The organism is Azonexus caeni (assembly GCF_048146105.1).
GTDB classification, from domain to species: domain Bacteria; phylum Pseudomonadota; class Gammaproteobacteria; order Burkholderiales; family Rhodocyclaceae; genus Azonexus; species Azonexus aromaticus_B.
This window is the reverse complement of record NZ_JBKJAD010000006.1, coordinates 1-55,936: the sequence shown is the minus strand read 5'-3', so window position 1 is coordinate 55,936 and position 55,936 is coordinate 1. Positions and strand designations below refer to the sequence as shown.

Here is a 55,936-nt window from a genome sequence, read left to right as displayed (position 1 = left end):
GTGATGACGTTGCCGAGGAAATCCTGCGGCACGAAGATGGTGGCGGTGATGATTGGCTCACGCACTTCTTCGATCTTGGAAACTTCCGGCAGCTTGGCCGGATTTTCGACCTGGATCACCGAGCCGTCGCGCTGCACGACCTCGTACACCACGGTCGGCGCAGTGGTGATCAGGTCCTGGTCGAACTCGCGCTCCAGGCGTTCCTGGACGATTTCCATGTGCAGCAGGCCAAGGAAGCCGCAGCGGAAGCCGAAGCCGAGCGCTTGCGAGACTTCCGGTTCGTACTGCAGCGAGGCGTCGTTGAGCTTGAGCTTCTCCAGCGCTTCGCGCAGCGAGTCGTACTGGTTCGATTCAACCGGATAGAGGCCGGCGAACACCTGCGGCTTGATTTCCTTGAAACCGGGCAGTGGTGCATCCGCCTTGCGGTCGGCCAGGGTGATCGTGTCGCCAACCTTGGCGGCTTTCAGTTCCTTGATCCCGGAGATCACGAAGCCGACTTCGCCGGCCTTCAGCGACGGACGCTGCAGCGATTTCGGGGTGAACACGCCGACTTGTTCGCACAACTGGGTGGCGCCGGTGGCCATGAAATAGAGCTTGTCCTTCGGCTTCATCTCGCCGTCGACGACGCGCACCAGCATGACGACGCCGACGTAGTTGTCGAACCATGAGTCGATGATCAGCGCCTTCAGCGGCGCCTCCGGATCACCTTGGGGCGCCGGCACACGGGCGACCACCGCTTCCAGGATATCCTCGACGCCGAGGCCGGTCTTGGCCGAGGCGAGCACCGCGTCGGTGGCGTCGATACCGATCACATCCTCGATTTCCTGGCGGGCGGTATCGGGATCGGCCGACGGCAGGTCGATCTTGTTCAGCACCGGCAGCACTTCGACGTCGAGCTCGATCGCCGTGTAGCAGTTGGCCACCGTCTGCGCCTCGACACCCTGCGAGGCATCGACGACCAGCAGCGCACCTTCGCAGGCGGACAGCGAGCGCGAGACTTCGTAGGAGAAGTCGACGTGTCCCGGCGTGTCGATCAGGTTCAGGTTGTACACCCTGCCGTCGCGCGCCTTGTACTGCAGCGCTGCCGTCTGTGCCTTGATGGTGATGCCGCGTTCGCGCTCGATATCCATCGAATCGAGCACCTGCGCCTCCATTTCGCGGTCGGACAGGCCGCCGCAGAGATGAATGATGCGATCGGCCAGGGTCGATTTGCCGTGGTCGATGTGGGCGATGATCGAAAAATTGCGGATATGGTCCATTGCAGCCAGTAAAAAAGGGCGCGCTCGGCGCCCTGCTCGGTTCGAAAGACCGTGAATTCTAGCGGATTCCGCTCAAATATTCACGGGTTTTGGCGGCGTCCAGGAAGTGGTGGCATAGCTCGGTTTCCCCGTGCAGCAGGACCGGCACCAGTTCGTCGTAACGGGCTTCAAGATCGGGGTCGGCATCGACGTCAAGCACCTGGAGGCTGGCCTCGAACTCGGCGAGCAGTGGCGCCAACGCCTCCTCCATGTCATGGCAGAGGTGGCAGTAGCTGCGGCTGAGCAGGGTCAGTTCAATGGCCATTGCCGCCCCGGATGGTGACGAAATTCTGCAGGTTGCCGCGCCGGATCAACAGCGTAACGGCGCTGCCCTTGTCAAAGGTGGCGAGCAAGCGGTTGAACTGGTCAACTGTCCTGACCTCGGTCGTCGTGCCGCGACTGATCACGGCGACGATGATGTCGCCCGCCTGCAGGTCGGCACGTGCCCCCGGGGCGCGCACCTCCTCGATCAGCAGGCCAGCATCGATCCCGGCCTCACGCCGTTGTTCGGCAGTGAGTTCGCTGAGCACCAGGCCGAGACGATTGCTCGTCAGTGCCGGCGCCTTGGCGCCGCGCGGGGCCTTGCCCGTTGCCGGCTCGTCGTCGGCGACCTTGCCGACAACAACAGTCAGATCACGTAACTTGCCCTTGCGCCAGACCTGTACGACGGAACGCGTTCCCGGCGCGGTTGCCGCGACCAGTCGCGGCAGTTCGGCGGAAGCGTTGATCGGTTTGCCGTCGAAACGCAGAATCACGTCCCCTGCCTCAATGCCCGCCTTCGCCGCCGGCCCGTCGGCCTCGACGGCATTGACGATGGCGCCTTGCGGACGACTCAGCCCGAGCGATTCTGCCAGTTCGCGGCTGACCTCCTGAATGACGACGCCGAGACGGCCGCGATTGACCTTGCCGCCGGCTCGCAACTGTTGCTGGATATCCATCGCCACATCGATCGGGATGGCGAAGGACAAGCCCATGTAACCGCCGTTGCGGCTGTAGATCTGCGAGTTGATGCCGATCACCTCGCCCGCCAGGTTGAACAGCGGGCCGCCGGAATTACCCGGATTGATCGCCACATCGGTCTGGATGAAGGGAACATAGTTCTCCTGCGGCAAGGCCCGCCCCTTCGCGGAAACGATGCCGGCGGTCACCGAATTGTCGAAACCGAAAGGCGAACCGATCGCCACCACCCATTCGCCAACCCGCAGCTTGTCCGGATTGCCCAACCGCACCACCGGCAGACCGTTGGCCTCGATCTTGATCAGCGCGACATCGCTGCGCTTGTCGGCGCCAATGACGCGGGCCTTGAATTCGCGTTTGTCGGTGAGGCGGACGATGACCTCATCGGCGCCCTCGATGACATGGGCGTTGGTCAGGATATGGCCGTCGCCGCCGATGATGAAACCGGAACCGAGGGAGCGGTTTTCGAATTCGCGCGGCGCCGGACCAGCGCCGGGAAGCCTTGGAAAGAAGCGGCGGAAGAATTCAAAAGCCGGATCGCTCTCGTCAAGCGGGAACGGCGAAGCGCCGGAACGCCCACGCGGCGCCTGCAGGGTGCTGATATTGACCACCGCAGCCCCCTGCTTTTCGGCAAGGTCGGCAAAATCGGGCAGCGACCGGTTTTGCGCCTGGACGAAGCCGATCGTCAGGCTGCACGCAAGCAGGGCCAGAAAACGCTTCATCGACTGCAACTCCCCGATTTGGTCGGCAAGCGGGAAACGATCTGCGGCGCTGCCACTTGCGATGCCGCTGGCCTGCGCCAGGCAAGGTAGAGAAAAGCCAGCAACAGTCCGGCAGCGGCGCCCAGCATGGCGCCGTTGTCGCCAGCCAGTTGCCCGCCAGCGAGCGCACCGACGAACAAGGCAGCAAGCGGCACACCATAAGCAAAGTTGGCGCTACGGCGCACACTGCCCGGCGCGATGGCAATCGCCACGCGGTCGCCAATGCCGGCACCGACGGTGTTCGGCAGACGATAGTGGCGCGGCCCGGCGGCAAACATCTGGGTCAGGTTCTGGCCGCCGCAGCCGCCTTCCTCATGGCAACGACCACAACCTTGTTCAATTTCGACCTCGACCATGTCCGCTTCGAGCGAACGGACAACCGCATGGGCAATATTTTCTTCAGCAGACATGTTTCACCAGCGCCGGTCTGGCGCAATGTCCAGCAAGGGACGCAGCTTGCTGGCCACCGCTTCGCGGGCGCGAAAGATGCGCGAGCGTACCGTGCCGATCGGACAATCCATCTGACTGGCAATTTCCTCGTAGGAAAGCCCCTCGATTTCGCGCAGGACGATCGCCGTGCGCAACTCCTCGGGCAGGGCATCCATCGCCGCGTTCACCGTCTCGCCAATCTGCTTCGACATCAGCAGACTTTCCGGGGTGTTGATGTCGCGCAGCAGCGCGGCGTCCTCGAAGCCTTCGGCTTCGTCGGCGTCGAATTCGGTGCTGGTCGGCGCCCGCCGCCCCTGGGAAACCAGGTAGTTCTTGGCGGTGTTGATGCCGATCCGGTACAGCCAGGTGTAGAAGGCGCTGTCGCCGCGGAACGATGGCAAGGCGCGATAGGCCTTGATGAAGGCTTCCTGCGCCACGTCCTCGACTTCGGCCGGATCGCGGATGAAGCGCGACAGCAAGCGGCCCAGCTTGCGCTGGTACTTGCTCACCAATTGGTCGAAGGCAGTCTGATCGCCGCCTTGCGCCCGCTCGACCAGTAACTGATCGACCTCGCGCTCGCTCATGGCCGTTTTTCCCCGGGAAGTATTCTTGTCGGAGCGCAGTATAACGCAGCCCCGTAAACGCCATCCCCGCCCGCGTGTGATTTTCTGTAACTGCATGAAGCGTTTCCTGCGTGCTATATTGCGCCCCGGACCATTTTTCCCAGTAAGTCATCGTGCATAACTTTGATGTGCTCATCATCGGCAGTGGCCTGGCCGGCCAATCCGCCGCATTGCGGCTCGCCGGACATTGCCGGGTCGCGCTGATCAGCAAGCGCAAGCTCGAGGACTCCGCCTCCGGCTGGGCGCAAGGTGGCATTGCCGCCGTGCTCGACAACCAGGATTCGATCGAGGCGCACATCCGCGACACCTTCGTCGCCGGTGCCTGGCTCAACGACGAGAAGGCGACCCGCTTCGTCGTCGAAAATGGTCGCCGCGCCATCGACTGGCTGATCGAACAAGGGGTTCCTTTCACCAAGGACGAGTCTGGCTACCACCTGACCCGTGAGGGCGGACATAGCGCCCGCCGTGTCATCCACGTCGCCGACGCCACCGGTGCCGCAGTCCAGCAGACACTGACGGAAAAAGTCCGCAGCAACCCGAACATCACGGTATTCGAGGATCACATCGCGGTCGATCTGATCACCGGCGGCAAGATCGGCAACGGCGAAAACCGCTGTTTCGGCGCCTACGTCCTCGACAACCAGAGCGGCGAAGTCCTGACCATGGGAGCCCGCAACACGCTGATCGCCACCGGTGGTGCCGGCAAGGTCTATCTATTTACGACCAACCCCGACACCTCGACCGGCGACGGCATCGCCATGGCCTGGCGCGCCGGTTGCCGGGTCGCCAACATGGAATTCATCCAGTTCCATCCGACCTGCCTCTACCACCCGAACGCCAAATCCTTCCTGATCTCCGAGGCGGTACGCGGCGAAGGTGGCTTGCTCAAGCTGCCAGACGGTACGCGCTTCATGCCGGAGCACGATGAGCGCTGCGAACTGGCACCACGCGACATCGTCGCCCGCGCCATCGATTTCGAAATGAAGAAGCGCGGCCTCGACTGCGTCTACCTCGATATTTCGCACAAGGGCGAAGACTTCATCCGCGAGCACTTCCCGAACATTCACGCACGCTGCCTGGAACTCGGCATCGACATCACGCGCGAACCGATCCCGGTCGTCCCGGCGGCTCATTACACCTGCGGCGGCATCGTCTGCGACCTCAACGGTCGCACCGACGTCGAAGGGCTGTACGTTGCCGGTGAAGCTTCCTGCACCGGCCTGCACGGCGCCAATCGCCTGGCCTCGAACTCGTTGCTCGAATGCCTCGTCTTTTCGGAGGCCGCGGTCAACGACATGCTGGCGCAAGCGCCCAGCGAACTGCCGGTGCTGCCGCAATGGGACGAGAGTCGGGTGACCGACGCCGACGAGGAAGTCGTCATTTCGCACAATTGGGACGAGCTACGCCGTTTCATGTGGGACTACGTCGGCATCGTCCGTACCACCAAGCGCCTGCAGCGAGCCGAGCACCGGGTCGAACTGCTGAAGCAGGAGATTCACGAGTTCTACTCGCACTTCCGCGTCAGTCACGACCTGATCGAACTGCGCAACCTGGTCCTGACGGCCGAACTGATCATCCGCTGCGCCATGCACCGCAAGGAAAGCCGCGGCCTCCACTATTCCCGGGATTATCCGGAAACGGCGGCGCGCGCGCACAACACGGTACTCACTCCATCGCGCTGGGAGAACCACTGAAGACTGCGCGCCAGCGCAGGAAGACCCGCAGCCGGCGAAATTCGTCGGCCGACGTACTATCGCCGGTCACCAGCACGACATGCGTTTGCCCGCCACCCGCTTCGCGCAGCCGGAACACGCACAGCGCCGGATGCACCGTCGCGCCAGGCAAACAATAAGCCTGCCGGAATTCGTCGCTGCCGGCCTGAGCAAGCGAAACGCTGCCGTCGCGCTCGAGACGCAAACGGCAGGGCAGCGCGTTCAGCCTGCCCCAGCCCCTTGACAAGATTGGCAAGAGCAGCAGCAGGCAGCAGGAACGCCACACCAGCGACACAGGCAAGAGCAGGATGGCCAGCAGCACCGCCTGCGTGACGAGCAGAAAAATGCGGCGCTGCAATGAAGAACGGTGCAGTCCGATGATGATCGGCAACTGCACCGTTACACGCTTTCGCGACTAGCGCCTCAGACCCGCTTGAACACCAGCGAGCCGTTGGTACCGCCGAAACCGAAGTTGTTTTTCAGCGCGATGTCGATCTGCATCGGCCGCGCCGCATTGGCGCAGAAATCCAGATCGCATTCCGGATCCTGATTGAAGATGTTGATGGTCGGTGGCGACACTTGGTGATGGATGGCCAGCACGGTGAACAAGGACTCGATCCCACCGGCGCCGCCGAGCAGGTGGCCGGTCATCGACTTGGTCGAATTGACGACGATCGATTTTGCCGCATCGCCGAAAGCCGCCTTGATCGCATCACACTCGTTCTTGTCGCCGAGCGGCGTCGAGGTGCCATGGGCGTTGACGTACTGAACGTCGGCCGGCGACACGCCAGCGTTCTTCAGCGCATTGACCATAGAACGGCGCGGACCGTCCATGTTCGGCGCGGTGATGTGATAAGCGTCAGCACTCATGCCGTAGCCAGCCACTTCGGCGTAAATCTTCGCACCGCGGGCCTTGGCGTGCTCGTATTCCTCAAGCACCAGTACCCCGGCGCCCTCGCCCAGCACGAAACCGTCGCGATCCTTGTCCCACGGACGGCTGGCGGTAGCCGGGTCGTCGTTGCGGGTGGACAGCGCACGGGCGGCGCAGAAGCCGCCCAGGCCGAGCGGCGAAACCGTCGATTCAGCACCGCCGGCAACCATCACGTCGGCATCGCCGTACTCGATGATGCGCGCGGCTTCGCCGATCGAATGGGTGCCGGTGGTGCAGGCGGTAACGATCGACAGGTTCGGCCCCTTGAAGCCGAATTCGATCGACAGGTTGCCGGAGATCATGTTGATGATCGAACCGGGCACGAAGAACGGCGATACCTTGCGCACGCCAGCGGCGTTGTATTCATCCTTGGTGGCTTCGATCAGCGGCAGGCCGCCGATGCCGGAACCGATGGCGACACCGACACGCTCGAGATCAGCCACACCTTCCTGATCCAGCCCGGCATCGCGTACCGCCTGGATGCCGGCAGCCAGCCCGTAATGGATGAAGGTATCCATGCGCCGGGCGTCCTTGGCGGAAATGTACTGGGTGATGTCGAAATTCCTGACTTCGCCGGCAAACTGGACCGGGAAACCGGAGGTGTCGAAACGGGTAATCGGCGCAATGCCGGAACGGCCGGCAAGAATGTTCTGCCAGCCTTCTTCGACGCTGTTGCCGACCGGGGAAACCAGACCCAGGCCGGTAATGACGACTCTGCGACGTGCCAAGATGTGCACTCCGAAAGCAAAAGTAACAAGGCCGGCCTAGCGGGCCGGCCTTGTCGGGGTCAAACCGGAATTGGCTTACTGCTTGTTGGCGAGGATGTAATCGACAGCCTGCTGGACGGTCGTGATCTTCTCGGCCTGGTCGTCCGGAATTTCGCACTCGAATTCCTCTTCCAGAGCCATGACCAGCTCGACGGTGTCCAGCGAATCCGCGCCCAGATCGTCGACGAAGGAGGACTCGTTCTTGATGTCCGCTTCGTTCACACCCAGTTGTTCGGCGACGATCTTCTTGACGCGCTCTACGATGTTATCCATTCGAAAAACTCCTTCCCCCTCGGGGTACGAAAAAAAACGTTGAGATTCTACCAAAAGCCCCGGATTCGGGGAATCAATCCATGAACATGCCGCCGTTGACATGCAGCGTGGTGCCCGTCACATAAGCACCGGCGGGCGACACCAGGAAACCGACAGCACCGGCCACGTCTTCCGGCGTACCCGCGCGGCCGAGCGGGATCGCCGCCAGCATGGCCGCCTTCTGTTCTTCGGTCAAGGCATGCGTCATGTCGGTGGCGATGAAGCCAGGCGCGACGCAATTGACCGTGATGTTGCGGCTGCCCAGTTCGCGGGCGAGCGAGCGGCTCAACCCAGCCACCCCGGCCTTGGCGGCGCAGTAATTGGCCTGCCCCGGATTGCCGGAATGACCGACCACCGAGGAAATATTGACGATACGGCCGAAACGCGCCTTCATCATGCCGCGCATCAGGGCGCGCGAGAGCCGGAAAACCGCTTTCAGGTTGGTGTCGATGACGGCATCCCATTCATCGTCGCCCATGCGCATCGCCAGGTTGTCGCGGGTGATGCCGGCGTTATTGACGAGGACGGTGATGGCGCCGAATTCCTTGGCCAGGTCGGCGAGCAAGGCATCGCTGGCGGCGCTGTCGGTGACGTTGAGAACCACCCCACGTCCCGGGATGCCGGCTGCGCCGAGATAGGCGGAAATCTGGCCGGCGCCGGCCTCGCTGGTCGCGGTACCGATCACGGTCGCGCCCTGGCGGCCGAGTTCCAGTGCGATGGCACGGCCGATGCCGCGGGTGGCGCCGGTGACGAGAGCAATCTTGTCGTTCAGCATCTGTACTTACTCCAGAGAGAGGCTGGCTTCGAGCGCGGCCAGATCGGCCAGCGCGACGCCGTTGATACCATCGGCACAGCGCTTGGCGAGACCAGCCAGGACCTTGCCGGGACCGCACTCGGCGACCGTCGTGATGCCCATCGCCGCCATCTTCTGCACGGTCTCGACCCAGCGCACCGGGTTGTAGGCCTGACGAACCAAGGCATCGCGGATGCGCAGCGGGTCGTTTTCGATCTCGACGTCGACGTTGTTGATCACCGGAATCAGCGGCTTCTTCAGATCCAGTTCGGCCAGACGGGCGGCCAGCTTGTCGGCCGCCGGGCGGATCAGCGACGAATGGAAGGGCGCCGACACCGGCAGAGCCTTCGCCAGCTTGGCGCCACGCGCCTTGCAGGCAGCCATCGCCCGCTCCACCGCCGCCTTGTGGCCGGCAATCACGGTCTGACCGTTGGCATTGAAATTGACCGGTTCGACGATCTCGCCTTGCGCCGCTTCGTCGCAAGCGGCGGCAATAGCGGCATTGTCGAGGCCGAGCACGGCAGCCATCGCACCGGTGCCAAGCGGTACCGCTTCCTGCATCGCCGCAGCACGCAGGCGGACCAGCGGCACCGCGTCCTTGAACTCGATGACGCCGGCGGCAACCAGCGCCGAATATTCGCCCAGGCTGTGACCGGCGAGCACGGCCGGGCGGCGACCACCCTTCTCCAGCCACAAACGCCAGGCGGCGATGCCGGCGGTGAGCATGACCGGTTGTGTATTCACGGTCTGCGCCAGCAACTCAGCGGGACCGTCGGCGACCATCGCCCACAGGTCGTCGCCCAGCGCGGCGGAGCCCTCGTCGAAGGTGGCACGAACCACGCCGGCGTCGCCGTAGGCCGCCATCATGCCAACGCTCTGCGAGCCCTGGCCGGGAAACACGAAAGCAAAAGACATCATTTGTCTCCTGTTATCAGAATTCGATCAGGGCGGCGCCCCAGGTGAAACCGCCGCCGACACCTTCGACCAGGACTTTCTGGCCGCGCTGGATGCGGCCGGCGCGGACCGCCTCGTCGAGCGCCAGCGGCACCGATGCCGCCGAGGTGTTACCGTGCCGGTCGACGGTGACGACGACCCGCTCGCGGTCGATGCCGAGCTTCCTGCCGGTCGCTTCGATGATGCGGATATTGGCCTGGTGCGGGACCAGCCAGTCGATCGCGGTGGTGGCGATGGCCGCCTTGGCGCAAACCTCTTCCGCCACTTCGGCAAGCACCTTGACGGCAAACTTGAAGACCGCCTGGCCATCCATGCGCAGGAAGGGATCGCCAGTCACCTGGCCATTGCTGATCTGGCCGGGGACGTTGAGGATGGCGAACTGACTACCGTCGGCATGCAGCGCGCTGGCCATGATGCCCGGCGTCTCCGCAGCTTCGAGCACCACGGCGCCGGCACCGTCGCCGAACAGGACGCAGGTGCCGCGATCATTCCAGTCGAGAATGCGCGAGAAGACCTCGGCGCCGATCACCAGCGCCTTGCGATGACTGCCCGCAGCGATGAATTTCTCGGCAATTCCCAGCGCATAGGTGAAGCCGGCACAAACCGCCTGCACGTCGAAGGCGGCGGCGCCCTTGTTGCCGAGCAGGCCCTGGATGATGCAGGCGGTGCTGGGAAAGATGAAATCCGGCGTCGACGTGGCGACGATGATCAGGTCGATTTCTTCCGCGGCAACACCGGCCATTTCGAGGGCCCGCTGCGCGGCGATCAGGCCGAGCTGGCTTGATGTCGTCCCTGCTTCCGCCAGATGGCGGCTACGGATGCCGGTGCGGCTGGCGATCCATTCATCGCTGGTGTCGATGCCGCGCGCCGCCAGATCATTATTGCTGACGGGATTGCCCGGCAGAAAGCTGCCGGTACCGGTGACTCGTGCGTACATGCTCAGGCATTCTCCACTGCGACCATACGGTCCGCATTCGTTTGCGCCAACCTGTCGCTGATGCGCTCCAGCGCCCGGTTCTCGGCCGCATCGAAGGCGCGGGCGATGGCATAGCCGAACGACAGCGCGTCGGCAGAGCCGTGGCTCTTCACCGAAATCCCCTTCAGACCGAGCAGGATCGCGCCGTTGTAACGACGGTGGTCGAAACGTTTCTTGAAATTGTTGAGTACCGAGATGGCGATCAGCGCCGCGATCTTGGTCAGCCAGTTGCGCTTGAACTCGCTACGCAACGACGACGCCAGCATCTGCGCCAGCCCTTCGGAGGTCTTCAGGGCGACGTTGCCGACAAAGCCGTCGCAGACGATGACGTCTGCCTCGCCCTGGTAGATGCCGTCGCCTTCGACGTTGCCGATGAAGTTCAGGCCGGAGTTGCGCAGCAGTTCGGCTGCCGCCTTGACCACTTCGTTGCCCTTGATTTCCTCTTCGCCGATGTTGAGGATGCCCACCGTCGGCCGCTCCTTGTGCTCCATCGCCGCGACCAGCATGGCACCCATGATGCCGAACTGCAGCAGATGCTCGGGGCCGCAATCGACATTGGCGCCGAGGTCGAGCATGTGCGTGTGGCCGTTCAGCGTCGGCAGTGGCGCGCAGATGGCCGGCCGGTCGATACCCGGCAGCATTTTCAGGACGAAGCGCGAGATCGCCATCAAGGCGCCGGTGTTGCCCGCCGAGACGCAGGCATCCGCCTCGCCGGACTTGACGAGGTTGATCGCCACGCGCATCGACGAATCCTTCTTGTTGCGCAGGGCGAGCGCCGGCGATTCGTCCATGCCGACGACTTCGGAAGCGTGCACGATGCGCAGGCGGGAATCGCCGGCGGCAGCACCGAGCAAGGGGCGCAAGACTTCTTCCTGACCAACCAGGAGAAGATTTGCCGCCGGATGCTCTGCGAGAAAACGGATGGCCGCCGGCACCGTCACCGACGGACCGTGGTCACCCCCCATGCAATCAATGGCGATGCGGGTTGTCATGGCAAAAGAAAAGGCAGGCTCTCCCGAAGGAGCCACCTGCCCTTTACGAGACGATTACTCGCCCTTGCCCTTGAGGACTTTCTTGCCGCGGTAGAAACCGGTCGGGGAAATGTGGTGACGCAGGTGCGTCTCACCGGTCGTCGGCTCGACGGCGATCGGCGGGGTGGTCAGGAAATCGTGAGCGCGATGCATGCCACGCTTGGACGGGGACTTCTTGTTCTGTTGAACGGCCATTTCGTTACTCCAAAAAAATCAGTTCGGCTTGCCTTTGAGCCCGGCCAGCGCGGCGAACGGATTGATCCGCTCGCCAGCGTCGGCCGCACCAGGCAGGCCACATTTTTCATGTCGTGGTGCAACCGGCAGGGACAACAGGATTTCGTCCTCAACCAGTTCCAGCACATCCAGTTCCTTCTCCACCGGAAGAAAATCCCGGCTGTCGTCTTCCAGTTCGTCTTGCGACAGGTCGGCACTCGCCGGAACGAGTTCCAGCAGGGTATCGACCTCCAGCTCAAAAGGAATGGCTTCCAGGCAGCGCTGACACGCCAGCGGGATGCACCCACCGACTGTCAGATGCAGCAGCGGCTCGCCAAGATCACCCTTGAAACCTTCCAGGCGCCAGACGACCTCACCCGACACTTCAGCCAGCAAATCATGCAGGCGCCCCAATCCAGCAACCGCCTGCGTTCCTTCAAGAACGCGCGCATCCCGGGCAAAGGCAAAAGCGTCGTTGATCCTTTTCAATCTGAATCTGTTCCGACTTAAACGGCGGATGATATTATTTTTGGCTCGCCAAGTCAAAACAAAGTGTTGCTTCAAGAAGTCGTTGCAACACCTTGTCCAACAAAAACTTTCATGATGCCAACCCTCGTTCTCGCTTCAACCTCCCCTTACCGCCGCGAACTGCTCGCTCGTCTCGGCCTGCCCTTCGCCGTCGCCAACCCGCAAACCGACGAAAGCCCGCTCCCCGGCGAATCCCCGGAAGCCCTTGCCCTGCGTCTTTCGGAAGCGAAAGCCCGGGCCGTCGCCGACACCTATCCGGACGCCCTGATCATCGGTAGCGACCAGGTCGCCACCGTCGACGGGAAAATCTACGGCAAACCAGGTGATCATCAGCGCGCCGTCGCACAACTGCGCGAACTTTCCGGCAAGACGGTCAATTTCTTCACCGGCCTGTGTCTCTACAACAGCCGCAGCGGCCGCAGCCAGGTGCAAGGCGTGCCGACACTGGTCAGTTTTCGCCAGCTTGGCGACTTGGAAATCGAGAATTACCTGCGCCGCGAACCGGCTTACAACTGTGCCGGCTCGGCCAAGTCCGAGGGCCTGGGGATCGCCCTGCTCTCCAGCCTGCAGGGTGACGACCCGAACGCGCTGGTCGGACTGCCGTTGATCGCGCTGTGCGATATGCTGCGCGAAGAAGGCGTGGCGATCCTCTGATGGCCGGCACCCTCTACCTGATCCCGGTGCCGCTGGGCCCCGCCTCGCCGCAGGAGGTCCTGCATCCTGGCGTACTGACGACCCTGCGCCCCTTGCGCCACTTCGTCGTCGAACAGGCGAAGAGCGCCCGCGCCTTCCTGAAGGCTGCCGGCACCGACCTGCCACTGCAGGAATTGCAACTCGCCGAACTCAACGAGCACACCCGCCCCGCCGAGCTTGACCAGTTACTGGCGCCCCTGCGCGCCGGTCACGACATCGGCCTGCTATCGGAAGCCGGCTGCCCGGCGGTGGCCGATCCCGGTGCTGACCTGGTGGCGCTGGCACAGCGCGAAAACATCCGGGTTGTCCCGTTGATCGGTCCGTCGTCGTTGTTGCTGGCACTGATGGCTTCCGGCCTCAATGGCCAGCGCTTCGCCTTCCAGGGCTACCTGCCGGCCAAGGACGGCGAACGCTTGAAGGCGCTGCGCGATCTCGAAGCGGAGTCGCGCAAGCGTCAGCAGACGCAGTTGTTCATCGAAACGCCTTATCGCAACCGGGCGATGTTCGACGCCATCCTGCTGGCTTGTCAGGGCAACACTCGCCTCTGCGTTGCCACCGACCTCAGCCTGCCCGGCGAATCGGTCCGTACGCGAACGATCGCCGAGTGGAAAAAGCAAACACCGCCCGATATCGAGCGGCGTCCGACGGTCTTTCTGCTGCTAGGCTGATCAGTACAGCGACGGGGCTGGCAGACTGCTCGAAAAACCGCGCCAGAAGCTGTTGACCGCACCAGCCCCGAGTTTCTTGGCGAAGCGCTCGGCGATGTTTTCCTTGACCGTGTAGTCGAGCACTTCCTCAACTTTGACGACGTCGCGGGCTACGCTGTCGACCGTACCGAAGTCGTCAGCCAGTCCCAGGCGAATGCTCTGTTCGCCGGTCCACATCAGGCCAGAGAACATTTCCGGGGTCTCTTTCAGGCGCTTGCCGCGTCCTTCACGAACGACACTGATGAACTGCTCGTGAATGTTGGCCAGCAGACTCCTGGCGTGCGCCTTGTGCTCGTCAGCCTGCGGTGAGAAGGGATCGAGGAAACCCTTGTTCTCGCCGGCGGTCAGCAGGCGGCGCTCGACACCGAGCTTTTCCATCGTGCCGGTGAAGCCGAAACCGTCCATCAGCACCCCGATCGAACCAACGACGCTGGCCTTGTTGACGTAAATGCGATCAGCGGCGGCAGCGACGTAATAGCCGCCGGAGGCGCAGACATCCTCGACCACCGCGTAGAGCGGCTTGTCCGGATACTTGGCGCGCTGCCGACGAATCTCGTCATTGACCATACCGGCCTGCACCGGGCTCCCACCGGGGCTGTTGATGCGCAACACGACCGCCTGTGAGTTCGGTGCATCGAACGCCGCCTTCAGCGCCGAAATCAGGGTCTCCGCATTGGCTTCCGAGTTGGCGGCAATGACGCCCTGCAGATCGACCATCGCCACATGCTTGTCGGCCACCTTGGCGCTGTCCCATTCGACCAGCGCAATCAGGATGAAAGTCAGGTAACCGAAACCGAGCAATTTGAAGAAGACGCCCCAGCGTCGTCTTGCCTTCTGCTCGTCGAGCGTGGCAAAAGCGAGTTTTTCCAGGGTCTTGCGCTCCCAGCCGGGATCGCTGTCCGGGCGTTGGAGATTATCCATCGAAGTTTTCCAGCACTAAATAAACGTCACCCTCGGACTCGAACACCGGCAGGGCTTGCAGCCCCCTGCCCTCGCAGCGGCCGCCGAGGCAGCGACCGCTATCCGGTGCATACAGCGCGCCATGAATGGCGCAGATCAAGTATAACTTGGAATGATCGAAGAACTCGCCCGGCTGCAAGTCGAGTTCGGCCGGCACGTGAGCGCATTCGTTAAGGTAGGCATAGACCCTGCCATGGTAGCGGATCACGAAAGCCGGCCGCTGCCGACCGTAGCGCTCGACGCTGAAGCGCACGCCCGTGCCGCCATCCATCAGCGCGCTGCCGGCGCAGATCAGCCGTTGGCCAGCAGCCATGCGTCGAGTTCGGACACGCTGTGCAGGCAGGCACGCGGTGCGTATTCCAGCAGATGATCGTGGGGATGCGCGCCATAAGTCACAGCCAGCGCATCGACGCCAGCGTTGCGTGCCATCAGCAAATCGTGCGAGGTGTCGCCGATCATCACGGTTGCCGCTGGCGCCATGCCAAACTCCAGCATCAGCTCCTCGAGCATCTGCGGATGCGGCTTGGAGTGGCATTCATCAGCACAACGCGACGCCGAGAAATGAGGCCGCAGACCGGAGTGGTCGAGCGCGCGCTCAAGGCCGACCCGGCTCTTGCCGGTGGCAACCGCCAGAACATGTCCGGCGCCCTGCAGGCGAGCCAGCAGTTCCGGTACGCCAGCGAAGAGGCTCAACTCATGATCACCGGAGAGGTAATGATGACGGTAGCGATCAACCATCGCCTGGTAGTTCTCCGGCGCCAGATCCGGCACCGCGTGCCGCATCGCGTCGGCCAATCCGAGGCCGATCACATGCCGAGCCCGCGCATCATCCGGCACCGGCAGGCCGAGATCGCGGCAGGCGGCCTGAATGGAACGGACGATGGCCCCCGCCGAATCAAGCAAGGTGCCGTCCCAGTCGAAAACCACGAGTTCGTATTTCATCGATGCTCCAGAATCTGTTGCAGGTTGTCGGCGGCGAACTCCCTTTGTGTCGCCGCATCAAGCGCCGCAACGTAGCTGCGGATGCCGTCCGGCAGCGGCGCCACGCAGGTCAGCGGCGCGCCGCTCAGCGGATGCCGGAAGGCCATGCGCCAGGCGTGCAGGGCCATGCGTTTCAAGCCGGCCGGGCGCAGACGCTTGTTGAGATTGAAGTCGCCGTACTTCTCGTCGCCGAGGATGGGAAAACCGAGATGCGCGAGATGGACACGAATTTGATGCGTGCGCCCGGTCTTTAGCTGCGCCTCGAGCAGGCTCGCCTCAGGCCAGCGCGCCAGCAGGCGGAACACGGTATGCGAAGCCTTGCCCTCGGCATCCACCGAGACACGGCGCTCGCCGCTTTCGGTCAGGTATTTGAGCAAGGGTGCCTTGACGTGCTGGGTGGCGTTCATCCAGCGGCCGCGAACCAGCACCAGGTAACGCTTGTCGGCACCGGCGCCGTGTTCGCGGAACATGTCGTGCAACACGGTCAGCGCCAGGCGCTTCTTGCCGACCAGCAGGATGCCGGAAGTCTCCCGGTCGAGACGGTGCGCCAGTTCGAGGAACTTGGCCTGCGGCCGCTGCCGGCGCAAGGCCTCGATGACGCCGAAGCTGACGCCGCTGCCGCCATGGACGGCGATCCCCTCGGGCTTGTCGATGACCAGCAGCGCCTCGTCCTCGTAGATGACCGGCAGGTCGACACGCGTCTTGGCAAGCTCGGCGATCTCATCGACCGGTCGCTCGGCAAGGCGCAAGGGGGGCAAACGCAGGCTGTCACCAGGCTGCAGGCGATAGGTCGCATCTACCCTCCCCTTGTTCACGCGGACCTCGCCGCTGCGCAGGATGCGATACAAATGACTCTTCGGCACCCCCTTGCAGTGCCGGACCAGATAGTTGTCCAGGCGCTGGCCGGCAGCCTCTTCGCCGATCACGAGATGGGTGACCGAATTGTTACCTGCGCCATTCATTTTCTAATATACTGCCTGCGTTTTACGTCTCTGTTTGCAAGGGATGTCGAACCGTCAGACCGCCCGCCACGCGCCATTTTGCGCGACTGCCGAGCGGCAGGCCACGAAGTTCCTCCCGTGCCAATTGCCCGGGACAAACTCGCGTAAAACGCCTGGTTAAGTTCACTCACCAAAAGTAGTGATGTTAATGGATTAGCTCGCCTTAAGCACGCACGGATCGCCCGTGGCAGGAATTCCAGATCGCGCATTTGATAAAAAGACTCGCGATATCCAACGATCAGCACATTCATCATCGCCATTGCCTCCACTACATGACGCAACCCGATAACTGAACCTGTCGCTGCCTGCATGGGCGTTTCGCTGCGGTGTGCCGAAGGCGCGCTGGAGCCCGAAAACAATGAAACGCATGCTCTTCAATGCGACACAGGCGGAAGAACTCCGTGTCGCCATTGTCGATGGTCAGAAACTGATCGATCTCGACATTGAATCCGCCGCCAAGGAACAACGCAAAAGCAACATCTACAAAGGCGTCATCACCCGCATCGAACCCTCGCTCGAAGCCTGCTTCGTCGATTACGGTGCCGACCGCCACGGCTTCCTGCCGTTCAAGGAAGTTTCCCGCGCCTATTTCCAGCCGGGTGTCGAGGCCAACAAGGCCAAGATCAACGAGGCCCTCAAGGAAGGCCAGGAACTGATCGTCCAGGTCGACAAGGACGAACGCGGCAACAAGGGCGCCGCGCTGACCACCTACGTCTCGCTGGCCGGCCGCTACCTCGTGCTGATGCCGAACAACCCGCGCGGCGGCGGCGTTTCCCGCCGCGTCGACGGCGACGAACGCGCCGAACTGCGCGAGATCATGGACCAGCTCGAAGTGCCGCAAGGCATGAGCCTGATCGCCCGCACCGCCGCCATCGGCCGTCAGGCCGAAGAGCTGCAGTGGGACCTGAACTACCTGCTGCAACTGTGGAGCGCCATCGAAGGCGCTGCCCAGCAGCAATCCGGTGCCTTCCTGATCTATCTCGAAGGCTCGCTGGTCATCCGCGCCATCCGCGACTACTTCCAGCCGGACATCGGTGAAATCCTCATCGATACCGACGAAGTCCACGAACAGGCACGCGCCTTCATGGGCACCGTGATGCCGGGCAACGTCAATCGCGTCAAGCGCTACAGCGACGACGTACCGCTGTTCTCGCGCTTCCAGATCGAGCACCAGATCGAGACCGCCTTCGCCCGCCAGGTCAACCTGCCTTCTGGCGGCGCCATCGTCATCGACCACACCGAAGCCCTGGTTGCCGTCGACGTCAACTCCGGTCGCGCCACCAAGGGTGCCGACATCGAGGAAACAGCGCTCAAGACCAACCTCGAAGCCGCCGACGAGCTGGCCCGCCAGTTGCGTCTGCGCGACCTCGGCGGCCTGATCGTCATCGACTTCATCGACATGGAGAACAGCAAGGCCCAGCGCGAGGTCGAAAACCGCCTGCGCGACGCCCTGCGTTTCGACCGCGCCCGCGTCCAGATGGGCAAGATCAGCCGTTTCGGCCTGATGGAACTATCGCGCCAGCGCCTGCGTCCGGCGCTCGCCGAAACCAGCTACATCCCTTGCCCGCGCTGCACCGGCACCGGCCACATCCGGTCGACCGAATCGGCCGCGCTGCACATCCTGCGCATCCTTGAAGAGGAAGCAATGAAGGAAAACACCGGTGCCGTGCATGTCCAGGTCCCGGTCGATGTCGCCACTTTCCTGCTCAACGAGAAGCGCACCGACATCCAGGCGATCGAGCTGCGCCACAAGGTCACCATCCTGCTGATCCCGAACATCCATCTGGAAACGCCGGCCCATACCATTACCCGTCTGCGCCACGACGACCTGAACAACGACGACCTGCGTGAGCCGTCCTACAAGATGGTCGACCTGCCGCCTGACGAAGCGGAAAAGACCGGCGCCCAGGCCGACACCGCCAAGCCGCGCCAGGAAGCAGCAATCAAGGGAATTTCGCCGGAACAGCCGGCTCCCGTGATTGCCGAGAAGGCCGAAACGCCGGCAGCAGTTACCGTCACGGCCACTCCCGCAACAGGCGGCCTGTTCGGCTGGATCAAATCGCTTTTCGTCGGTACGCCAACACCGGCGGCCCCCGTCGCCCCGAGCGAGCCCCAGCGCAAACCCCGCGAAGGTCGTGGCAACGCCGATAGCCGGCGCGAGCGCAACGATGGCCGGCGGGGCAACAACCGCAACAATCGTCGCGATGAAGGCGATCGCGCCAACCGCCCGGAACGCGCCGAACGCCCCGCCCGCGAAGAAAACGCAAACACTGCCAACGCCGCTAGCGAACCGCGCCAGGAACGTCGCCCGCGCAAGGAAAAGCGCGAGCGTCCGCAAAACGAAGCAAAGCCCGTCATTGAACAACCGGCCCCCGCTGAAGTCGTAGAGAACAGCGCCAACCCGGCACTCGCCACCGTTTCGCCCGGGGACGACCAGCAAGCCGGCAACCGTCGGCGCGGCCGGCGCGGTGGCCGCGGCCGTGGTGAGCGGCGCATCGACCAGGAAAATCAGGAAAGCGGCCTGAACCCGGCAGGCGAAGTTGCGGCTTCCGCTGTGACCGCAATCTCCGAAGACAACGCAACGCCGGTCGAAGTGATCATTCCGGCAGCCGTCGTCGCAACGGAAGCGGCTGAAGCTATCGTCGAAGCCGTCGTGGCGCCACAGACGCCTGCCGAAGCAACAGTCCCGGCGACGCCGGAGCCTGTCGTTGAAACAGCTACCGAGGCCGTCGTTGTAGAACCGGCGACCGTGGTGGTCGAAACCGAACCCGTCGTTGCAGCCGTCGAAACCCTCACCGTCCCGCAAACCGTAGTCGAAGTCGAGGCCGAACCCGTTGCAGCACCTGCACCGGTAGCAGCAGCGGCCCCCGTCGATCTCGATGCCGCGCTTTCGGAAAGCGGCCTGGTGATGGTCCAGACCACCTCGGCGATCACGGTGGCGCCTGTCGAAGCACCGGTTAAACTGGGCCGTCCGCGCAAGCCGAAGGCGGTCGAAAGCAGTCAAACCGAGCCCCTGATCATAGTCGAAACCCAGAAGCAGGACTAAGAACAGGCTGGCTTGGATGAAAAGGGCGTCCTCGGACGCCCTTTTCCGTTTGCGTCGTTTCAGCGCAAGCGGCTTAGCAACTCGTCGACGATACCCTGTGCGCCATCTTCAACCATGTCGAGCACCAGATCGAAACCGTAGCCGAGACCGTAGTACGGGTCCGGCACCTCGTCATCTTCGAAATTCTTCGCGTAATCCATGAACAAGCGGATTTTGCCCTGCTGTTCCAGGCTGGCCATCCGTTGCAGGTTGTCCAGGTTGGTTCGATCCATGGCCAGGATCAGGTCGAAATAATCGAGATCCTGGCGCGCCACCTTGCGCGCCCGCAATTGCGACAGGTCGTAACCGCGCGCCCTTGCCGCCCGCTGCGTCCTGGCGTCAGGAGCTTCACCGACGTGGTAGCCGTGGGTGCCTGCCGAATCGACCTCGACCTTGTCGCCCAGACGATGATTCCGGATGTAATGCCGCAACACCGCCTCGGCGGTCGGCGAACGGCAGATGTTGCCCATGCAGACGAGCAGCACGCGAAAGTTCATTGCTTGTTTTCTCCACCAGGGTCGTGCTGCGCGGCGCCGAAAACCCGCTCCCTGAGCCGGAAAAGTTCGTCGCGCGCAGCCGCCGCTTTTTCGAATTCCAGGTTCTTCGCGCACTCGAGCATCTGCTTTTCGAGCCGCTTGATTTCCCTGGCGACGGTTTTTTCATCCATGGCTTCGTAAACCGCAAGCTGCTGCGCCGCCTTCAGCTCGGTCTGCGCCGATTCGGCATCGTATACCCCGTCGATGATGTCCTTGATCTTCTTCGACACCCCACGCGGCACGATGCCGTGCTGCTCATTGAATGCGATCTGCTTTTCCCGCCGCCGCTCCGTCTCGGCGATGGCTTTTTGCATGGATTGCGTAATCCTATCAGCGTAAAGGATCGCTGTGCCATGAATATGACGCGCGGCACGCCCTATCGTCTGGATCAGCGAGCGTTCCGAGCGCAGGAAACCTTCCTTGTCGGCATCGAGAATCGCCACCAGCGACACCTCGGGAATGTCCAGCCCTTCGCGCAGCAGGTTGATGCCGACCAGCACGTCGAATTCGCCGAGGCGCAGATCGCGGATGATTTCAACGCGCTCGACGGTATCGATGTCGGAGTGCAGGTAACGCACCTTGATCCCATTGTCGGCCAGGAAATCGGTCAGGTCCTCGGCCATGCGCTTGGTCAGCGTCGTCACCAGCACCCGCTCAGCAACGGCAATCCGCTTATTGATTTCGCCAAGAAGATCATCGACCTGCGTCGTCGCCGGACGTACCAGCACCTCGGGGTCGATCAGACCGGTCGGCCGCACCACCTGCTCGACCACCTGGCCGGCATGCTGCTGCTCGTAGTCGGCCGGGGTCGCAGAGACGAAAATCGTCTGCCGCATCTGCGCCTCGAACTCGTTGAATTGCAGCGGCCGGTTGTCGAGTGCTGAAGGCAGGCGGAAGCCGTAATCGACCAGGTTTTCCTTACGCGAGCGGTCGCCCTTGTACATGCCGCCGACCTGGCCGATGGTGACGTGCGATTCGTCGATGAACATGATCGCGTCGCGTTCGAGGTAGTCAATCAGCGTCGGCGGCGCTTCCCCGGCCTGGCGCCCGGAAAAATGCCGCGAGTAGTTTTCGATGCCCTTGCAGAAGCCGATCTGGTCGAGCATCTCGATGTCGAAGCGGGTGCGCTGCTCGATCCGCTGCGCCTCGACCAGCTTCTGGTGCTGATTGAAGAATTCGATGCGCTCGCGCAGTTCCGCCTTGATCGCCTGGATCGCCCGCACCACCGTCGCCCGCGGTGTCACGTAGTGCGACGCCGGAAAGACGGTGAAGCGCAAGGCCTTGTGGAAAAGCTGGCCGGTCAGCGGGTCGAAGAACTGCAGGTTCTCGATCTCGTCGTCGAACAGCGAGACGCGGATCGCGTGCTCGGCGTGTTCGGCGGGGAAGATGTCGATGACGTCGCCACGCACGCGGAAGGTGCCGCGGTGGAAGTCCATCTCGTTGCGCTCGTACTGCATGTCGGTGAGGCGCTTGACGATGTCGCGCTGGTCCATGCGGTCGCCGACGCGCATGGTCAGGATCATGTTGTGATACTCGTCGCGGTCGCCGATGCCGTAGATGCATGACACGGTGGCGACGATCACCACGTCGCGCCGCTCGATCAGACTCTTCGTCGCACTCAAGCGCATCTGCTCGATGTGATCGTTGATCGAACTGTCCTTCTCGATGAACAGGTCGCGCGACGGTACGTAGGCTTCCGGCTGGTAGTAGTCGTAGTAGGAGACGAAGTACTCGACGGCGTTCTCCGGAAAGAACTCCTTGAACTCCGAGTACAACTGCGCCGCCAGCGTCTTGTTTGGTGCCAGGACCAGCGCCGGGCGACCGGTGCGGGCGATGACGTTGGCCATCGTGTAGGTCTTGCCCGAACCGGTGACGCCGAGCAGGGTCTGGAAGGACAGGCCATCCTCGATCCCCTCGACCAGCAGGCGGATCGCCTCGGGCTGGTCGCCGGCCGGCGGAAACGGCTGGTGCAAACGATACGGACTGCCGTCGAAACAGACGACGGGCGTGCTGCTGTTGGATTCGCTCATGATAAAATTCTGCGCTTGTCGTCGCGATGCAGGCATCGCGCGTTATTGTTGTTTCATCCTTCTATTATTCCACGGAGTCGCTGATGTCCTCTTCGATCTTCGCTGCGGTGGAAATGGCCCCGCGCGACCCGATCCTCGGTCTTAACGAAGCTTTCAACGCCGATGCGCGTGACACCAAGGTCAACCTTGGCGTCGGTGTGTACTTCGACGACAACGGCAAGATCCCCCTGCTGACCGCCGTCAAGGCCGCCGAAGAGGTCCGTCTGAAGGCAGCTCCGCCGCGCGGCTACCAGCCGATCGAAGGCCCGGCCGCCTACAACACCGCCGTCCAGAATCTGCTCTTCGGCAAGGATTCCGACCTGCTCGCCGCCGGTCGCGTGATCACCGCCCAGGCCATCGGCGGTACCGGCGCGCTGAAGATCGGCGCCGACTACCTGAAGCGCCTGAACCCGGACGCCAAGGTTTACATCAGCAACCCGTCCTGGGAAAACCACCGCGCCCTGTTCGAGGCCGCCGGTTTCGTCGTCGAGGACTACGCCTACTACGACGCCGCCACCCGTGGCGTGAACTTCGCCGGCATGAAGGCCGACCTGAACAAGATGGCCCCGGGCTCGGTCGTCCTGCTGCACGCCTGCTGCCACAACCCGACCGGCGCCGACATGAGCGACGCCCAGTGGGCCGAAGTCGTCAGCATCTGCCAGGAACGCGGCCTGGTGCCCTTCCTCGACATGGCCTACCAGGGCTTTGCCGACGGCATCGACGCCGACGCCGTGGCGATCCGCGCCTTCTCTGCCTCCGGTCTGCAGTTCTTCGCCTCCAGCTCGTTCTCCAAGAACTTCTCGCTGTACGGCGAACGCGTCGGCGCCCTGTCGGTCGTCACCGCCAGCAAGGAAGAGTCGGCCCGCGTCATGTCGCAGGTCAAGCGCGTCATCCGCACCAACTACTCCAACCCGCCGACCCATGGCGGCGCGCTGGTTGCCGCGGTGCTCGCCTCCGGCGAACTGCGCGCCCAGTGGGAAGTGGAGCTGGCCGGCATGCGCGACCGCATCCGCGCCATGCGCAGCGGCCTGGTCGACGCGATCAAGGCGACCGGCTGCGCCCAGGATTTCTCCTTCGTTGCCCAACAACGCGGCATGTTCTCCTACACCGGCCTGAGCGCCGCCCAGGTCGAGCGCATGAAGGAAGAATTCGGCATCTATGCCGTGTCGACCGGCCGCATCTGCCTGGCTGCACTGAACAGCAAGAACATCGACTACGTCGCCAAGGCCATCGCCGCCGTCACGCGCTAAGCAAAGAAAATGGCGGGTAGTTGCCCACCATTTTCCCCGACTAGCCCCCTTCGCCGAAGGGGGCTTTTGTTTTGTGCTGAACTACCTTCCAGCGCTCAGCGTCAACTCCGGCAACCGGCCGGAAACCGCCAGCGGCACCCTGACCGTGGCCGCTGAAGTCTGTGCGCTCATCACCAGACGTCCGTCGACATTGCCGTCACGTTCCGCCGCCACCTGCCCGGTGGCGGAAATCGCCCCGGCCTCCAGGCGAATGTCTCGAAACAGGATATTCTTCGGGTCGATCAACAGGTTGGCCACCAAAGTATCAAAACGGGTCGTTCCAGAACGAACCGTCGCGCCAGCACCGCGCCGCCCAGCCTCACCGATGTCTACGCCATGAAGCGTGCCGCGCTGCGCCCGGAGTTTCAATTGGGCGGTCGCCGATTGCCAGAGCGAGAGCCAGGAATCCGAGCGACCGCTGAGCCCCAGCTCGCCGGAAAGCTCTCCATCCAGACGTACAATCCGCAACAGACTTGAGGAAAGCATTGCCAGATCGACTCGCTCAAATCGCCCGCTTCCGTTCATGGCCAGGCCGTTACTCCATGTCAGTTCCCACTGGCCGCGCAACAGACCACCCAGGAAATTCGCGTCGATGTCGCTCACCGAAAGGCGGTCCGCGCTCAACAAGCCCTTGGCCTGCATGGCGGAGAACTCACCCTTGAGCCCAGGTAAAGGCCAGGCGCGTCCCTCGATGGCCAAGGCCAAGCCAGTCGCTGCCGGTGTTAACTTGAGCAACAGGCTACGTTCCGGATTTTCCAGCGCCCCGTTGGCAAAACTGCCTTGCGAAAAATAGAGGTGACCATTCAGCGGCGAGAACAGCAGGCCAGTTCCCGCCTTCACGCTCAGGTTCTCGAACATCACCTGACGCAAACCCGGCAATCCGGTCTGTTGCAGTAGCGGCGATGCGAGCAGAGGGGCGAGCGGTAATTCGGCACCACTTGCGCTCATGCGCTCGATCTGTTGTGCATCGCCGAACAGGAATTGCCAGGGCTGATCGATCGCCACGCTGGCGATCCGGCCATCTCCAATATCCAGATCGCTGAGGAGTAGTTGCGGCTTGGGCAACAATTGCAGGGAAACCTTGCCGATGCTGACCGGCTGCTTGATCAACTCGGTGGCAACCTTGGCGATGTCCTCCCGATGGCGGTCGTACGGATAAACCAGGACCAGCAGGATGGCGAAGAAGACAACACCCAGTGCGCCATACAACCAACGGGACAAAGGTACCGAGGAAGACACCGCCTTTTCCGGTTCGTGCGCCGGCGGCAGATCCGGTTTGGGTGCGCCGGCTGGCTGCGGTGCCGGCAGAACCGGCTTGCCGAAAGTCGAAAACTGGCTGGCACGACTCGGCATGTCCTTGGCCGACGGGCTTTTGCTGGTGCCAAACGTGGAAAACTGGGAGATGGCTGAAACCTGTTCGCGGCGCGGCGCTTCCACCGGTCTTTCCCAGGCGGCGGCAGCCCCTTCCAGAGGCACGATGTAGCCGCCACTCTCCAGTTCACGGATGGCGTTTTCGACCAGACGGGCATTGCCGATCTTGTCGGAAAGCTCGGCAACCGTCAGTTTGCCATCGACTTGCACCAATACCATCCGCAGATTGCGCTGGACAACGCGCGTACTTTGCCGGACGGCTTCATCGCCGATCGGGGTTTTTGCGTAGACCTGTCCGACATTCATGACCATGCTTTCAATCCAGAAACAACCTCGGCGACTTGACCCTTCATGCTTCGACTCCTATAATGCTCGCTTCACTTCCCCGATAGCTCAGTCGGTAGAGCGCCGGACTGTTAATCCGTAGGTCCCTGGTTCGAGCCCAGGTCGGGGAGCCAAGCTTCATCGAAAAGCCCAGCATCTTTGCTGGGCTTTTTGTTGGCCGGTCTTGCCCCGAACAACGGCCACGATAATAGCATAAGCCTAGGATATTGCCGGGGTTTTTCAGCTTCCGGCGCGCGCCATGGCGCTTGTCGACAGCGATTTTGGCACTGATAATCGCAGCATGGAACCCGATATCGCCACCACACTACATCCACCCGGCACTCTGGTCGATCGCTACGGACGACATGTGACCTACCTGCGCCTGTCGATCACCGATCGCTGCGATTTCCGCTGCACTTACTGCATGGCGGAAGAAATGACTTTCCTGCCGCGCAGCGAGGTGATGTCGCTGGAAGAAGCGCTGAAAGTTGCCAAGACCTTCGTCGGGCTCGGTGTCAGCAAATTGCGCCTGACGGGCGGCGAACCCCTGGTGCGAAAGAACGTGATGTGGCTGATCGAGCGACTCGGCGCGCTGCCGGGACTCGACAACCTGGTGATGACGACCAACGGTTCGCAACTGGAAACCCATGCCAGTGCGCTCAAGTCGGCCGGCGTCAAGCGCCTGAACATCAGCCTCGACAGCCTGAACCGGGAACGTTTCCGGAAAATCACCCGGATCGGCGATCTGGACAAGGTGCTGCGCGGCATCGCGGCTGCGACGGCGAGCGGATTTCGGCGCACCAAACTGAACACGGTGATGATGCGCGGCGTCAACGACGATGAATTCATCGATCTTGTCCGCTTCGCCGTCGATAACGGACTCGACATTTCATTCATAGAGGAAATGCCGCTCGGAGACATCCAGGGCCGCAGTCAGACCCATGTTTCGTCCGAGGAAACCCGCTCGCGCCTTGGCGAGCATTTCAGTATCGTTCCCAGCAGCGAAAACAGCGGCGGCCCGGCGCGTTACTGGCGCGTTGCCGACAGCGAGACACGGGTCGGCTTCATTTCGCCGCACAGCCACAATTTCTGCGATAGCTGCAATCGCGTGCGGGTCACTGCCGAGGGAGAGCTTTATCCTTGCCTGGGTCAGAACGATGCACTCAACCTGTTGCCGATGTTGCGCAGCACTCAGGACGATACGGCATTACGCCAGGCCATCATCGACAGCATGGGTATCAAACCCTTTGGCCATGAGTTTGCCGAGCAGATGCAAAACCCGAAGGTTGTCCGCTTCATGTCGATGACCGGCGGTTGAAGTTCTTTACGGGTAAATCTTGCAGAAGCCGATCCCGTTGACCGGATCGCTGACCTGGCCCAGGAAGGTGAAAAAGATCGACATGCCAAGGATGAAGGCGACCCACCGGGCCGCCTTCGGGTGACGTTCGACCAACTCCCGGCAGGGTTGGCAAAATGCCATACGCTTTCTCTTACAAGCCGCGCAACGCCCGCTTGCGCTCGATTTCGGTCAGATAGCGCTTGCGCAGGCGGATCGACTTCGGCGTGAGCTCGACCAGTTCGTCCTCGTCGATGAACTCGACGGCAGATTCCAGGCTGAGCTGCACCGGCGGCACCAGGCGGACGGCTTCGTCAGTGCCGGAAGCGCGGACGTTGGTCAGTTGCTTGCCCTTGATCGGGTTGACGACCAGATCGTTCTCACGGCTGTGGATGCCGATGATCATGCCTTCGTACAGCTTCTCACCCGGGCTGACGAACATGCGGCCGCGATCCTGCAGCTTCCACAGCGCGTAGGCGACGGCTTCGCCGTTGTCCTGCGAGATCAGCACGCCATTGCGACGCTCGGCGACGTTACCCTCCTTGACCGGCGCGTAGTCGTCGAAAACGTGGCTCATCAGGCCATTGCCGCGGGTCAGGTTCATGAATTCACCCTGGAAGCCGATCAGGCCGCGGGCCGGGATGCGGTACTCGATACGGACGCGACCGCGGCCATCCGGCACCATGTCGAGCATTTCGCCCTTGCGCAGGCCAAGACTTTCCATGACGCCACCCTGGGTGTCTTCCTCGACGTCGACGGTCAGTTGTTCGTACGGCTCGCACTCGACGCCGTCGATGATCTTCTTGACCACACGCGGACGACCGACGGCCAGCTCGTAGCCTTCGCGGCGCATGTTCTCGAGCAGGATGCCGAGGTGCAGTTCGCCGCGGCCGGCGACGTCGAAGACGTCGCCGTTCGGGGTGTCATGCACGCGCAGCGCCATGTTGGTCAGCAGTTCCTTGTGCAGGCGATCGCGGATCTGGCGGCTGGTGACGAACTTGCCTTCGGTGCCGGCGAGCGGGCTGGTATTGACCATGAACTGCATGGACAGCGTCGGCTCGTCGATCTTCAACAGCGGCAAGGCTTCCGGATTTTCCGGGTCGGTCACGGTGCAGCCCAGCACCAGGTCTTCGATGCCGGTGATCTGGACGATGTCGCCGGCTTGGCCCTCTTCCATCTCGACCTTGTTCAGGCCCTTGTAGCCGAAGACCTGGCCGATCTTGGCCTTGATCGGCTGACGATCATGTTCGGCGGCTTCTTCGTCGGTACCGAACATGACCATCACGTTCTGGCCGGTCTTGACGCGACCGCGAATGATCTTGCCGACGCCGATGCGGCCGACGTAGGAAGAGTAGTCGAGGGCGGAAATCTGCAGCTGCAGCGGCGCATCGACATCGGCGTCCGGCGCCGGCACGTGGCGCAGGATGGTGTCGAACAGCGGCTTCATGTTTTCGCGCGGATGGTCGAGTTCCATCGCCGACCAGCCGTTCAGGCCGGAGGCGTAAACGATCGGGAAGTCGAGCTGTTCATCGGTGGCACCGAGCTTGTCGAACAGGTCGAAGGTCAGGTTGACGGCGTTGTCCGGATCAGCGCCGTCGCGGTCGACCTTGTTGACCAGCACGATCGGGCGCAGGCCCTGGGCCAGTGCCTTCTTGGTCACGAAACGGGTCTGCGGCATCGGGCCTTCGGCGGCGTCGACCAGCAGCACCACGCCATCGACCATGCCGAGCACGCGCTCGACTTCACCGCCGAAGTCCGCGTGGCCCGGGGTGTCGACGATGTTGATGTGGATGCCTTCGTATTCGACGGCGGTGTTCTTCGACAGGATGGTGATGCCGCGTTCCTTTTCCAGGTCGTTCGAGTCCATCACGCACTCGACCAGTTGCTGGTGGGCGGCAAAAGTACCGGATTGGCGGAGGAGCTGGTCAACCAGCGTGGTCTTGCCATGGTCGACGTGAGCGATGATGGCGATGTTGCGGATGGGGCGTGCGGACATGGATATAGGAATAATCAGAAAAATCAAAGGCGTGATTCTACCACTCCATGCTGCGTCGCAGCATCTCCCGCTCTACTGTTGATAGAAGTTTTTGCCGAATTACTTGGTTTTGAAACTGGTCACGCCATCCCATTCACCATCGAGCGGCGGCACCTGCATCAAGTGCACAATGCGCTCCCGGTACAGGCAGTACAAGGGTTCATCCGGCTTTTGCCGCAGCAGACCTTGAAGAATCCGTTCGGCTTCCTGCCATTGCTGTAGCCGATAGGCCTCCAACGCCGCCTGCCAGGCGGCGAGTTCGGCACGCCGACCGTCGTCGAGTTCGCTGGTCTGACAGAGCGGTTCGTAGATAGAAACCGCGGTCGCCTTCCCCTTGACCCGCACCTTGTCGAGTTCCCGGAAAACGATTTCAGGACACATGGCGCGCGTCCGTTCGCCAACCGCGATACCGACCCCGTATTCCTTGGTGATGCCCTCGAGACGCGCACCGAGATTGACCGCGTCGCCCATCACCGTGTAGGACTGACGCACCGGCGACCCCATGTCGCCAACCGTCATCGTGCCGCTGTTGATGCCGATGCCGATCTTCAGCACCGGCCAGCCACGCGCCTGGAAAGGCCCGGCCAGCGCCTTGACCGCCTGCTGCATTTCCAGCGCCACGAGCACCGCGTGCCGGGCATGCTGCGGATCGGCGAGCGGCGCCCCCCAGAAGGCCATGATCGCGTCGCCGATGTACTTGTCGAGGGTTCCCCGATGGCGCCGGACCACCTCGGTCATCGCCCCGAGATATTCGTTCATCAGCGCCGCCAGCTCTTTCGGATCGAGTCCTTCCGAGATGTTGGTGAAATTGCGCACGTCGGAAAACAATACCGTCATTTCCGCGTTGCGCCCTACCATGCTGTAACCCTCGGGATTGCGCGCCATTTCGACGACCAGCTCCGGGGGCACATATTGACCGAAACGCTCGGTGAGCTGCCGCTTCGTCCGCGACTCCCAGAAATACCCCCAGGCGGCGTTGAAACCGTAGGTAAAAAGTATGACCAGCGCCACCGAAGCAAAAGGCATGACCACGCCGTTTTGCCAAAGGACGAGATTGGCGCCCAGCAGTGCGCCAAGCACCCCCAGAGTCAGCAGACTCCCTCGCAACGGGCTCAGGAAGGGCAGCAGGACGGCCAGACCGCCGCCCGCGACGATCAGCAACAGCGCCTCGGCGACCAGTGTATAGGCCGGTCTTTCCTTGATTTCTCCGTCAAGCACCCCGGCCAACAGGTTGGCATGGATTTCGACGCCGGGATAGCTGCCGCCGACCGGTGTTGCCCGCAGATCCTTGAGCCCGGGCGCGGTGGTGCCGACCAGGACGATCTTCCCGAAAAGAAGTTCGGGATCGGCCCGCCCGGCAATCACGTCCGCCGCCGGAACGTAGTGAAAACTCCCCTCCTGCCCGCGATACGGCACCAGCGCCGCGCCATCGGCATCAACCGGAATGCGCAGGATCTGCCGCTTCCCCAGGATATCGACCCATTCGACGGGAGCGCCGGCTGCCGGGGCGAAAAGCCTCACTTTTTCCGCCTCGAGCAGCATCAGGCTCATCGCCAGCGCCAGCGTCGGCTGGTAAGACCCGGCGTAAGCCCCCAACAGAGGAACGCGCCGGGTGATCCCATCACTATCCATCAACGGGTTGAAATGCCCGCCGCTCGCCGCGGCCTCCTGAAAGGCCGCGAGATTTCCACCAAATCCGGGCCACACGGGGAATTGCCCCGGCGACGGCTGGCCTTCAAAGAGCAACGGCGGCGGCAGTCGGCTACCGGGCGAGGCACCTGCCTGGTTTGAAAAATAGAAACCGAGAACGACCGGCCGGCCGCGCAAGGATTCGGCGAACCTCCGGTCATAGTCGAGCCCTGCCCGCTGCCCGGCAAGCACCCGCTGATACGCCACATTGTCGCGCAACGGGCCGTGCGCCATGGCATCGAGGACAGGCAGGCCGGAACTGTCGTCCGGCTCGGCAAAAACAATGTCGAAACCGATCACCGACGCCGCGTAATCATCGGCCAGACGGCGCACCAGTTCCGCCAGGACACTGCGCTTCCAGGGCCAGCGCCCGAGTTCCCCCAGGCTTTTTTCGTCGATATCGACGATGACGATACGTTCATCCTGGGTATCGGGCATGAAAGCCCGGACACGGACATCGTAAAAGTAATGATCGAACAGCGCGACCAAGGGAATGTGCCAGGACTGGACGACGTGCCCAAGAATCCAGAATGTGCAGAATATTCCGAATATCAGCCGGGGCAGCAGTCGTTTCATCGAAATATCACGCTTTCCAGAAAAAATGCCTTGGCAGGCGGTATTGCGCAAGCATCGCAGGGAATACACTAACACGAGCCGGTTCGCGATACACTGAACCCGAAATCAACAGCGCCCGAATCATCGATGACACGGCCCAGAAGGATATTGATTGTTTCAAGATAACAGCAAAATCATTGACATACAAAACAAATGAACCATCAGCAAAATGTTCTTGCAAATCATTGACGTAATGTGTAATTCAGGACGGAACGAAACACGATCATATATTCAATACGGTTGTTTTTTAAAATACCGAGGGAAAGGCCCTGATAACTCAGTGAAGCCCGGCAATGAAAAATAAAAATAAAGACACTTGCGAGGATATTGGAATAAACCGCGCGGAGAATGCCATGAACGACCTCGAAAAATCCCGACGCCGACTCGAACTCCTGTATGACGTAGGTATTTCACTGAGCAGCGAAAAGCATTTACCGAAGCTGCTGGAAAAAATCGTCCAGGCTGCAAAATGCATCACCAACGCCGACGGCGGAACCCTTTACCTGCTCTCCGAAGATGGCCGTAGCCTGCGCTACGAAATCGTCCGCACCGACTCGCTCGATCTGGCCTACGGCGGCAGTGCCCCCCTCCCCGCATCCGGTATTTTTGCCAATCTTCCCCTCTATCGCCCGGACGGCTCCAACAACGACGCGATCGTCGCCGCCTACGCCGCGCTCAGCGCCAGCACCGTCAATATTGCCGACGCCTACGAGGTCAAGGACTTCGATTTCACCGGTCCGCGGGCTTTCGACGCGCGCATGGGCTACCGCTCGCGGTCTTTCCTGACGGTACCGATGAAGAACCACGAGAACGAATTGATCGGCGTTCTCCAGTTGATCAATGCCATCGATCCTGAAACGGGCAAGACCACGGTTTTCCGCGAAACCGACCAGCGCCTGGTCGAGTCCCTGGCATCACAGGCGGCGGTCGCGCTATCCAACCGGCAGTTGATGCACCAGATGGAATCGCTGTTCGAAGCGACCATCCGCATGATCAACACGGCAATCGCCAAAAAATCGGCATTCACCAACAGCCACTGCGTCCGGGTACCGGAACTGACCATGCTGATCGCCGAAGCCGTCTGCGCCGATACCGAAGGCCCGCTTGCCGGCTGGACGCTCAACGAAACCGAACAGCACGAGCTACGCATCGCTGCCCTGATGCACGATTGCGGCAAGATCACGACACCTGTGCACGTGATCGACAAATCGCGCAAACTGGAAACCATATTCGACCGCATCGCCCTGATCGACACCCGCTTCGAGGTCGTCCGGCGGGACGCGAAAATCCGCATGCTGGAGACGATTGCCGCCGGCGCCGACGCAGCGCCAGCCAAAGCCGAGCACGCGCGCCTGCTCGAGGAAATCGCCGAAGACCAGGCCTTGCTGCAGCGCTCCAACCTGGGTAGCGAACGGATGAGCGACAGCGATGTCGAGCGGATCAAGGAAATCGCCCGGAAATACCGCTGGACGAGCGCCGACGGCGTCAACCACCCCTTCCTCGATGAAGACGAGATCGTCAACCTGACCATCATCGCCGGCACCCTGACAGCCCCCGAGCGGCAGATCATCAACGACCACATCGTTGCCACCATCAACATGCTGGAAGAACTGCCCTGGCCCAAGCACCTGACGAACGTTCCGGAAATCGCCGGCAACCACCACGAACGGATGGACGGCCAGGGCTATCCACGCGGCGTACGGGCGGGTGAACTCAGCGTCCAGGCGCGCATCCTGGCGATTGCCGACATTTTTGAGGCACTTACCGCCTCCGACCGCCCCTACAAGACGCCGATGAAGGTCAGCGAAGCGCTGTCCATTCTGGAGAAATTCAAGCAACGCGGCCACATCGACCCGGATATCTTCGACAGCTTCGTGCGCCAGCAGGTGCACAAACGCTACGCCGAACTCTTCCTCACCCCGGAGCAACAGGAGTAAACGGAAGAAGGCGCCCACCCCTTCGGGGCAGGCGCCTCCCGGCGCCATGCGTCACATCGAGCAGGCTGCGGTGCTACGCGAAGTGCCGACCGTATTACCCGAAGTGTTGTTGCGGCAGATGCTGTCCGGCATCGACACACGCACCCCGCGCTCGGCAGGCACCGCTTCCGGCGCGCTCGCCGCGTCACGCACATAACCGAACTGACCGGCCTCGAACTCCTGTTCGCCCGCCGTATTCGTCACCCGGATGCGCCCTTCGACAACGTCGACATGAACCCCCGGCGGCGGCGTCGAGCCATCGGCCGTGCGAATGTCGGCACAACTGTTGCGACCGTCTTCCTCGGCACAGTCAAGCACGCCGTAATGCGTACCGCGGATGCCGATGGTTGCCACCTTGGTCTTCAGGATGACCTTCTCCGGGCTGCGCTTGCCGAGCAGGCCGCTGACCGAGCGCAGTCCGCCCTTGATCAGGGAAACCGCCGACGAATCCTCAGCCGGGCTGTTCGCCTTGTAGCGGTAGCGTTCGATCATCACCGTCGTATTTGGTTTGATCACCATTTCCCCACCGTCGACGAACTTGATCCGCGCATAGGAACGATCCTCCGTCTGCAGGGTATCTCCTTCATGAACCTCGGAATGGACGGCCAGCAAACGCGAATTGCCCTGCGCCGGCTTCAGCACCAGGGTGCCGGCCAAGTGTGTCACATGCGCCGCGAGTTCCGACGCTGCCGCCCATTGGGCGGCAACAGCCAGAGAGAGCACGAACAGGACGTTAATTGCACTGCGAAACACGCCGTGCCGCAAAAGCGTTCTGACCATAGTTTTCATCCAGGAAAAGGAAATCGCCGGTATTGACGAGAGGGCCGCCAAACTCATTGTTGCCACCGCCTGTCGTGCCGCCCGGCAGGGTCAGCCCGGGTTGCAGTCCGGGCTGCGGGCTGAAATAGCTGGCCGGCACGAAACTGCCGGTAACAGTGCTGCCACCGACGGAAGGTGACGGCACCGGCGTGCCACCGCTGATCGAGCTGATCAGGGTATTTTGCTGGGACTGGGCCTGGCTGACCACTGCCGGATCCGGCCCGGTCTGGCAAGCCTGGCCATTGATGCAGGCGCCCGGCGCGAAAACATCCGCACCGGTCACCGAACCGCCGAACAGATTGATCGTGCCACCGGTGCGAACCGGCCCGGTCAGGGTCAACGCACCGTTGTTGTTCGCCGCCAGCGAAATGTTGCCGGTACCGGTACTGGTCACCCCGAAGGTGCCGACCGTCAGCGGGCTGTTGGCTGCGACGCTGATGCCACCGCTCGCCCGGATGCCAGGCGCCGCAGTGCCGATGACGGTGGCGCCGAAATTACTGACATAAATATCCCCGCCGACCTCAGCCGAGCGAAACTCGAAATCGCCCGGTTGCGCCAGGTTGTGGTTCTGGAAGGACAAACCACCGCTACCGACATTCGCCGTCAGAAGACCGACCTGATTGTAGGCACCATCAAGCGCCGCCCCTTGTCCGGCATCGATGGCGAGCGACGGCGTACTGATCCCGCCATAGCCACTGATCCGCCCACCGACATTGAGCACCAGTTGAGTTGCGGCCTGCAGCGTGGTGTAGGAGGCAATATTGGTATTGCCGAAGGCGAAGCCGATATCCGACGAATAGATGACCGCGCCCTTACTAGCCAACTGACCGCCACTGTTGGCAATGGTCTCCGTGTAGCCGTTGGCGCCCGGCCGGAAGGTCGTCGATTTCAGGTTGTGCATCGAGAAACTTTCCTGGTTCATCAACCCGGAAATCTGCCCCGTACCATCCCCCTTCGCCAAGCCTATGGTGACGTCGCCAGCAAAGTCCGGATGGACGGCAGCATTGCTTTCAGTACTGGTTGCCCCGTAGTTGAAAGTGATGTTGCCGTTCTGGCGATTGAGCACGGTTTCGAACAGCGCCTTGTTGCCGGAACGGTAATAACGCCCGACATCCCACTTGACGGCGAGTTCGTTGCTACTGGGGCGGGTGATCTGGATCGACTCGCCCTGAGACGCATTGATTTCCCAGTCATTCCACGCTGCGGCAATCACCGGCATCTGAAAGGCGGCCAGCCCGCCTTGCGAATCGCTGTAAGCACTGGTGCCGCTACCGAAGGTGATCAAGCCGTTGCTGGAGATATAGGCCTTGTCGTAGCTGGTGCCATAAAAGCTGAACAGGTAACCGCTCGGGAAGCGATATTCGAAATAGTCGTCATCAACGTACTGCTCAGGCGCACCGGCCGGCAGGTTGATCTCCAGATTGCCGCCAACCGTCAACACCACAGGCCCTGCCGTCGATTTCACCAAGCCATTGAGCGTCGTGTCGCCCTTCGAACTCAGGTTGATCTGACCTTGCGTCTGCAAACCACCATTGATCAACATCGTGCCTGTCGTCGTTCCGTTGTTGGCGAGCGGCGCGCTGGTTCCCGAGGTCGGATTCCAGCCAGCAACGAACTGGAAGCCGCCGTTCCCGGTATTCACGACGTCGGCGCCGGTATGCACGGTCAGGTTGTTTTCGGCCAGCAAGCTGAGCTGGTTGCCGCTGGCGAAGGTCTGGCCATCGACGACATCGATGTTGCCGGCACCGCTCGCCGCTGAGCTGGTCTGCACGACGACGTTGTTCTGTCCCAACTGGCTGACCAGGTCTTCCCAGTACAAAGTGAACGCCGAGCTTTCACTGGCGCCAGCGACGGCATAGGCCGTGTCGAACTGACCATCGACCGTCGTCACCACCCGGTCACCGCGACTGGCGATGGTGACATCGCTCGGATCGAGCAGCAGCGTACCGGTTTTGCCGGCCGGAGCGCGGGTATCGACCTGCGCCCGGAAAACCAGGTGCGACTTGCCGGATACCTCAACCAGGCCGCCATCGCCGCCCAGCGTGCCGGCCCGCGCGGAAATCCGCCCAGCGGCCAGCGTGGTGTCGTCAGACCAGACGACGACCTCACCGCCATTGCCATTTTCGGTGGCATCGGCACGGATTTCGGCAGCGCTGCCAAAGCGCGTCCGGGTAGCATTCCTGACTTCGGAATTGCGCCCCTGATACCCCCCGCCAACCAGCACCTGACCGCCTGCCTGCTCGCCGGAAGCGTCGAGCAGACCGGCGGCGATGTCCACCTCCTCGCCCTCGACGCTGATCCGCCCGCCGCGCGCACCAGTGGCCAGCAACTCACCGCCATCGACGGTCGCCTTGCGGGCGGCGCGCAGGAAGATGCGACCGCCTTCACGCTCGATCGCCGAGACATCGACCTTGCCGCTGTTGCGCACCAGCGCGCCGACGATGCCCACCTTGCCGGAAGCGGCCAGCAGCTCACCGACATTGCTCGCCTCGCCTGCGCCGACGACTTCGACCTTGAGGCCGGGCAAGGCGGTATCGCCGATCTCGACGCGCTCGCCGGCGGCCAGTACCACCGTGCCATCCGCCGCGGCGATGCTGCCGCTGTTGTTGACCTTGGGCGCCACCAGATAGACCTGTCCGCCATCAGCGGTACGGATCGTCCCGGCATTGTGCACTGCCGCAGCGCCCGGGGTCTGGTCAAATTTCTGCTTGCCGGCGAGGAAGTTGCTATCGCTCAGATTCAGCGTCGACGCCACCAAACCGGCAACGTCGATCACTGCATCCTTGCCAACCAGAATGCCGGCCGGGTTGATCAGGAACACCCGGCCGTTCGACTGCAACTGGCCAAGCAACTCTGAAGGATTATTGCCGAGCACCCGGTTAAGTACGACGCTGCTCGCCGACGGCTGGACGAAGCGGGTCGTCTCGTTGCGCCCGATCGAAAAGGTCTGCCAGTTGATGATCGCGTTGGCCGAATTGGTCACCGTCAGCAGGTTGCCGCTATTGACCATCGTTGCCTGCCCGGACACCACTTGCCCCCCGGTCGGGTTGGCGTGGGCGGCACCGAAGCAGGAAGCGATCGCCAGCGCCAGCAGATTGAACCTGAAACTGCGTGTCATGATCGTCATCTCCTCAGAACGATGCCATCAGGCTGAAATGGCCGCGCATGTCGCCGGAATCGCGAACCTCGGCACCCTTGATGACGCGCGCCACGTCAAACCTGGCACTCAGGTTCTTACCCAGCACCAGACGCATGCCGACACCGTAGCTGCTGACCGATTTCCTGGGCTGGGATTCGCCGGCCAGCAGGTTGTTGCGCCCATAGGCGCCATCGACAAAAGCCAGCAGGCGCAGGTTGTGCCCATCCGGATTGACCGAGAGATCGGGCGTATAGAACTCGAGATTGGCGTAAGCGCCCTTGTCCCTTGCCACCTCGCGCTCCAGGAAACCGCGCACGGCCTGGCTGCCGGCCAGTCCCAACTGTTCGTAGATGACCAGCGGCTGTTCGCTGTACTGGAAATTGAGTGCACCACGGACCTGCCAGTCGCCGGGCAAGGCGTGCAGGCGGGAAAGGCTGCCGCGCAGGATGTAATAGTCGGCTGGCGCGCCCTTGCCACCGGTCGGGCTCGGTCGCGCATCGGCGAACGCCGAACGCCCGCCGTTGTGGCCACCGGGCAGGTTGGCACTCAATCCAAGGCTGTATTCAAGGACATCGCCGGCGCTGACGCGCTGCCCCGAATACGTCAACGTCAGAGGCTTGACGACGACATCGGTATTGGCTGAACCGCAACCTGCCCCACCAAAGGCGCCGAGCGAACAATTGTTATCGTAGTCGCGGTAATCCCAGGCCAGCGAGACGCGCGAGGAATACTCTCCCTGCCGTGGCAGGATGTGGGTGTAACGGAAGCCGAAGATACTGCCCCGCCCGCTGAAATTGAGCGGCCCGGCGGTCGTCGTCGTCGTGCCGGCATCGACATCGGAATTCGCGTAGAACACATCGACGACGCCATTCCGCTCATAAAACGGCATGCGATAGCTGACCGAGCCGACTGCCACCTGCTGCACCTTCTCCGGCGAGATCGCCAGCGCTGCCGTCAATACGTGATCCCGATTGAACAGGTTGGCGTGCTGCACGCCCACACTGAGCCGGGTACGACCGGTCTGCCGGGTGCCGGTGTTGTCCAGGCTGCCGAAGAAGCGCACCGGGTTGCTTTCCTCGACCTTGACGCGGGCGTCAACAAAGCCTTCCTGCTGACCCAGGCCAAGGATGACCTCCATCTGCCGCGCCGGATTCTCGTTGCTCAACTCGACCTGCTGCGAAATCTCCCGGGTGTTCGGCACAGCCCCCTCGCGCAGGCCGGGAAGCGCCCGGCGCAGGTTGTCGGCATTGAAATGGGTTTGCGTTTCCGGCAACCTGACCTGGCCCAGCAAGGGCTCGACCACTTCGAAGCGAACCGTGCCCGCCGTCAGCTCCTGCTCCGGCGCCCTCACCTGTACCGCCGCATAGCCCCGCTGCCGGTAAGCCGTTTCAAGCGCCTCAAGCGCCTGCTGGATGCGACCGAAATCGCCCTGCTCGCCGACATAGGGTGCCAGCAAACTGTCGAGTTCCCCTGGCGCCAACAGGGAATTCCCGTCGACCTGAAATTTCCGGATCGGAAAAGTATCGCCGGCGTGCGCCGAAAAGGCGCAGGCAAGCAGAATCCCGGCCACTGTGCATTTATATGACATAACCACCCCATGCCATTCGATTATTGCATCGTCATGCCCAGAAGCGGTGCATTATCAATGCTTTATGAATTACCCCACGGGCAAAAATACTAACAGAGAGCGTCAGGTAAAGTTAACTAATTTCCGCATCCGAAAACACTGCAATTCCTTTTTTGTCGGCAATTCCGTTAATACCGACAGACTCGCCCAAGCCCTGCGAACAATGTGATAATCCGCGGCGTCAAACTTTTCAGCGAACCGCGATGACCGGATTCATTCGCCGCAAGACGCCCGCCTCGGACCTGTATCCGCTGGCCCGCAGCATCCTCTTCGCCGGGCTCAACAGAAGCGAACTGGGGATCGTCGAGAGCATGCTGCATACCCGGCAGTACCAGGCCGGCGAAATCGTCTTCGACGAAGGCGACGACGGACAGGCGCTCTACATCGTACGACTCGGCAACATCGCGATCCGCACGGTCACCGCTTGGGATACGCCGGTTGCCGTCCTCGGCCCCGGCAATTTTTTCGGCGAAATGGCCTTGCTCGACCAGTCGTGGCGTTCGGCGCAAGCCAGGGCGCAGACCGAAAGCACCCTGAGCGCGCTCTACCGCGGCGATTTCGAACGCCTGCTCGACGCCCATTCGCGAATCGCCAGCCGGTTGACCCTGCAGCTTGCCCGTCAGATGGGCACCCGCCTGCGCGGCATGCTGGAAGACGGCGGCAAGCGTAGCGACGCAACGCGCCATGACTGACTACCGCCCCGGCCCGCTGGCCTGGCTGGCGATCATCGCCGCCAGTTGCGGGCTGCTCCTGCTGCTGCAGAAAGCCTTGTGGCTGATCGTGCCGCTGCTGCTGGCGCTGATGATGTACTACCTGCTGACGCCGCTCAAATCGCTACTGGTGCTGCGCGGTTTCAGCCATGCGCTGGCCGCCCTGCTGGTCGGCCTGGCTGCCCTGCTGGCGATGCTGGTCGCCGGCGTCGCGCTGGTCGCCTGGCTGTCGGCTGGCGACAGCAACTGGACCGACAATGCACTGCGCTATATCGAAGGCGGCCTGCGCCTGATCATCGATACCTTGTCCCTCCTGGAGCAGCGCTCCGCCCTTTTTGCCCGGATCGGTGGCGCCCAGGCGATGACTCATCATATCGACCTCTTCGTCGAGGGCTTTGCCGCCAGCCACCTGCCCGGCGTCCTGATGGGCGTCGCCGCCTGGGCGCCGTCGGTGCTGCTGGCGCCGTTCATCACCTACTTCATGCTGCGCGACGGCTGGCATTTCAAGCGTTTCCTCGTTAGCGCCATCCCCAACGCCTTCTTTGAACGCGGTCTCGACCTGATCGCCCAACTCGACCAGACCGCCCGCCAGTATTTCGTCGGCCTGATCGAACTCACCGTCGTAGACACCGTCGTCCTCGGGAGCGGCCTCTGGCTGATCGGTTTCGACCACGCGCTGATGCTGGCGCTGGTCGCGGCCATACTGGCCTGGATTCCCTACGTCGGCTCGATCGCCGGTTGCGCCCTGGTGCTGATGGTCGCCGCGACCGATTTCGCCGGCCAGCCCACCATCGCCTACGGCGCCGTGCTTCTCTTCGTCGCCGTCCGCCTGCTCGACGACTTCGTCTTCATGCCGCAGACGATCGGCCGCAGCCTGCACATGCATCCCCTGCTCAGCATACTGATGCTGTTCGCCGGCGGAGCCCTGGCCGGCATCACGGGCCTGATGCTGGTCCTGCCGCTGACCGGCATCTGTTACGTGCTGGGACGAGCCGCCGGACAAATCCTCAACGACGACCGCCTGCTCGCCCGGCACCGCCTGGCCACCCGCCTGCGTCGCCAGAGCGCGGCGGGCGGACTGGACGAAACGGGCTGAACGATGCGCGCCACTTACCTCCTCCTGCTTGCGCTGGCCAGCGCCGGATCACCCTTGGTGGCAGGCGCGGATTATCCGTCGCGGAACGAAGCCCGCAGCCAGCAAGTGACGCTGGAATTCGCCGGCAAGACACGCCGCTACGTGCTCTACCTGCCCGACACAAACGCCCATGCCGCCCCCTTGCCGCTGCTTGTCGCCCTGCACGGTGGCGGCGGCCACGCCGAGTTCATGGCCGACGACGAACGCTACGGCCTGATCGGCAAGGCCGAGCGCGCCGGTTTCGCCGTCGTCTTCCCCAACGGCCACAGCCGCCTGCCGCGCGGCCGGCTCGCCACCTGGAATGCCGGTGGCTGCTGCGGCAACGCGCGCGATACCGGCAGCGACGACGTCGGCTTCATCCGCGCCGTCGTCGCCGACGTGGCGCGGCGGACGCCGATCGACCGCCAGCGGATCTTCGCCACCGGCATGTCGAACGGCGGCATGATGGCTTACCGCCTGGCCTGCGAGGCCGCCGACCTGTTCCGTGCCGTCGCCGCCGTCGCCGGTACCGAGGCGGTCGCCGATTGCCGACCGGCGCGTCCGGTGCCAATCCTGAACATCCATGCCCGCGACGACAGCCACGTGCTGTTTGACGGTGGCGCTGGCGCCGACGCCTTCCGCGACCGGCGCCAGGTCATGGATTTCGTTTCGGTCCCGGAAACGATCAGCCGCTGGGTCCGGCGCAACGGCTGCCAGCCGGCGCCGCGGCGCATCCTCGAACGTCCCGGCGCCTGGTGCGAACGCTACGCCGGCTGCCGCGAAGCGGCTGCCGTGCAGCTTTGCGTGACGGCTGAAGGCGGACACTCCTGGCCCGGTGCGGCACGTGTCCGGCGCGGCAAGGGCGAAGCGTCGCAGGCGCTGGACGCCAACGACACGATCTGGAATTTCTTCGTCGAAGTCGCGGGAAGCTGAAAGCTCAGCCTTCCTTGTTGCGCATGAAGTCGGCGGTGTTGAAGAAGTTGTTGAGCAGCACCTTGCGCACATCCGCGTCGATGCCGACGTCTTCCATCGCCAGCACCATGCACGCCACCCACTGGTCGCGTTCCAGGGTGCCGATGGCAAACGGCATGTGGCGGGCGCGCAGCATCGGATGGCCGAATTCCTGGACGAACAGGTCGGGGCCGCCGAACCAGCCGGACAGGAACTTGTACAGCTTGTCGCGCGAACCGGCCAGGCTTTCCGGGTGCATCGCGCGCAACTCCTTGAACTGGGCGACGCTGTCCATCAATTCGTAGAAGCGGTCGGCGAGCCGGCCGACCGTCGCTGCGCCACCGATTTTCTCGTAGATGGTGGTCTGTTGTGCTTCCATGCTTTCTCCCTGCTTCATCGTGGTGATCTTGTCTTGCGCGGCCCCGGCTGGCGGGCACCGCCCGTTGCCGGGCGAGGTCCGCCGGTGCCGTTGCGTGTTACCGCTGTCGGGCGCGGTGCCCCACCCTTTCTCTCTGGCGTCTGGCGGATGGCGCCAGCCGCCTTCAGCCCGGTACCGGCCGGCTGCCAGGCCGGCACCAGTTGTTTCTTGCCATTGCCGATCAGGTCGGCGCGGCCCATTTCCTTCAAGGCTTCGCGCAGCAACGGCCAGTTTTCCGGGTCGTGGTAGCGCAGGAAAGCCTTGTGCAGCTTGCGCTGGCGCGCGCCACGCACGGCGCCGACGGTTTCTCCGACCTGGCGGTGCAGCTTCTTCAGCGGATTTCTCTCGCTGTGATACATCGTCGTCGCCAGCGCCATCGGCGTCGGCAGGAAGGTCTGCACCTGGTCGAGACGGAAGTTGTTCTTCTTCAGCCACAGCGCCAGGTTGACCATGTCGGCGTCGGTCGTCCCCGGATGCGCGGCGATGAAGTAGGGAATCAGGTACTGCTCCTTGCCCGCCTCGCGCGAAAAACGGTCGAATAGCTGCTTGAAGCGGTCGTAGCTGCCGATGCCGGGCTTCATCATTTTCGACAGCGGGCCTTCTTCGGTATGTTCCGGGGCGATCTTCAGGTAGCCACCGACGTGGTGCTGGACCAGTTCCTTGATGTACTCGGGCGAGCGCACCGCCAGATCGTAGCGCAGACCGGAGCCGATCAGCACCTTCTTGACCCCCTTCAGGCTGCGTGCGCGGCGGTAGAGCGAAATCAGCGGCGTGTGGTCGGTGCCGAGGTTGTCGCAGATGTCGGGATAGACGCAGGACAGCCGCCTGCAGGCCGCTTCGATCTTCTCGTCCTTGCACTTCAAGTGGTACATGTTGGCGGTCGGCCCGCCGAGGTCGGAAACGATGCCGGTGAAGCCCGGCGTCTTGTCGCGCATTTCCTCGATCTCGCGGATCACCGAATCCTCGGACCGGCTCTGGATGATGCGCCCCTCGTGCTCGGTGATCGAGCAGAAGGTGCAGCCGCCGAAACAGCCACGCATGATGTTGACCGAGAAGCGGATCATCTCCCAGGCCGGGATCTTGGCTTCGCCATAAGCCGGATGCGGCTGGCGGGCGTAAGGCAGTTCGTAGACGGCGTCAAGTTCCTCGGTGGTCAGCGGTACCGGCGGCGGATTCAGCCAGACGTCGCGCTCGCCGTGCGCCTGGCGCAGCGCGCGGGCGTTGCCCGGGTTGGATTCGAGGTGGAAGGTGCGCGAAGCGTGGGCGTAGAGCACCGGATCGTCCTTGACCTGCTCGTAGGCCGGCAAGCGGACGACACTGTGGGCGCGGCGCTCACGGCGGGCGGCCAGACGCTCGGCACGCGCAACGATGCGCACCGGCTGGCCGCCGTCGGTGGCAGGCGGCGCCGAACCGGCATTGTTGTCGGCCCTCTCGTCCATCGCGTAAGGATCGGTGTGTTTGACCAGCGCGCCGGGCGTATCGATCTCGGTCGAATCGATTTCGTCCCAGTCGGCCGCCGGCAGCCAGTCGCGCCCGACCATGAAGGCGGTGCCGCGCAGGTCGCGAATCTCCGAGATTTTCTCGCCCTTGGCCAGGCGATGCGCCAGTTCGACGATGGCGCGCTCTGCATTGCCGAAGACCAGCAGGTCGGCCTTCGAATCGGGCAGCACCGAACGGCGCACCTTGTCCGACCAGTAGTCGTAATGGGCGATGCGCCGCAGGCTGGCCTCGATCGAGCCGATCACCACCGGTGTTCCGGCGAAGGCCTCGCGGCAGCGCTGGGCGTACACCGTGACGGCGCGGTCCGGCCGCTTGTTCGGCTCGGCATTCGGCGTGTAAGCGTCGTCCGAGCGCGGCTTGCGGTCCGAGGTGTAACGATTGACCATCGAATCCATGTTGCCGGCGGTGACGCCGAAAAACAGGTTGGGTTTGCCGAGCTGGCGGAAATCGGCCGCCGAATTCCAGTCCGGCTGGCTGATGATGCCGACCCGGAAACCCTGCGCCTCGAGGAGCCGCCCGATCAGCGCCATGCCGAAGCTCGGGTGATCGATGTAGGCATCGCCAGTGATCAGGATGATGTCGCAGGAATCCCAGCCGAGCCGGTCCATTTCGGCGCGCGACATGGGGAGGAAGGGGGCGGGACCAAAACGCTGGGCCCAGAATTTGCGCCAGGAAAACAGGGGACGCGGCGCGGTGGAAACGTTGGTATTGAGCATGCAATATTTTACCTAAGTCAGAGGACGGCCATGGCATACTTGACCATTGAAACAATTGCCTGAAGCTTTTCCAGCGATGATGCAACTAACCACCCGCGAGCAGTCCGGCGTTCTGGTCGTCTCCGTCAGCGGTCGCATAGACCACGCGTCCAGTGAAGAGTTCACCCGTTTGCTCGAACCACTGCTGATCAACTGCCGCCAGGGTCAGCCCGCATTGCTGCTTGATTTTTCCGGCGTCGCCTATATCAGCAGTGCCGGCCTGCGCGTGCTGATGATGGCGTCCCGCCAGTCGAAAGCGCAGCAGGGCAGCTTCGCCATCGCCGCCCTGACGCCGCTGGTCCAGGAAGTGTTCACGATCAGCCGTTTCAACCTCATCGTCCCCTGCTACACCTCGGTGGACACCGCCTGCAAGGTGCTTGGACAATGAAGCAGGTCATTTTCTGGGGTACCCGCGGCTCGCTGCCGACGGCGCCGACCGGGCAGGTCATCCGCGAGAAGATCATCGCCGCACTGGCTGCCGCCAACGGACGCAGCTTCCGGAACCGCGATGCGCTCGAACAGTTCGTCGGCGGCCTGCCGTTCACCGTGAACAACACTTTCGGTGGCAATTCGTCGTGCGTCGAGATCGTCACCGACGGCCCCGACCACCTGGTCTGCGACATGGGCAGCGGCGCCCGGCCGCTCGGCCAGAGCAAGATCGCCCGTTACGGCACGCCCAACCCGCAGACCTACCACATTTTCATCTCGCATCTGCACTGGGACCACCTGATGGGTTTCCCGTTCTTTGCGCCGATGTACATCCCCGGCAACCACATCGTCATCCACGGTTGCCACCAGCAACTCGAGGAAGCCGTGCGCATGCAGATGCGGGCGCCCTGCTTCCCGGTCGACTATTCGCAGGCCGGCGCCAGGATCGACTTCGACCTGATGACGCCGGACCTGCCGCACGAAATCGGTGGCGTCAGAGTCACGCCCAAGCTGCAGCTACATACCGGCGACTCCTACGGCTACCGTTTCGACAGCGCCGAAAAATCGGTGGTCTATAGCACCGACTCCGAGCACAAGCTCGACGACCTGGCTTCCTTCGACAGTTTCGCCCGTTTCTTCGCCAAGGCCGACCTGGTCATTTTCGACGCCATGTATTCGCTTGCCGAAGCCACTTCGGTCAAGGCCGACTGGGGGCATTCGAGCAACGTCGTCGGCGTCGAGCTGTGCCAGGCCGCCGCCGCCAAACGCCTGGCCCTCTTCCACCACGAACCGGCGCATGACGACGCCCAGCTCTTCCGCCTGTTCGAGGAATCGATCCGCTTCGAGCAGATCACGCGCGGCGACCGGCCGCCGCTGGACATCGTTTCCGCCTACGACGGCCTGACCATCAACTTGTGAGCCGGGCCACCGCCGTCATCGCCGCCCTGCTGCGCGCCGGGCGCGGACGCTTGCTGCCCAGCCTGCTCCTCGGCGTCGGCGCCCTGCTCCTGAGCCATATCGAGCGGACGCCGCTGCACGCGCTGCAACTCAACCAGTTCGACCGTTACCAGCGCCTGCTGCCGCGCGAGCGGCCAAGCGAGCCGGTGATCATCGTCGGCATCGACAGCCAGAGCCTGCTTGCCCACGGCCAGTGGCCGTGGCCGCGCGACCTGCTGGGACGACTGCTCGAAAGCATCCAGGCGGGAGACCCTCTTGCCGTCGGCTTCGACTTCATCTTCGCCGAAGCCGACCAGCACGCGCCGGCACTGCTCGCCCGGCGCCTGCCCGGGATCGACCCCGCCCTGCTCGACCGCCTGCCCGATCCCGACCAGCAGTTTGCCGCGGTCATCGGCCGGGCGCCGACCGTCCTCGCCACGGTCGGCCTGCCCCAGGCGCTGGCCGGCGCCAGACTGCCGCGCCATCCGCTGCCGCAAATCGCCGTCGAACCGGGGGCCGACCGCCAGCTACCGCGCTTCGCCAGCGCCCTCGCCAGCCGCCCGGAACTGCAGGCAGCGGCGGGCGGCGAAGGCTTCATCAACGCCACACCGGACGCCCGCAACGGCGGCCACGACCGTGGCATCCTGCGCCGCGTGCCGACCCTGGCGCTGATCGACGAACAGCCCTATCTCTCGTTGCCGCTCGAGATGGTGAGGCAGGCGCTGGGCGGCGGCGCCGTCGCCATCGAGGCCGGCGGCAAGGGCATGGCGGCGCTGCGCCTCGGCGACTACCGGCTGCCCACCCAGGCCAACGGCGAGCTGCTGCTGCATTTCGGGCGCGCCAGTTCGCATTACTACCTGTCGGCGGCCGACGTCCTGGCCGGCAAGCACCCGCCGGAAACCTTCGCCGGCCGCCTGGTGATCGTCGGCTTCAACAGCATCGGCCTCCAGGACCGCATCATCACGCCGCTCGGCGACAGCCTGCCCGGTGCCGACGTACACGTCCAGGTCATCGAGAGCCTGCTTGCCGGCGACGCCTTGCGCCGGCCGGACTGGATGCCGATGCTCGAACTGGCCGCCCTGCTCGCCGGCGGCCTGCTGCTGATCGGCAGCGTACCGGCCTTGCGGCCGCGCTACGCGGTGCTGGGTTTCGCCGCCGTCGGCGGCAGCCTGCTGCTCGCCAGCCATCTCGCCTACTTCAGCGGACGCTGGCTGGTCGACGGCAACACACCGGCCCTGCTGCTCGGGCCGGTGTTCATGGCCCTGCTCGGCAACACCCTGATCCGCGCCGACGAGCGGCGCCAGGCGGCGGAACGGCAACTCCAGGCGAGCCGCGAACAGGCGGCGCGCATTGCCGGCGAACTCGACAGCGCACGGCGCATCCAGATGGGGCTGCTGCCCGACCCCGAACGCCTGTTTGCCGACGAAACGCGCTTCGCGCTGGCCGCCATCCTGGAACCGGCACAGGCGGTCGGCGGCGACTACTACGACTGCTTCATGCTCGATGCGCGCCGCCTCTGCATCGCCATCGGCGACGTTTCAGGCAAGGGCGTTCCCGCCAGCCTGTTCATGGCCATCTCGAAAACCCTGGGCAACACGCTGACCCGGCGCCACGACGATCTCGGCGCCGCGATCCGCGACCTCGAACACGAGCTCGACCGCAACAACACGGCGCTGCTTTTCGTCACCGCCTTCATCGCCATTCTCGATGCCGACGACGGCCGGCTGGATTATGTCTGCGCCGGCCACGACGCGCCGCTCCTCAAGCGCAACGGCGAACTCCAGCCGCTGCCGACGGCGGAGATTTCAGGCCCGCCGCTCTGCGCGCTGGGCGATTACCCCTACGCCAGCGGCAGCATCCGGCTGCAAGCAGGCGACCTGCTCTGCCTGTTCACCGACGGCGTCAGCGAAGCCACTCGCGACGGCCAGCTATTCGGCCACGCCGGCCTGGAAGCCTGTCTGGCACGGACACCGGAAACCGAACCCGGCACCGTCTGCCGGCAGATCCGCGACAGCGTCCGCCAGTTCGAGGCCGGCGAACCCGCCGCCGACGACCTGACCCTGCTCGTGCTGCGCTGGAACGGCCCGCGGCTCAGCGGATGCTGATCTCGACCCGGCGGTTGCGCGGCTCGTCGACGTCGTCGGCGGTCGGCACCAGCGGTTCGCGTTCGCCGCGCCCGGCGACTTCCAGCTTCTCCGCCGGCACCCCTTCGGCCACCAGTTGATCGCGCACCAGTTCGGCGCGCTGCCGCGACAGCGGATCGTTCTCGGCCGGCGAGCCGACGCGGTCGGTGTGGCCGATGACCATGACCTCGACCGCCGGCCGTTCGGCGATTTCCCGCTTGACGCCGACGAAGGCCTGCGCCGACGCTGGCGTCATCGTGTCGGTGCCGGTCTCGAAATAGACGGTATAGCTGGTCGGCCGCGGCGGCAATGCGCGCAGGGTTTCGCCATAACGCACTTCAACCTGGGCAGCCTCGGTCACGGTCGGCCGATTGATACCCAGGCGGCGGGCAGTCGCCGCATAAGGCTGATCGAGAACGCGTTCGCCAGCGGCATCGCGGACGATCACCTTGCCCGGGCTGCCGTCCGTCGACGGCAGCAAGACCACCCGCTCGCTGGCGCAGGCGCCGAGCAGCAGGCAAAGAACGAAGAGTGGCAGCGTCTTACTCATCGCTGCCCCCGATCACTTCGACCAGAAATTCGGTGCCGCGCACGCCGAGCACCGAGGTCGGCGTGTGGAAATCGACCGATTCCGGCGTCCGCTTGGCGATCTTGCCGGACGCGACCGCCAGCGTCCCCTTGCGGATGCCGACCGACATCCCGCCCTCCAGCGTCGAACTGTTGAAGGCGAACTTCTCGATGACGATCAGTGAATTCGGCCCCGCCGAGAGCAAGGTGTTGTCGCGCAAGGTGACACCGAGCGCGCCGTCGGCACCGGTGCGCAGGCGATCGGTCGCCAGTACCGGCGTCCCCACCGTCGCTGGCAGACGCTCGCCAGCCCGTTCGATCGCCGCCTCGCCGCGGCTGATCTTGACCATGCCTGCCACTTCCGCCGCCTGCGCCGCGGCAACGGCGAGAAGAGCGAACATGAAAGCCAGCGCCCGATGTGCTCTAATCATCATCCCAAGCTCCTTCCTGAGTCATGAACACGCATTCTACGGAGATTTCCGTCGCCCCGCGCCATGATGCGCTGAGCGGGCTGCTCGCCACGCTGGCCGGAGCCTGCCGGCAGCTGGCGATCGGCGAAACGCAATGCCTGCGCCTGCAACTCATTGCCGAAGAGCTGTTCATCAATACCGTCGATCATGGCCGCCCGGACCCCGAACGCAGTGTCGTCAGCCTGCGCCTGATCCGCCGGCAGGACAACATTGTGCTGCACTACGAGGATCGCGGCCTTCCCTTTGACCCGTCGTCCAGCCCCTTGCCCGCCGCCACGCCCGACGTCCCCGGCGGCATGGGCATCCGCCTGATCCGTGGCCTGAGCCGCGAAATACGTTACCGCCGGGAAGACGAACACAACGTCGTCGAACTCGTCCTGCGCCCAGCCACCGATCAGACGCCCTGACGCAACGCCGCCAGCGGCGGCACGCCAAGCAGGCTGCGCATGCCCAGCCAGCCGACAAGCGTCGTGAATACGGCGCAGCCGAGCGCGGCGAGCAGCGGCGACGCCAGCGAAAACTCGGGCGCCAGCTCGAACACCTGGCGTGCCAGCAGCTGGCCGACCGCCGCCGCGCCGAGCGCGGCGATCAGGCCGGCGAGTCCGCCGACCGCCGCCAGTTCGACCAGCAGCGCGCCGCGCAATTGCTCGCGGCGGGCGCCGAGCGCGCGCATCACCGCCAGTTCGAAGCGCCGCTCGTCGATCGCCGAGAGGAAGGCGGCGTAGAGCACGACGGCGCCGGCGGCGAGAGTGAACAGGAAAACCAGCTGGACGGCGCCGACGACCTGGCCGACGACGCCATGAATCTGCGCCAGCACCGCATCGATGTCGATCACCGTCAGGTTGGGAAAGGCCTCGACCAGTTGCGCCGCCGCCTGGCGCCGCTCGGCCGGCAGGTGGAAGCTGGTGATGTAGCTGGCCGGCGCGTCGTCGAGCACGCCGGGCGGCGTCAGGACGAAGAAATTGACGCGCATCGAATCCCAGTCGAGGCGGCGCAGGCTGCTCACCGCGACGCTCTTCTCGACACCGGCGACGCTGAACAGCAGGCGGTCGCCGAGCGCGATGCCGAGCGTCTTGGCCAGCCCGGCCTCGACCGAGGCTTCCTGGCCCGGACCGGCGAACCAGCGGCCACCGACGATCTCGTTGCCGGCCGGCAGATCGCGCCGCCACGACAGGTTGAACTCGCGCTCGACCAGGCGCTGGGCGCGCTCGTCGTCGGGAAAGTCGGCGGCACTGGCCGGGCGCTCGTTGATCCTGAGCAGCCGCGCCCGCACCATCGGCGCCAGCTCGGCGGCGATGCCCTGCCCGGCCAGCCAGTCGGCCAGCGCCTGGCGCTGTTCGGGCTGGATGTTGATGATGAAGCGGTTGGGCGCATCGGCCGGCAGCGATTTCTGCCAGGCATCGACCAGTTCGAGCCGGGTCACGCCAAGCAGCAGCAGGGCCATCAGGCCGATGCCCAGTGCCACGATCTTCAGCGTGTTGGCGGCGCCGTGCCGGGCCAGCGTCGCCAGTCCCTGGCGCCAGCCGAAGCCGGCGCCGCCGCGCAGCCGGCCGGCGATGCGGACAACGCTCCAGGCGAGCCCCCAGAACAGCGCCAGCGCGCCGCTGAAGCCGGCGACGGCGAACAGGCCGAGGCGCAGGTCGCCGGCGGCGCGGACGATCAGCATGGCAAGCAGTGCAAAGCCGAAAGCGTAGCCGAGCACAGCCAGCGGCGCCGGCGGCCCGAGTTCGCGGCGCAGCACGCGCAGCGTCGGCACCCGCGCCAGTTGCAGCAGCGGCGGCAGCGCGAAGCCGAAGAGCAGCACGCCGGCGACCAGAGCCCCTTCGCCGAGCGGAGCGGCGCCCGGCAGCGGCAGCTCGCCGGCGATCAGCCCGGCCATTGCCGAGACCAGCGCGAAATGCGCGGCAAAGCCGAGGCCGGCGCCGAGCGCCGCGGCCAGCGCCGCCAGCCAGAAAAAGGACAGTGCATGCAGGCGCAGCAGCCGGCCCTGGGTCATGCCCAGACAGCGCAGCACGGCGCAGGCGTCGAGGTGGCGCTGCATGTAGCGGCGGGCGGCGAGCGCCACGGCGATGGCCGAAAGGATCACGGTCAACAGCGTTGCGAGGCCCAGAAAACGCTGCGCCTTGTCGAGCGCGTTGCGGATTTCCGGGCGGGCGTTTTCGATGCCTTCGAGGCGCTGCCCGCGCCCCAGCCGCGGCTCGGCCCAGGCCCGCCATTGCGCCAGCGCCGCCGCCTCGCCGGCGACCAGCAGGCGGTAGCGGACGCGCGCACCGAACTGGATCAGGCCGCTGCCGGCGATGTCGTCGAGGTGCATCAGCAGGCGCGGCTGCATCGCGAAGACGTTGAAACTGCGATCGGGTTCGCGGGTGAGCACGGCGCTCACCGGCAGCTGCAGCTGGCCGACGCCGAGCGGCGCGCCGGGTTCAAGTGCGAGCAGGCTGAACAGGCGCTCGTCGGCCCAGGCGTTTTTTGGCTGCGGGCCGCCGTCGACCGCGAGATCCGGCTGCCCCGGCGCGGCGGCGGTGTGCAGGCGGCCGCGCAGCGGGTAGCCGGCGCCGACCGCCTTGATCTCGACCAGTTCCGCCCGGCCATTGGCGAAAACCATGCTTGGGAAGACCAGCGTCTGCGTCGTGCGCAGGCCGCGGCGCCCGGCCTCTGCAGCGAGTTCGGCCGGCAACGGCTGGTCGGCGGCGACCACCAGGTCGGCGCCGAGCATCTGCCGCGCCTCGCCTTCTAGCCCCCGGCCGACCCGGTCGGCGAGAAAGCCGACGGCGCTGACCGCGGCGACGGCAATGGTCAGCGCCGCGAAAAGCAGGCGCAGCTCGCCACCGCGCAGTTCGCGGCGCAGCATGCGCCAGGCCAGCGTCAGGTTCACTGCAGCTCCCGGATGCGCTGCACCGCTTCCTCAACGCGGCGCACGGCGATCACCTCCATGCCCGGAATCGCCTGGCGCGGCCGGTTGGCCTCGGGGATCAGGGCGCGGGTGAAGCCGAGCTTGGCGGCCTCCTTCAGACGCTCCTGGCCGCGCGGCGCGGGGCGGATTTCACCCGCCAGACCAACTTCACCAAAGACTATAAGTTTCTCCGGCAACGCCTTGTTTTTCAACGAAGACGTGATCGCCATGATCACCGCCAGATCGCCTGCCGGCTCGCCGATCTTGACCCCGCCGACGGCATTGACGAAGACGTCCTGGTCGAAGCAGACGATGCCGGCGTGGCGGTGCAGCACCGCCAGCAGCATCGCCAGTCGCTGCGCATCGAGGCCGACGGTCAGCCGGCGCGGGTTGCCGTGCGCGGTGTCGACCAGCGCCTGGATTTCCACCAGCAGCGGCCGCGTCCCCTCCTGCGTCACCATCACGCAGGAGCCGGCGACCTCCTGGCCGTGCTGCGACAGGAACATCGCCGACGGATTGCTGACGCCCTTGAGGCCGCTCTCGGTCATCGCGAAGACGCCGAGCTCATTGACCGCGCCGAAGCGGTTCTTGACCGCGCGCACCAGGCGGAAGCTCGAATGCGTGTCGCCCTCGAAATAGAGCACGGTATCGACCACGTGTTCGAGCACGCGCGGTCCGGCCAGCGCGCCTTCCTTGGTCACGTGGCCGACCAGGATGACGGTGATGCCGGCCTGCTTGGCCAGCCGCGTCAGCTGCGCCGCGCATTCGCGCACTTGGGCGACCGAACCCGGGGCGCTGGAAAGCTGGTCCGACCATAGCGTCTGGATCGAGTCGATCACCGCCACCTGCGGCTTTTCCGCCTGCAGCGTGGCGAGGATGCGTTCCAGGTTGATCTCGGCCATCAGCGGCAGGCTGCCGCTATCGACGTTGAGGCGGCGGGCACGCAGCGCCACCTGCTGACCGGATTCCTCGCCGGTGACGTAGATCACCTTGTGCGCCAGCGACAGGTGGGCCAGCGCCTGAAGCAGCAAGGTGCTCTTGCCGATGCCGGGGTCGCCGCCGATCAGCACGACGCCGCCGGCGACCAGGCCGCCGCCGAGCGCCCGGTCGAACTCGCCGATGCCGGTCGGGATGCGGTCGGCCTCACGGGCTTCGATGTCGGCCAGGTTCTGCAGTTTCGCCGCTGGCGCCAGCGCCTCGAAGCGGTGCTTGCCGGGCTGCTCGGCGAGCGTCTCGACCAGCGTGTTCCAGGCGTTGCAGCCGGGGCACTGGCCCTGCCATTTCGGGCTGCTTGCCCCGCATTCGGTACAACTGTAGAGCGTCTTGGTCTTGGCCATTTATTGCCCGTCGACCGTGACCGGCACGCGCGGCGCAACGGCGCAGAAGAGTTCGTAGGAAATCGTGCCGGCGGCGGCGGCCACCGCGTCGGCCGGAACATGGCCAGCCTCGCCAGGCCCCCACAGCGTCACCGGGCTGTCGATGCCGGCGTCGGGAATGTCGGTGAGGTCGCAGGCGAGCATGTCCATCGACACCCGGCCGACGGTGCGCGTCAGCTTGCCGGCGACGGCGATCGGCGTGCCGCTCGGCGCCGAGCGCGGGTAGCCGTCGGCGTAGCCGCAGGCGACGATGCCGATGCGCATCGGTTGCTCGGCGGTGAAGCTGCCGCCGTAGCCGACGCGTTCGCCGGTGGCGATCGACTGCACGCCGATGATCCGGCTTTCCAGGCTCATCGCCGGCTGCAGCCCGAATTCGGCGGCGGTCTGGTCGGCGAACGGGCTGGCGCCGTAGAGCATGATCCCCGGCCGCACCCAGTCGCCGTGCGCTAGCGGATGGCGCAGGATGGCGGCGGAATTGCCGAGGCTGACCGGACCGTGCCAGTCGCCGGCCAGCGCCCGGAAGCGTTCGAGCTGCCAGAGCACGCCGCGCGCGCCGTCGGCTTCGGCGAAATGGGTCATCAGCGTCAGGTTGAGCGCCGGAATCTTCTTCAGGCTCTCCCAGGCCTGCGGCAGCGTCGCCGCGTCGAAGCCGAGGCGGTTCATGCCGCTGTTGATCTTCAGGTAGAGGCTGAGCGGCCGGTCGGCGCGGGCGTGCGCAGCGAGCATCTCGATCTGCTCGCGGCAATGCACGGCGCTGTGCAGGCCGTAGTCGACGACGCGGCGGGCGTCGGTCTCGCCGAAGATGCCCTCGAGCAGCAGGATCGGCTGGCGCACGCCGTGCTCGCGCAGGAGCACCGCGTTTTCGCATTCGAGCAGGGCGAAGCCGTCGGCCTCGTCGCGCAGCGCCTCGACGGCGCGCAGCTGGCCGTGGCCGTAGGCGTCGGCCTTGACCACCGCCCAGGCCCAGGCGTCGGGGGCGCAGGCCTTGGCGATGCGGTAGTTGGCGAGAATGGCGGCGGGCCGGATGCGGGCGCGGATCGGTCGGGAGGTGTTCATGCAGCCTGTTCCTTGAGCTTGCGGCGGGCGAAATCGATGAAAGTAGACAGCAGCTTCGACTGGAAGCGGTCCTGCGGATGCACCAGATAAAGACTGCGCTTGAGTGGTGGTGAAAGCGGAATGCCGAGCAGTTCGCCGAGGCGGATTTCCTTGGCGACGACGGCGCGCGAGACGATGGCGAAACCCAGCCCGGTGGACACCACGCCCTTGAGCGCTTCCGGGCTGCCCAGCTCCATTTGTGTCTTGAGCGACTCCGGCTTGACGCCGTGATCGCGGAAATAGGCGTCGGTGATCGCCCGCGTCCCCGACCCCGGTTCGCGCGAGATGAATTCGTAATCGGCAAGATCGGCCGGCTGCAGCGCCTTGAATTCGGCCAGCGGGTAATCCGGCACGCAAACCACCTGCAGCTCGTCCTCGCAGCAGATCTGGCTGCTCAGCCCGGAAAGCCTGGCCGGCGCCTCGATCAGGCCGACGTCGAGACTGTGCTCGGCGACCCTGCTCTCGATGCTCTCCGAATTGGCAACGATCAGCCGCGCCCGCACCTGCGGGTAGAGCGCGTTGAACTCGCCGAGCACGCGCGGCAGCATGAACTCGGCGATCGTCGTGCTGGCGCCGACCAGCAGCGGCCCGCGCATCTCGCCGGTGAGTTCGGCGACGCGGGTGTCCATCTCGTCGGACAAGGCGAGGATTTTCTGCGCATATTCGAGCACCAGTTCGCCGGCGGGGGTCAGGTCGATGCTGCCGTGACGGCGTTCGAACAGGCGCGTCGAGTACTGCTCCTCAAGCTGCCTGATCTGGAAGGTGACCGCCGGTTGCGTCATGAACAGCGCGTCGGCGGCGCGGGTGAAACTGCGGTGTTTGGCTACGGCATGAAAAACCTGTAGTCGCCGATCAGCCATGGTTCGGCTCCAGTCTGCGCAAAGACCGCTATTCAACCACACTCGCCCGGGAATGAATAATCCCGCAGACGACCCGACGGCCGTCTGCGGGATTTCGGCGGCGCTACGGCTTACTGCAGCGGCGCGCCCTGCCCCGCCTGCTGCCTGGCCTGCTCGCGCTGCTGCAGGAACACTGCCTCAAAATCCACCGGCTGGATCATCACCGGCGAGAAGCCGGCGCGGGTGCTCAGGTCGGCAAGCATTTCCCGGGCATAGGGCAGCAGGATGTTCGGACAGGCGACGCCGAGGATGGCGTCGCGCTGATCGAGCTTGACGTTGCGGATGACGAAGGAGCCGCCTTCACTGACGACGCCCTTGAAGACCTCGGTTTCTCCCTGCTTGGCGGTGGCGACGACGGTCAGCACGACCTCGAAGACCTCGGCGCTGACTTGGCGGCTGGCGCTGTTGATGTTCAGGCCGACGTCGTAACGCCGGCTGTCAGAATAAACCTCAGGCGCATTGGCGACCTGGAAGGAAATGTCCTTCAGGTAGATACGCTCGATGCCGAACTGCGGCTGCAAATTCCCCTGCTCCATCTGTGTTCCCCAATCATGATGCAATTCACCGCCGGCGGAATGCCGGCGATTTTCGATAATCCTTGCGCCTGTGGCGCCCTGCCAGAACTCAGCGGTTCTTGAACGCCTTGAAGAAGTTGTCCATCATTTCGTTCGGGAAACCCGCGGCATTGGTTGGCCGCAGATCGTCCATGTTGGCGTTGAACTGCTGCGTCGTCTCGCCCTTCTGCATGGCCTGGTGGGCATCCAGTTGATCGTCGATCGAACGCTTGATGTTGTTCATGTTCTCGACCATCGAATTGACTGCTCCCTGAACACCGCCAATGACCAGGCTGGCGTTGGTGGGACCAGAAATGTTGTACCCCGGCACGCCTTCGTTGAAGCTCGCCGTCGACGACGACTGCATCGTGTTGCAGCTATCCAGGCTTTGCTGGATGGACGCGATGATTTCCTTGGGATCAAGCATGATTCACCTCCGTTAAATTCAACAACTCGTTAGGGGCTGTTCACATTTACGGAACTGTGTTTACATCCTGTCTTTTGGATACAAGACATGGATCGCCGAATGCTCACCGATGACCAGTGGTCACGCATAGCGGATTTTCTGCCTGGGAAGGCCACAGACAGAGGACGCACGGCAGCGGATAA

51 protein-coding genes and 1 tRNA gene (1 of these 52 cut by a window edge) are annotated in these 55,936 nt (G+C 63.8%); 15 read left to right on the top strand and 37 right to left on the bottom strand.

All coding sequences use genetic code 11. From position 1 onward, the window contains the following. The 5 genes in view from lepA to rpoE are tightly spaced (at most 58 nt apart) and all read right to left on the bottom strand, a layout consistent with a single transcriptional unit that may run on beyond the window. Positions 1-1,259: the 5' portion of a translation elongation factor 4 gene (lepA, locus tag ACLIIZ_RS08615; protein WP_416691698.1), read on the bottom strand. The gene continues 532 nt to the left of window position 1, outside the view; only the first 1,259 of its 1,791 coding nucleotides appear in the window; the start codon lies at positions 1,257-1,259; its stop codon lies beyond the left edge, outside the window. A gap of 58 nt (positions 1,260-1,317) precedes the next feature. Next, positions 1,318-1,563, bottom strand: a complete 246-nt coding sequence (locus ACLIIZ_RS08610; RefSeq protein WP_416691697.1) for a glutaredoxin family protein — start codon at positions 1,561-1,563, stop codon at positions 1,318-1,320. Continuing rightward, entirely contained in the window at positions 1,553-2,977 is a 1,425-nt protein-coding gene (locus tag ACLIIZ_RS08605) for a DegQ family serine endoprotease (RefSeq protein WP_416691696.1), read from the bottom strand. Before ACLIIZ_RS08605 ends, ACLIIZ_RS08610 begins: the two co-directional genes overlap by 11 nt. Further along, positions 2,974-3,426 carry a SoxR reducing system RseC family protein gene (locus tag ACLIIZ_RS08600; protein WP_416691695.1) on the bottom strand — a complete coding sequence of 151 codons (453 nt, stop codon included), beginning with the start codon at positions 3,424-3,426 and terminating at the stop codon, positions 2,974-2,976. Before ACLIIZ_RS08600 ends, ACLIIZ_RS08605 begins: the two co-directional genes overlap by 4 nt. A 3-nt stretch (positions 3,427-3,429) precedes the next feature. Then, a complete protein-coding gene (gene rpoE, locus ACLIIZ_RS08595) occupies positions 3,430-4,029 on the bottom strand; it encodes an RNA polymerase sigma factor RpoE (RefSeq protein WP_416691694.1) in 600 nt (199 codons plus the stop codon). Positions 4,030-4,181: 152 nt separating this feature from the next. Here rpoE and nadB point away from each other — a divergent pair, with 152 nt between their 5' ends. Beyond that, on the top strand, positions 4,182-5,762 hold the full coding sequence (gene nadB / locus ACLIIZ_RS08590) for an L-aspartate oxidase (protein ID WP_416691693.1): 1,581 nt from the start codon (positions 4,182-4,184) through the stop codon (positions 5,760-5,762). On the opposite strand, the gene ACLIIZ_RS08585 is transcribed toward nadB, so the two are convergent. The 9 genes from ACLIIZ_RS08585 to ACLIIZ_RS08545 all read right to left on the bottom strand — a co-directional run bounded on the left by ACLIIZ_RS08585 (position 5,734) and on the right by ACLIIZ_RS08545 (position 12,321). After that, a complete protein-coding gene (locus tag ACLIIZ_RS08585; RefSeq protein WP_416691692.1) occupies positions 5,734-6,171 on the bottom strand; it encodes a protein YgfX in 438 nt (145 codons plus the stop codon). The genes nadB and ACLIIZ_RS08585 overlap by 29 nt on opposite strands. Before the next feature lie 32 nt (positions 6,172-6,203). Then, positions 6,204-7,439 (bottom strand): beta-ketoacyl-ACP synthase II, encoded by a 1,236-nt coding sequence (gene fabF, locus ACLIIZ_RS08580; RefSeq protein ID WP_416691691.1) that lies wholly within the window; start codon positions 7,437-7,439, stop codon positions 6,204-6,206. A 75-nt stretch (positions 7,440-7,514) separates the two neighbouring features. After that, positions 7,515-7,751 carry an acyl carrier protein gene (acpP, locus tag ACLIIZ_RS08575; RefSeq protein ID WP_028995618.1) on the bottom strand — a complete coding sequence of 79 codons (237 nt, stop codon included), beginning with the start codon at positions 7,749-7,751 and terminating at the stop codon, positions 7,515-7,517. 73 nt (positions 7,752-7,824) lie between these two features. Next, positions 7,825-8,565, bottom strand: a complete 741-nt coding sequence (gene fabG / locus ACLIIZ_RS08570; RefSeq protein ID WP_416691690.1) for a 3-oxoacyl-ACP reductase FabG — start codon at positions 8,563-8,565, stop codon at positions 7,825-7,827. Between the two features lie 6 nt (positions 8,566-8,571). Further along, positions 8,572-9,498, bottom strand: a complete 927-nt coding sequence (fabD, locus tag ACLIIZ_RS08565) for an ACP S-malonyltransferase (RefSeq protein ID WP_416691689.1) — start codon at positions 9,496-9,498, stop codon at positions 8,572-8,574. A gap of 16 nt (positions 9,499-9,514) precedes the next feature. Further along, positions 9,515-10,474, bottom strand: coding sequence for a beta-ketoacyl-ACP synthase III (locus ACLIIZ_RS08560; RefSeq protein WP_416691688.1), 960 nt, complete (start codon positions 10,472-10,474; stop codon positions 9,515-9,517). Between the two features lie 2 nt (positions 10,475-10,476). Next, the gene (gene plsX / locus ACLIIZ_RS08555) at positions 10,477-11,505 is read right to left on the bottom strand and encodes a phosphate acyltransferase PlsX (protein ID WP_416691687.1); all 1,029 of its coding nucleotides are present in this window, start codon (positions 11,503-11,505) and stop codon (positions 10,477-10,479) included. Between the two features lie 54 nt (positions 11,506-11,559). Continuing rightward, positions 11,560-11,739 carry a 50S ribosomal protein L32 gene (gene rpmF / locus ACLIIZ_RS08550; protein WP_374326458.1) on the bottom strand — a complete coding sequence of 60 codons (180 nt, stop codon included), beginning with the start codon at positions 11,737-11,739 and terminating at the stop codon, positions 11,560-11,562. Between the two features lie 18 nt (positions 11,740-11,757). Continuing rightward, positions 11,758-12,321 carry a YceD family protein gene (locus ACLIIZ_RS08545; RefSeq protein ID WP_416691686.1) on the bottom strand — a complete coding sequence of 188 codons (564 nt, stop codon included), beginning with the start codon at positions 12,319-12,321 and terminating at the stop codon, positions 11,758-11,760. A gap of 36 nt (positions 12,322-12,357) precedes the next feature. On the opposite strand from ACLIIZ_RS08545, the gene ACLIIZ_RS08540 reads away from it, so the two are divergent. Beyond that, positions 12,358-12,939, top strand: a complete 582-nt coding sequence (locus ACLIIZ_RS08540) for a Maf family nucleotide pyrophosphatase (RefSeq protein WP_416691685.1) — start codon at positions 12,358-12,360, stop codon at positions 12,937-12,939. Beyond that, positions 12,939-13,646 (top strand): SAM-dependent methyltransferase, encoded by a 708-nt coding sequence (locus ACLIIZ_RS08535; protein ID WP_416691684.1) that lies wholly within the window; start codon positions 12,939-12,941, stop codon positions 13,644-13,646. The genes ACLIIZ_RS08540 and ACLIIZ_RS08535 overlap by 1 nt, the downstream gene beginning before the upstream one ends. Here ACLIIZ_RS08535 and ACLIIZ_RS08530 read toward each other — a convergent pair whose 3' ends face one another. The 4 genes from ACLIIZ_RS08530 to ACLIIZ_RS08515 are packed head-to-tail and all read right to left on the bottom strand — an operon-like array spanning position 13,647 to position 16,588. Then, a complete protein-coding gene (locus ACLIIZ_RS08530) occupies positions 13,647-14,606 on the bottom strand; it encodes a S49 family peptidase (protein ID WP_416691683.1) in 960 nt (319 codons plus the stop codon). Further along, positions 14,599-14,958 carry a Rieske (2Fe-2S) protein gene (locus ACLIIZ_RS08525; protein WP_416691682.1) on the bottom strand — a complete coding sequence of 120 codons (360 nt, stop codon included), beginning with the start codon at positions 14,956-14,958 and terminating at the stop codon, positions 14,599-14,601. Before ACLIIZ_RS08525 ends, ACLIIZ_RS08530 begins: the two co-directional genes overlap by 8 nt. Then, complete coding sequence (locus ACLIIZ_RS08520; RefSeq protein WP_416691681.1) at positions 14,937-15,587, bottom strand: HAD family hydrolase; 651 nt, start codon at positions 15,585-15,587, stop codon at positions 14,937-14,939. Before ACLIIZ_RS08520 ends, ACLIIZ_RS08525 begins: the two co-directional genes overlap by 22 nt. Next, positions 15,584-16,588 carry an RluA family pseudouridine synthase gene (locus tag ACLIIZ_RS08515; protein ID WP_416691680.1) on the bottom strand — a complete coding sequence of 335 codons (1,005 nt, stop codon included), beginning with the start codon at positions 16,586-16,588 and terminating at the stop codon, positions 15,584-15,586. Before ACLIIZ_RS08515 ends, ACLIIZ_RS08520 begins: the two co-directional genes overlap by 4 nt. 397 nt (positions 16,589-16,985) lie before the next feature. Here ACLIIZ_RS08515 and ACLIIZ_RS08510 point away from each other — a divergent pair, with 397 nt between their 5' ends. Continuing rightward, on the top strand, positions 16,986-19,673 hold the full coding sequence (locus tag ACLIIZ_RS08510) for an Rne/Rng family ribonuclease (RefSeq protein ID WP_416691679.1): 2,688 nt from the start codon (positions 16,986-16,988) through the stop codon (positions 19,671-19,673). A 59-nt stretch (positions 19,674-19,732) separates the two neighbouring features. Here the strand turns inward: ACLIIZ_RS08510 and ACLIIZ_RS08505 are convergent, their stop codons facing one another. Together ACLIIZ_RS08505 and uvrB are read right to left on the bottom strand one after the other, a co-directional pair. Next, positions 19,733-20,209, bottom strand: a complete 477-nt coding sequence (locus ACLIIZ_RS08505; protein ID WP_416691678.1) for a low molecular weight protein-tyrosine-phosphatase — start codon at positions 20,207-20,209, stop codon at positions 19,733-19,735. Continuing rightward, on the bottom strand, positions 20,206-22,278 hold the full coding sequence (gene uvrB / locus ACLIIZ_RS08500; RefSeq protein ID WP_416691677.1) for an excinuclease ABC subunit UvrB: 2,073 nt from the start codon (positions 22,276-22,278) through the stop codon (positions 20,206-20,208). Before uvrB ends, ACLIIZ_RS08505 begins: the two co-directional genes overlap by 4 nt. 83 nt (positions 22,279-22,361) lie before the next feature. On the opposite strand from uvrB, the gene ACLIIZ_RS08495 reads away from it, so the two are divergent. Then, a complete protein-coding gene (locus tag ACLIIZ_RS08495; RefSeq protein ID WP_416691676.1) occupies positions 22,362-23,567 on the top strand; it encodes an amino acid aminotransferase in 1,206 nt (401 codons plus the stop codon). An 81-nt stretch (positions 23,568-23,648) separates the two neighbouring features. On the opposite strand, the gene ACLIIZ_RS08490 is transcribed toward ACLIIZ_RS08495, so the two are convergent. Next, a complete protein-coding gene (locus ACLIIZ_RS08490; protein WP_416691675.1) occupies positions 23,649-25,289 on the bottom strand; it encodes an AsmA-like C-terminal region-containing protein in 1,641 nt (546 codons plus the stop codon). A gap of 70 nt (positions 25,290-25,359) precedes the next feature. Between ACLIIZ_RS08490 and ACLIIZ_RS08485 the strand changes: the two genes are divergently transcribed. Both ACLIIZ_RS08485 and moaA read left to right on the top strand, forming a co-directional pair. Then, positions 25,360-25,435 (top strand) — tRNA-Asn (locus ACLIIZ_RS08485). Between the two features lie 167 nt (positions 25,436-25,602). Continuing rightward, complete coding sequence (gene moaA / locus ACLIIZ_RS08480) at positions 25,603-26,619, top strand: GTP 3',8-cyclase MoaA (protein WP_416691674.1); 1,017 nt, start codon at positions 25,603-25,605, stop codon at positions 26,617-26,619. Between the two features lie 6 nt (positions 26,620-26,625). Here moaA and ACLIIZ_RS08475 read toward each other — a convergent pair whose 3' ends face one another. The 3 genes from ACLIIZ_RS08475 to ACLIIZ_RS08465 form a co-directional block, all read right to left on the bottom strand. Further along, positions 26,626-26,781 carry a hypothetical protein gene (locus ACLIIZ_RS08475; RefSeq protein ID WP_416691673.1) on the bottom strand — a complete coding sequence of 52 codons (156 nt, stop codon included), beginning with the start codon at positions 26,779-26,781 and terminating at the stop codon, positions 26,626-26,628. Positions 26,782-26,791: 10 nt separating this feature from the next. After that, positions 26,792-28,633, bottom strand: coding sequence for a translational GTPase TypA (gene typA, locus ACLIIZ_RS08470; RefSeq protein ID WP_416691672.1), 1,842 nt, complete (start codon positions 28,631-28,633; stop codon positions 26,792-26,794). 99 nt (positions 28,634-28,732) lie between these two features. After that, complete coding sequence (locus tag ACLIIZ_RS08465; RefSeq protein ID WP_416691671.1) at positions 28,733-30,937, bottom strand: CHASE2 domain-containing protein; 2,205 nt, start codon at positions 30,935-30,937, stop codon at positions 28,733-28,735. 392 nt (positions 30,938-31,329) lie between these two features. On the opposite strand from ACLIIZ_RS08465, the gene ACLIIZ_RS08460 reads away from it, so the two are divergent. Further along, positions 31,330-32,913 (top strand): HD domain-containing phosphohydrolase, encoded by a 1,584-nt coding sequence (locus ACLIIZ_RS08460; RefSeq protein WP_416691670.1) that lies wholly within the window; start codon positions 31,330-31,332, stop codon positions 32,911-32,913. Positions 32,914-32,964: 51 nt separating this feature from the next. Here ACLIIZ_RS08460 and ACLIIZ_RS08455 read toward each other — a convergent pair whose 3' ends face one another. The 3 genes from ACLIIZ_RS08455 to ACLIIZ_RS08445 form a co-directional block, all read right to left on the bottom strand. After that, complete coding sequence (locus ACLIIZ_RS08455; RefSeq protein ID WP_416691669.1) at positions 32,965-33,609, bottom strand: FecR family protein; 645 nt, start codon at positions 33,607-33,609, stop codon at positions 32,965-32,967. Positions 33,610-33,685: 76 nt separating this feature from the next. Further along, positions 33,686-36,889, bottom strand: a complete 3,204-nt coding sequence (locus ACLIIZ_RS08450) for a two-partner secretion domain-containing protein (RefSeq protein ID WP_416691668.1) — start codon at positions 36,887-36,889, stop codon at positions 33,686-33,688. Between the two features lie 13 nt (positions 36,890-36,902). Continuing rightward, the gene (locus ACLIIZ_RS08445) at positions 36,903-38,498 is read right to left on the bottom strand and encodes a ShlB/FhaC/HecB family hemolysin secretion/activation protein (protein WP_416691667.1); all 1,596 of its coding nucleotides are present in this window, start codon (positions 38,496-38,498) and stop codon (positions 36,903-36,905) included. A gap of 242 nt (positions 38,499-38,740) precedes the next feature. On the opposite strand from ACLIIZ_RS08445, the gene ACLIIZ_RS08440 reads away from it, so the two are divergent. From ACLIIZ_RS08440 to ACLIIZ_RS08430, 3 genes are read left to right on the top strand one after another with little or no spacing between them, the layout of a single operon-like run. Continuing rightward, positions 38,741-39,229, top strand: a complete 489-nt coding sequence (locus ACLIIZ_RS08440) for a cyclic nucleotide-binding domain-containing protein (RefSeq protein ID WP_416691666.1) — start codon at positions 38,741-38,743, stop codon at positions 39,227-39,229. After that, positions 39,222-40,343, top strand: coding sequence for an AI-2E family transporter (locus ACLIIZ_RS08435; RefSeq protein WP_416691665.1), 1,122 nt, complete (start codon positions 39,222-39,224; stop codon positions 40,341-40,343). Before ACLIIZ_RS08440 ends, ACLIIZ_RS08435 begins: the two co-directional genes overlap by 8 nt. Positions 40,344-40,346: 3 nt before the next feature. Further along, a complete protein-coding gene (locus ACLIIZ_RS08430) occupies positions 40,347-41,294 on the top strand; it encodes an extracellular catalytic domain type 1 short-chain-length polyhydroxyalkanoate depolymerase (RefSeq protein WP_416691664.1) in 948 nt (315 codons plus the stop codon). A gap of 4 nt (positions 41,295-41,298) precedes the next feature. Here ACLIIZ_RS08430 and ACLIIZ_RS08425 read toward each other — a convergent pair whose 3' ends face one another. Together ACLIIZ_RS08425 and ACLIIZ_RS08420 are read right to left on the bottom strand one after the other, a co-directional pair. Continuing rightward, on the bottom strand, positions 41,299-41,691 hold the full coding sequence (locus tag ACLIIZ_RS08425) for a group II truncated hemoglobin (protein WP_416691663.1): 393 nt from the start codon (positions 41,689-41,691) through the stop codon (positions 41,299-41,301). A gap of 14 nt (positions 41,692-41,705) precedes the next feature. Further along, the gene (locus tag ACLIIZ_RS08420; RefSeq protein ID WP_416691793.1) at positions 41,706-43,853 is read right to left on the bottom strand and encodes a YgiQ family radical SAM protein; all 2,148 of its coding nucleotides are present in this window, start codon (positions 43,851-43,853) and stop codon (positions 41,706-41,708) included. 169 nt (positions 43,854-44,022) lie between these two features. On the opposite strand from ACLIIZ_RS08420, the gene ACLIIZ_RS08415 reads away from it, so the two are divergent. The 3 genes from ACLIIZ_RS08415 to ACLIIZ_RS08405 are packed head-to-tail and all read left to right on the top strand — an operon-like array spanning position 44,023 to position 47,455. Further along, positions 44,023-44,373: an STAS domain-containing protein gene (locus ACLIIZ_RS08415; RefSeq protein WP_416691662.1), complete on the top strand. Its 351-nt coding sequence runs from the start codon at positions 44,023-44,025 to the stop codon at positions 44,371-44,373. After that, the gene (locus ACLIIZ_RS08410; RefSeq protein WP_416691661.1) at positions 44,370-45,332 is read left to right on the top strand and encodes an MBL fold metallo-hydrolase; all 963 of its coding nucleotides are present in this window, start codon (positions 44,370-44,372) and stop codon (positions 45,330-45,332) included. The genes ACLIIZ_RS08415 and ACLIIZ_RS08410 overlap by 4 nt, the downstream gene beginning before the upstream one ends. Then, positions 45,329-47,455 (top strand): CHASE2 domain-containing protein, encoded by a 2,127-nt coding sequence (locus tag ACLIIZ_RS08405; protein WP_416691660.1) that lies wholly within the window; start codon positions 45,329-45,331, stop codon positions 47,453-47,455. Before ACLIIZ_RS08410 ends, ACLIIZ_RS08405 begins: the two co-directional genes overlap by 4 nt. Here the strand turns inward: ACLIIZ_RS08405 and ACLIIZ_RS08400 are convergent. Beyond that, on the bottom strand, positions 47,442-48,023 hold the full coding sequence (locus ACLIIZ_RS08400; RefSeq protein WP_416691659.1) for an OmpA family protein: 582 nt from the start codon (positions 48,021-48,023) through the stop codon (positions 47,442-47,444). The genes ACLIIZ_RS08405 and ACLIIZ_RS08400 overlap by 14 nt on opposite strands. After that, on the bottom strand, positions 48,016-48,474 hold the full coding sequence (locus tag ACLIIZ_RS08395) for a FecR family protein (RefSeq protein WP_416691658.1): 459 nt from the start codon (positions 48,472-48,474) through the stop codon (positions 48,016-48,018). The genes ACLIIZ_RS08400 and ACLIIZ_RS08395 overlap by 8 nt, the downstream gene beginning before the upstream one ends. A gap of 20 nt (positions 48,475-48,494) precedes the next feature. Between ACLIIZ_RS08395 and ACLIIZ_RS08390 the strand changes: the two genes are divergently transcribed. Then, entirely contained in the window at positions 48,495-48,917 is a 423-nt protein-coding gene (locus tag ACLIIZ_RS08390; RefSeq protein WP_416691657.1) for an ATP-binding protein, read from the top strand. Here ACLIIZ_RS08390 and ACLIIZ_RS08385 read toward each other — a convergent pair. The 6 genes from ACLIIZ_RS08385 to ACLIIZ_RS08360 form a co-directional block, all read right to left on the bottom strand. Then, entirely contained in the window at positions 48,905-51,385 is a 2,481-nt protein-coding gene (locus tag ACLIIZ_RS08385; RefSeq protein ID WP_416691656.1) for an ABC transporter permease, read from the bottom strand. The two genes, ACLIIZ_RS08390 and ACLIIZ_RS08385, sit on opposite strands and share 13 nt — an antisense overlap. Beyond that, positions 51,382-52,740, bottom strand: a complete 1,359-nt coding sequence (radA, locus tag ACLIIZ_RS08380; RefSeq protein WP_416691655.1) for a DNA repair protein RadA — start codon at positions 52,738-52,740, stop codon at positions 51,382-51,384. The genes ACLIIZ_RS08385 and radA overlap by 4 nt, the downstream gene beginning before the upstream one ends. Further along, a complete protein-coding gene (gene alr, locus ACLIIZ_RS08375) occupies positions 52,741-53,835 on the bottom strand; it encodes an alanine racemase (RefSeq protein WP_416691654.1) in 1,095 nt (364 codons plus the stop codon). It abuts the gene before it with no gap. Further along, positions 53,832-54,734, bottom strand: coding sequence for a LysR family transcriptional regulator (locus ACLIIZ_RS08370; RefSeq protein WP_416691653.1), 903 nt, complete (start codon positions 54,732-54,734; stop codon positions 53,832-53,834). Before ACLIIZ_RS08370 ends, alr begins: the two co-directional genes overlap by 4 nt. 110 nt (positions 54,735-54,844) lie before the next feature. Further along, positions 54,845-55,309, bottom strand: coding sequence for a protein-export chaperone SecB (gene secB, locus ACLIIZ_RS08365; protein WP_374326422.1), 465 nt, complete (start codon positions 55,307-55,309; stop codon positions 54,845-54,847). An 88-nt stretch (positions 55,310-55,397) separates the two neighbouring features. Next, positions 55,398-55,754, bottom strand: coding sequence for a DUF6277 family protein (locus ACLIIZ_RS08360; protein ID WP_416691652.1), 357 nt, complete (start codon positions 55,752-55,754; stop codon positions 55,398-55,400). Positions 55,755-55,936 lie beyond the last annotated feature (182 nt).

What these genes read in the sequence shown, in the direction of transcription:
- ACLIIZ_RS08610 (WP_416691697.1), bottom strand. Translation starts at nt 1,563, where the DNA reads ATGGCCATTGAACTGACCCTGCTCAGCCGCAGCTACTGCCACCTCTGC.
- ACLIIZ_RS08605 (WP_416691696.1), bottom strand. Translation starts at nt 2,977, where the DNA reads ATGAAGCGTTTTCTGGCCCTGCTTGCGTGCAGCCTGACGATCGGCTTC.
- ACLIIZ_RS08600 (WP_416691695.1), bottom strand. Translation starts at nt 3,426, where the DNA reads ATGTCTGCTGAAGAAAATATTGCCCATGCGGTTGTCCGTTCGCTCGAA.
- rpoE (WP_416691694.1), bottom strand. Translation starts at nt 4,029, where the DNA reads ATGAGCGAGCGCGAGGTCGATCAGTTACTGGTCGAGCGGGCGCAAGGC.
- acpP (WP_028995618.1), bottom strand. Translation starts at nt 7,751, where the DNA reads ATGGATAACATCGTAGAGCGCGTCAAGAAGATCGTCGCCGAACAACTG.
- fabG (WP_416691690.1), bottom strand. Translation starts at nt 8,565, where the DNA reads ATGCTGAACGACAAGATTGCTCTCGTCACCGGCGCCACCCGCGGCATC.
- fabD (WP_416691689.1), bottom strand. Translation starts at nt 9,498, where the DNA reads ATGTCTTTTGCTTTCGTGTTTCCCGGCCAGGGCTCGCAGAGCGTTGGC.
- ACLIIZ_RS08560 (WP_416691688.1), bottom strand. Translation starts at nt 10,474, where the DNA reads ATGTACGCACGAGTCACCGGTACCGGCAGCTTTCTGCCGGGCAATCCC.
- plsX (WP_416691687.1), bottom strand. Translation starts at nt 11,505, where the DNA reads ATGACAACCCGCATCGCCATTGATTGCATGGGGGGTGACCACGGTCCG.
- rpmF (WP_374326458.1), bottom strand. Translation starts at nt 11,739, where the DNA reads ATGGCCGTTCAACAGAACAAGAAGTCCCCGTCCAAGCGTGGCATGCAT.
- ACLIIZ_RS08540 (WP_416691685.1), top strand. Translation starts at nt 12,358, where the DNA reads ATGATGCCAACCCTCGTTCTCGCTTCAACCTCCCCTTACCGCCGCGAA.
- ACLIIZ_RS08535 (WP_416691684.1), top strand. Translation starts at nt 12,939, where the DNA reads ATGGCCGGCACCCTCTACCTGATCCCGGTGCCGCTGGGCCCCGCCTCG.
- ACLIIZ_RS08530 (WP_416691683.1), bottom strand. Translation starts at nt 14,606, where the DNA reads ATGGATAATCTCCAACGCCCGGACAGCGATCCCGGCTGGGAGCGCAAG.
- ACLIIZ_RS08525 (WP_416691682.1), bottom strand. Translation starts at nt 14,958, where the DNA reads ATGGCTGCTGGCCAACGGCTGATCTGCGCCGGCAGCGCGCTGATGGAT.
- ACLIIZ_RS08520 (WP_416691681.1), bottom strand. Translation starts at nt 15,587, where the DNA reads ATGAAATACGAACTCGTGGTTTTCGACTGGGACGGCACCTTGCTTGAT.
- ACLIIZ_RS08515 (WP_416691680.1), bottom strand. Translation starts at nt 16,588, where the DNA reads ATGAATGGCGCAGGTAACAATTCGGTCACCCATCTCGTGATCGGCGAA.
- ACLIIZ_RS08510 (WP_416691679.1), top strand. Translation starts at nt 16,986, where the DNA reads ATGAAACGCATGCTCTTCAATGCGACACAGGCGGAAGAACTCCGTGTC.
- ACLIIZ_RS08505 (WP_416691678.1), bottom strand. Translation starts at nt 20,209, where the DNA reads ATGAACTTTCGCGTGCTGCTCGTCTGCATGGGCAACATCTGCCGTTCG.
- uvrB (WP_416691677.1), bottom strand. Translation starts at nt 22,278, where the DNA reads ATGAGCGAATCCAACAGCAGCACGCCCGTCGTCTGTTTCGACGGCAGT.
- ACLIIZ_RS08495 (WP_416691676.1), top strand. Translation starts at nt 22,362, where the DNA reads ATGTCCTCTTCGATCTTCGCTGCGGTGGAAATGGCCCCGCGCGACCCG.
- ACLIIZ_RS08490 (WP_416691675.1), bottom strand. Translation starts at nt 25,289, where the DNA reads ATGGTCATGAATGTCGGACAGGTCTACGCAAAAACCCCGATCGGCGAT.
- moaA (WP_416691674.1), top strand. Translation starts at nt 25,603, where the DNA reads ATGGAACCCGATATCGCCACCACACTACATCCACCCGGCACTCTGGTC.
- ACLIIZ_RS08475 (WP_416691673.1), bottom strand. Translation starts at nt 26,781, where the DNA reads ATGGCATTTTGCCAACCCTGCCGGGAGTTGGTCGAACGTCACCCGAAG.
- typA (WP_416691672.1), bottom strand. Translation starts at nt 28,633, where the DNA reads ATGTCCGCACGCCCCATCCGCAACATCGCCATCATCGCTCACGTCGAC.
- ACLIIZ_RS08465 (WP_416691671.1), bottom strand. Translation starts at nt 30,937, where the DNA reads ATGAAACGACTGCTGCCCCGGCTGATATTCGGAATATTCTGCACATTC.
- ACLIIZ_RS08460 (WP_416691670.1), top strand. Translation starts at nt 31,330, where the DNA reads ATGAACGACCTCGAAAAATCCCGACGCCGACTCGAACTCCTGTATGAC.
- ACLIIZ_RS08450 (WP_416691668.1), bottom strand. Translation starts at nt 36,889, where the DNA reads ATGACACGCAGTTTCAGGTTCAATCTGCTGGCGCTGGCGATCGCTTCC.
- ACLIIZ_RS08445 (WP_416691667.1), bottom strand. Translation starts at nt 38,498, where the DNA reads ATGTCATATAAATGCACAGTGGCCGGGATTCTGCTTGCCTGCGCCTTT.
- ACLIIZ_RS08440 (WP_416691666.1), top strand. Translation starts at nt 38,741, where the DNA reads ATGACCGGATTCATTCGCCGCAAGACGCCCGCCTCGGACCTGTATCCG.
- ACLIIZ_RS08435 (WP_416691665.1), top strand. Translation starts at nt 39,222, where the DNA reads ATGACTGACTACCGCCCCGGCCCGCTGGCCTGGCTGGCGATCATCGCC.
- ACLIIZ_RS08430 (WP_416691664.1), top strand. Translation starts at nt 40,347, where the DNA reads ATGCGCGCCACTTACCTCCTCCTGCTTGCGCTGGCCAGCGCCGGATCA.
- ACLIIZ_RS08425 (WP_416691663.1), bottom strand. Translation starts at nt 41,691, where the DNA reads ATGGAAGCACAACAGACCACCATCTACGAGAAAATCGGTGGCGCAGCG.
- ACLIIZ_RS08420 (WP_416691793.1), bottom strand. Translation starts at nt 43,853, where the DNA reads ATGTCGCGCGCCGAAATGGACCGGCTCGGCTGGGATTCCTGCGACATC.
- ACLIIZ_RS08415 (WP_416691662.1), top strand. Translation starts at nt 44,023, where the DNA reads ATGATGCAACTAACCACCCGCGAGCAGTCCGGCGTTCTGGTCGTCTCC.
- ACLIIZ_RS08410 (WP_416691661.1), top strand. Translation starts at nt 44,370, where the DNA reads ATGAAGCAGGTCATTTTCTGGGGTACCCGCGGCTCGCTGCCGACGGCG.
- ACLIIZ_RS08400 (WP_416691659.1), bottom strand. Translation starts at nt 48,023, where the DNA reads ATGAGTAAGACGCTGCCACTCTTCGTTCTTTGCCTGCTGCTCGGCGCC.
- ACLIIZ_RS08395 (WP_416691658.1), bottom strand. Translation starts at nt 48,474, where the DNA reads ATGATGATTAGAGCACATCGGGCGCTGGCTTTCATGTTCGCTCTTCTC.
- ACLIIZ_RS08390 (WP_416691657.1), top strand. Translation starts at nt 48,495, where the DNA reads ATGAACACGCATTCTACGGAGATTTCCGTCGCCCCGCGCCATGATGCG.
- radA (WP_416691655.1), bottom strand. Translation starts at nt 52,740, where the DNA reads ATGGCCAAGACCAAGACGCTCTACAGTTGTACCGAATGCGGGGCAAGC.
- alr (WP_416691654.1), bottom strand. Translation starts at nt 53,835, where the DNA reads ATGAACACCTCCCGACCGATCCGCGCCCGCATCCGGCCCGCCGCCATT.
- ACLIIZ_RS08370 (WP_416691653.1), bottom strand. Translation starts at nt 54,734, where the DNA reads ATGGCTGATCGGCGACTACAGGTTTTTCATGCCGTAGCCAAACACCGC.
- secB (WP_374326422.1), bottom strand. Translation starts at nt 55,309, where the DNA reads ATGGAGCAGGGGAATTTGCAGCCGCAGTTCGGCATCGAGCGTATCTAC.
- ACLIIZ_RS08360 (WP_416691652.1), bottom strand. Translation starts at nt 55,754, where the DNA reads ATGCTTGATCCCAAGGAAATCATCGCGTCCATCCAGCAAAGCCTGGAT.